Source organism: Ornithinimicrobium panacihumi (genome assembly GCF_052073805.1).
Classification (GTDB): domain Bacteria; phylum Actinomycetota; class Actinomycetes; order Actinomycetales; family Dermatophilaceae; genus Ornithinicoccus; species Ornithinicoccus panacihumi.
Genome location: NZ_JBQGWG010000008.1, coordinates 1 through 57297, shown reverse-complemented (window position 1 = coordinate 57297; position 57297 = coordinate 1). Strand labels below are relative to the sequence as shown.

50 protein-coding genes, 1 pseudogene and 1 riboswitch (1 of these 52 only partly in view) are annotated in these 57297 nt (G+C 71.9%); of the genes and pseudogenes, 30 read left to right on the top strand and 21 right to left on the bottom strand.

The genetic code is table 11. The features are described from left to right. The 5 genes in view from ACTMMA_RS09405 to ACTMMA_RS09385 are tightly spaced (each overlapping or abutting the next) and all read left to right on the top strand, a layout consistent with a single transcriptional unit that may run on beyond the window. Positions 1-263 carry the end of an SURF1 family protein gene (locus tag ACTMMA_RS09405; protein WP_441189868.1) on the top strand. The gene continues 523 nt to the left of window position 1, outside the view, so only the last 263 of its 786 coding nucleotides appear in the window; its start codon lies off the left edge, out of view; the stop codon is at positions 261-263. Then, positions 260-595, top strand: a complete 336-nt coding sequence (locus tag ACTMMA_RS09400) for a DUF3817 domain-containing protein (protein WP_441189867.1) — start codon at positions 260-262, stop codon at positions 593-595. Before ACTMMA_RS09405 ends, ACTMMA_RS09400 begins: the two co-directional genes overlap by 4 nt. Further along, complete coding sequence (gene guaA, locus ACTMMA_RS09395) at positions 592-2202, top strand: glutamine-hydrolyzing GMP synthase (RefSeq protein WP_441189866.1); 1611 nt, start codon at positions 592-594, stop codon at positions 2200-2202. The genes ACTMMA_RS09400 and guaA overlap by 4 nt, the downstream gene beginning before the upstream one ends. After that, the gene (locus tag ACTMMA_RS09390; RefSeq protein ID WP_441189865.1) at positions 2199-3533 is read left to right on the top strand and encodes a MurT ligase domain-containing protein; all 1335 of its coding nucleotides are present in this window, start codon (positions 2199-2201) and stop codon (positions 3531-3533) included. The genes guaA and ACTMMA_RS09390 overlap by 4 nt, the downstream gene beginning before the upstream one ends. Next, the gene (locus ACTMMA_RS09385) at positions 3530-4297 is read left to right on the top strand and encodes a type 1 glutamine amidotransferase (RefSeq protein ID WP_441189864.1); all 768 of its coding nucleotides are present in this window, start codon (positions 3530-3532) and stop codon (positions 4295-4297) included. The genes ACTMMA_RS09390 and ACTMMA_RS09385 overlap by 4 nt, the downstream gene beginning before the upstream one ends. A gap of 1 nt (position 4298) precedes the next feature. Here the strand turns inward: ACTMMA_RS09385 and ACTMMA_RS09380 are convergent, their stop codons facing one another. Genes ACTMMA_RS09380 through ACTMMA_RS09370 form a run of 3 tightly spaced genes read right to left on the bottom strand, consistent with a single transcriptional unit; the run spans position 4299 to position 6291 of the window. After that, positions 4299-5411, bottom strand: coding sequence for a lysylphosphatidylglycerol synthase transmembrane domain-containing protein (locus ACTMMA_RS09380; protein WP_441189863.1), 1113 nt, complete (start codon positions 5409-5411; stop codon positions 4299-4301). Next, the gene (locus ACTMMA_RS09375) at positions 5408-5866 is read right to left on the bottom strand and encodes a hypothetical protein (protein WP_441189862.1); all 459 of its coding nucleotides are present in this window, start codon (positions 5864-5866) and stop codon (positions 5408-5410) included. Before ACTMMA_RS09375 ends, ACTMMA_RS09380 begins: the two co-directional genes overlap by 4 nt. Further along, on the bottom strand, positions 5863-6291 hold the full coding sequence (locus ACTMMA_RS09370) for a hypothetical protein (protein ID WP_441189861.1): 429 nt from the start codon (positions 6289-6291) through the stop codon (positions 5863-5865). Before ACTMMA_RS09370 ends, ACTMMA_RS09375 begins: the two co-directional genes overlap by 4 nt. Before the next feature lie 74 nt (positions 6292-6365). On the opposite strand from ACTMMA_RS09370, the gene pcrA reads away from it, so the two are divergent. The 5 genes from pcrA to purN all read left to right on the top strand — a co-directional run bounded on the left by pcrA (position 6366) and on the right by purN (position 13353). Beyond that, on the top strand, positions 6366-8918 hold the full coding sequence (gene pcrA, locus ACTMMA_RS09365; protein ID WP_441189860.1) for a DNA helicase PcrA: 2553 nt from the start codon (positions 6366-6368) through the stop codon (positions 8916-8918). Between the two features lie 132 nt (positions 8919-9050). Beyond that, complete coding sequence (gene sucC / locus ACTMMA_RS09360; protein ID WP_441189859.1) at positions 9051-10235, top strand: ADP-forming succinate--CoA ligase subunit beta; 1185 nt, start codon at positions 9051-9053, stop codon at positions 10233-10235. A gap of 40 nt (positions 10236-10275) precedes the next feature. Continuing rightward, entirely contained in the window at positions 10276-11166 is an 891-nt protein-coding gene (gene sucD / locus ACTMMA_RS09355; RefSeq protein WP_441189858.1) for a succinate--CoA ligase subunit alpha, read from the top strand. A gap of 172 nt (positions 11167-11338) precedes the next feature. Beyond that, positions 11339-12649: a cell division protein PerM gene (locus ACTMMA_RS09350; protein ID WP_441189857.1), complete on the top strand. Its 1311-nt coding sequence runs from the start codon at positions 11339-11341 to the stop codon at positions 12647-12649. Between the two features lie 65 nt (positions 12650-12714). Beyond that, complete coding sequence (gene purN / locus ACTMMA_RS09345; RefSeq protein WP_441189947.1) at positions 12715-13353, top strand: phosphoribosylglycinamide formyltransferase; 639 nt, start codon at positions 12715-12717, stop codon at positions 13351-13353. On the opposite strand, the gene ACTMMA_RS09340 is transcribed toward purN, so the two are convergent. After that, the gene (locus ACTMMA_RS09340) at positions 13295-13912 is read right to left on the bottom strand and encodes a class I SAM-dependent methyltransferase (protein ID WP_441189856.1); all 618 of its coding nucleotides are present in this window, start codon (positions 13910-13912) and stop codon (positions 13295-13297) included. The genes purN and ACTMMA_RS09340 overlap by 59 nt on opposite strands. A gap of 33 nt (positions 13913-13945) precedes the next feature. Continuing rightward, positions 13946-14023, top strand: a riboswitch (ZMP/ZTP riboswitch). Positions 14024-14084: 61 nt separating this feature from the next. Here ACTMMA_RS09340 and purH point away from each other — a divergent pair. The 4 genes from purH to ACTMMA_RS09320 are packed head-to-tail and all read left to right on the top strand — an operon-like array spanning position 14085 to position 17420. Next, complete coding sequence (purH, locus tag ACTMMA_RS09335) at positions 14085-15692, top strand: bifunctional phosphoribosylaminoimidazolecarboxamide formyltransferase/IMP cyclohydrolase (protein ID WP_441189855.1); 1608 nt, start codon at positions 14085-14087, stop codon at positions 15690-15692. 21 nt (positions 15693-15713) lie between these two features. Further along, positions 15714-16259 carry a glycine cleavage system transcriptional repressor gene (locus ACTMMA_RS09330; protein WP_441189854.1) on the top strand — a complete coding sequence of 182 codons (546 nt, stop codon included), beginning with the start codon at positions 15714-15716 and terminating at the stop codon, positions 16257-16259. Continuing rightward, complete coding sequence (locus ACTMMA_RS09325) at positions 16256-17122, top strand: bifunctional methylenetetrahydrofolate dehydrogenase/methenyltetrahydrofolate cyclohydrolase (RefSeq protein ID WP_441189853.1); 867 nt, start codon at positions 16256-16258, stop codon at positions 17120-17122. The genes ACTMMA_RS09330 and ACTMMA_RS09325 overlap by 4 nt, the downstream gene beginning before the upstream one ends. Positions 17123-17132: 10 nt before the next feature. Next, on the top strand, positions 17133-17420 hold the full coding sequence (locus ACTMMA_RS09320; RefSeq protein WP_441189852.1) for a DUF3017 domain-containing protein: 288 nt from the start codon (positions 17133-17135) through the stop codon (positions 17418-17420). 83 nt (positions 17421-17503) lie between these two features. Here the strand turns inward: ACTMMA_RS09320 and ACTMMA_RS09315 are convergent, their stop codons facing one another. Beyond that, a complete protein-coding gene (locus ACTMMA_RS09315) occupies positions 17504-18493 on the bottom strand; it encodes a malate dehydrogenase (RefSeq protein WP_441189851.1) in 990 nt (329 codons plus the stop codon). A gap of 281 nt (positions 18494-18774) precedes the next feature. On the opposite strand from ACTMMA_RS09315, the gene ACTMMA_RS09310 reads away from it, so the two are divergent. Beyond that, complete coding sequence (locus ACTMMA_RS09310) at positions 18775-19596, top strand: LysM peptidoglycan-binding domain-containing protein (RefSeq protein WP_441189850.1); 822 nt, start codon at positions 18775-18777, stop codon at positions 19594-19596. A gap of 93 nt (positions 19597-19689) precedes the next feature. Further along, the gene (locus ACTMMA_RS09305) at positions 19690-20241 is read left to right on the top strand and encodes a 2'-5' RNA ligase family protein (RefSeq protein ID WP_441189849.1); all 552 of its coding nucleotides are present in this window, start codon (positions 19690-19692) and stop codon (positions 20239-20241) included. Between the two features lie 79 nt (positions 20242-20320). Here the strand turns inward: ACTMMA_RS09305 and ACTMMA_RS09300 are convergent, their stop codons facing one another. Beyond that, positions 20321-21475: a glycosyltransferase family 4 protein gene (locus ACTMMA_RS09300; RefSeq protein ID WP_441189848.1), complete on the bottom strand. Its 1155-nt coding sequence runs from the start codon at positions 21473-21475 to the stop codon at positions 20321-20323. A 146-nt stretch (positions 21476-21621) separates the two neighbouring features. Further along, positions 21622-22755 carry a mannose-1-phosphate guanylyltransferase gene (locus ACTMMA_RS09295; RefSeq protein ID WP_441189847.1) on the bottom strand — a complete coding sequence of 378 codons (1134 nt, stop codon included), beginning with the start codon at positions 22753-22755 and terminating at the stop codon, positions 21622-21624. A 41-nt stretch (positions 22756-22796) separates the two neighbouring features. Between ACTMMA_RS09295 and ACTMMA_RS09290 the strand changes: the two genes are divergently transcribed. The 7 genes from ACTMMA_RS09290 to ACTMMA_RS09260 all read left to right on the top strand — a co-directional run bounded on the left by ACTMMA_RS09290 (position 22797) and on the right by ACTMMA_RS09260 (position 31470). After that, on the top strand, positions 22797-23882 hold the full coding sequence (locus ACTMMA_RS09290; RefSeq protein ID WP_441189846.1) for a quinone-dependent dihydroorotate dehydrogenase: 1086 nt from the start codon (positions 22797-22799) through the stop codon (positions 23880-23882). 225 nt (positions 23883-24107) lie between these two features. Further along, positions 24108-25295 (top strand): amidohydrolase, encoded by a 1188-nt coding sequence (locus ACTMMA_RS09285; RefSeq protein ID WP_441189946.1) that lies wholly within the window; start codon positions 24108-24110, stop codon positions 25293-25295. Between the two features lie 159 nt (positions 25296-25454). Then, on the top strand, positions 25455-26570 hold the full coding sequence (locus ACTMMA_RS09280) for a BMP family lipoprotein (RefSeq protein ID WP_441189845.1): 1116 nt from the start codon (positions 25455-25457) through the stop codon (positions 26568-26570). Between the two features lie 172 nt (positions 26571-26742). Then, positions 26743-28392 (top strand): ABC transporter ATP-binding protein, encoded by a 1650-nt coding sequence (locus ACTMMA_RS09275; RefSeq protein WP_441189844.1) that lies wholly within the window; start codon positions 26743-26745, stop codon positions 28390-28392. Next, entirely contained in the window at positions 28389-29735 is a 1347-nt protein-coding gene (locus tag ACTMMA_RS09270; RefSeq protein WP_441189843.1) for an ABC transporter permease, read from the top strand. Before ACTMMA_RS09275 ends, ACTMMA_RS09270 begins: the two co-directional genes overlap by 4 nt. Beyond that, a complete protein-coding gene (locus tag ACTMMA_RS09265) occupies positions 29732-31036 on the top strand; it encodes an ABC transporter permease (RefSeq protein WP_441189842.1) in 1305 nt (434 codons plus the stop codon). The genes ACTMMA_RS09270 and ACTMMA_RS09265 overlap by 4 nt, the downstream gene beginning before the upstream one ends. 14 nt (positions 31037-31050) lie before the next feature. Further along, entirely contained in the window at positions 31051-31470 is a 420-nt protein-coding gene (locus ACTMMA_RS09260) for a cytidine deaminase (protein WP_441189841.1), read from the top strand. Here ACTMMA_RS09260 and ACTMMA_RS09255 read toward each other — a convergent pair. After that, positions 31460-32092 carry an ASCH domain-containing protein gene (locus tag ACTMMA_RS09255; RefSeq protein ID WP_441189840.1) on the bottom strand — a complete coding sequence of 211 codons (633 nt, stop codon included), beginning with the start codon at positions 32090-32092 and terminating at the stop codon, positions 31460-31462. The genes ACTMMA_RS09260 and ACTMMA_RS09255 overlap by 11 nt on opposite strands. 4 nt (positions 32093-32096) lie before the next feature. Then, on the bottom strand, positions 32097-32783 hold the full coding sequence (locus tag ACTMMA_RS09250) for a hypothetical protein (protein ID WP_441189839.1): 687 nt from the start codon (positions 32781-32783) through the stop codon (positions 32097-32099). 48 nt (positions 32784-32831) lie between these two features. Between ACTMMA_RS09250 and ACTMMA_RS09245 the strand changes: the two genes are divergently transcribed. After that, positions 32832-33548, top strand: a complete 717-nt coding sequence (locus tag ACTMMA_RS09245) for a hypothetical protein (protein WP_441189838.1) — start codon at positions 32832-32834, stop codon at positions 33546-33548. Continuing rightward, on the top strand, positions 33541-34824 hold the full coding sequence (locus tag ACTMMA_RS09240; protein WP_441189837.1) for a thymidine phosphorylase: 1284 nt from the start codon (positions 33541-33543) through the stop codon (positions 34822-34824). Before ACTMMA_RS09245 ends, ACTMMA_RS09240 begins: the two co-directional genes overlap by 8 nt. An 18-nt stretch (positions 34825-34842) precedes the next feature. Here the strand turns inward: ACTMMA_RS09240 and deoC are convergent, their stop codons facing one another. Continuing rightward, positions 34843-35610, bottom strand: coding sequence for a deoxyribose-phosphate aldolase (gene deoC / locus ACTMMA_RS09235; protein WP_441189836.1), 768 nt, complete (start codon positions 35608-35610; stop codon positions 34843-34845). 58 nt (positions 35611-35668) lie between these two features. Between deoC and ACTMMA_RS09230 the strand changes: the two genes are divergently transcribed. Further along, positions 35669-36793, top strand: coding sequence for an adenosine deaminase (locus ACTMMA_RS09230; RefSeq protein WP_441189835.1), 1125 nt, complete (start codon positions 35669-35671; stop codon positions 36791-36793). Between the two features lie 287 nt (positions 36794-37080). Here ACTMMA_RS09230 and ACTMMA_RS09225 read toward each other — a convergent pair whose 3' ends face one another. After that, on the bottom strand, positions 37081-37878 hold the full coding sequence (locus ACTMMA_RS09225) for an RDD family protein (protein ID WP_441189834.1): 798 nt from the start codon (positions 37876-37878) through the stop codon (positions 37081-37083). A 42-nt stretch (positions 37879-37920) separates the two neighbouring features. On the opposite strand from ACTMMA_RS09225, the gene ACTMMA_RS09220 reads away from it, so the two are divergent. The 3 genes and pseudogenes from ACTMMA_RS09220 to ACTMMA_RS09210 all read left to right on the top strand — a co-directional run. Then, positions 37921-38916 carry a stage II sporulation protein M gene (locus tag ACTMMA_RS09220; protein ID WP_441189833.1) on the top strand — a complete coding sequence of 332 codons (996 nt, stop codon included), beginning with the start codon at positions 37921-37923 and terminating at the stop codon, positions 38914-38916. Between the two features lie 125 nt (positions 38917-39041). Next, on the top strand, positions 39042-44747 hold the full coding sequence (gene pulA / locus ACTMMA_RS09215) for a pullulanase-type alpha-1,6-glucosidase (protein WP_441189832.1): 5706 nt from the start codon (positions 39042-39044) through the stop codon (positions 44745-44747). A 169-nt stretch (positions 44748-44916) separates the two neighbouring features. Continuing rightward, a pseudogene (locus ACTMMA_RS09210) lies at positions 44917-45195 on the top strand (putative immunity protein); the annotation flags it as partial. Here ACTMMA_RS09210 and ACTMMA_RS09205 read toward each other — a convergent pair. The 10 genes from ACTMMA_RS09205 to ACTMMA_RS09160 all read right to left on the bottom strand — a co-directional run bounded on the left by ACTMMA_RS09205 (position 45174) and on the right by ACTMMA_RS09160 (position 55458). After that, positions 45174-46106, bottom strand: a complete 933-nt coding sequence (locus ACTMMA_RS09205) for a cation diffusion facilitator family transporter (RefSeq protein ID WP_441189831.1) — start codon at positions 46104-46106, stop codon at positions 45174-45176. The pseudogene ACTMMA_RS09210 and the gene ACTMMA_RS09205 overlap by 22 nt on opposite strands. A gap of 54 nt (positions 46107-46160) precedes the next feature. Further along, positions 46161-47477 (bottom strand): DUF58 domain-containing protein, encoded by a 1317-nt coding sequence (locus tag ACTMMA_RS09200; RefSeq protein WP_441189830.1) that lies wholly within the window; start codon positions 47475-47477, stop codon positions 46161-46163. A 16-nt stretch (positions 47478-47493) separates the two neighbouring features. Further along, complete coding sequence (locus ACTMMA_RS09195; RefSeq protein ID WP_441189829.1) at positions 47494-48543, bottom strand: AAA family ATPase; 1050 nt, start codon at positions 48541-48543, stop codon at positions 47494-47496. Next, positions 48540-49703 carry a DUF4350 domain-containing protein gene (locus ACTMMA_RS09190; RefSeq protein WP_441189828.1) on the bottom strand — a complete coding sequence of 388 codons (1164 nt, stop codon included), beginning with the start codon at positions 49701-49703 and terminating at the stop codon, positions 48540-48542. Before ACTMMA_RS09190 ends, ACTMMA_RS09195 begins: the two co-directional genes overlap by 4 nt. Next, complete coding sequence (locus ACTMMA_RS09185; RefSeq protein WP_441189827.1) at positions 49700-50407, bottom strand: DUF4129 domain-containing protein; 708 nt, start codon at positions 50405-50407, stop codon at positions 49700-49702. The genes ACTMMA_RS09190 and ACTMMA_RS09185 overlap by 4 nt, the downstream gene beginning before the upstream one ends. Positions 50408-50423: 16 nt before the next feature. Next, positions 50424-51362 carry a DUF7847 domain-containing protein gene (locus ACTMMA_RS09180; RefSeq protein ID WP_441189826.1) on the bottom strand — a complete coding sequence of 313 codons (939 nt, stop codon included), beginning with the start codon at positions 51360-51362 and terminating at the stop codon, positions 50424-50426. A gap of 158 nt (positions 51363-51520) precedes the next feature. Continuing rightward, a complete protein-coding gene (locus tag ACTMMA_RS09175; RefSeq protein WP_441189825.1) occupies positions 51521-52177 on the bottom strand; it encodes a uridine kinase family protein in 657 nt (218 codons plus the stop codon). A 24-nt stretch (positions 52178-52201) separates the two neighbouring features. Then, positions 52202-52810: a hypothetical protein gene (locus ACTMMA_RS09170; protein WP_441189824.1), complete on the bottom strand. Its 609-nt coding sequence runs from the start codon at positions 52808-52810 to the stop codon at positions 52202-52204. Positions 52811-52859: 49 nt separating this feature from the next. Then, positions 52860-54551, bottom strand: a complete 1692-nt coding sequence (locus tag ACTMMA_RS09165) for a phospho-sugar mutase (RefSeq protein ID WP_441189823.1) — start codon at positions 54549-54551, stop codon at positions 52860-52862. Between the two features lie 58 nt (positions 54552-54609). Next, complete coding sequence (locus tag ACTMMA_RS09160; RefSeq protein WP_441189822.1) at positions 54610-55458, bottom strand: purine-nucleoside phosphorylase; 849 nt, start codon at positions 55456-55458, stop codon at positions 54610-54612. 51 nt (positions 55459-55509) lie between these two features. Between ACTMMA_RS09160 and ACTMMA_RS09155 the strand changes: the two genes are divergently transcribed. Next, a complete protein-coding gene (locus ACTMMA_RS09155) occupies positions 55510-56976 on the top strand; it encodes an NAD(P)H-quinone dehydrogenase (protein WP_441189821.1) in 1467 nt (488 codons plus the stop codon). The last annotated feature ends 321 nt before the right edge of the window (positions 56977-57297 follow it).

Sequence of the window (57297 nt, the reverse complement as noted above, 5' to 3'; positions counted from 1 at the left end):
TCTACAACGGCTTCATCTTCATGACGGGGGAGGAGCCCGCCCTCACCTCCGGGCAGGTGGAGCCCGTCCCGCCACCCGTCTTCGGCGAGAGCGGGATCGACCCCCGCAACGTGGGCTACGCGTTGCAGTGGTTCGTCTTCGCGCTCTTCGCCGCCTACATGTACTACCGCTTCCTGCGGCAGGCGACCCAGGCCGAGGCCGAGCGGATCGCCGTCGCCGGAGCACCGCATACCCCCCGCCCTGACCGAGGAGAACCTGCATGACCCCCCGCGCCAAGCTCACCTTCTTCCGCGTGATGGCCTTCCTGGTGGGCATCTTCCTGCTCGTCCTGGCCACCCACATGGTGCTGCGCTACGGCTTCGACAATGACGTGCTGGCCTGGTGGCCGGCGCCCCACGGCTGGTTCTACATGGTCTACATCGTGGCCACCGCGATGCTCGGCTTCGAGCTGCGCTGGGGGATGGGCAAGATGGTCGGGGTCATGCTCGCCGGGTGCGTGCCCTTCCTGTCCTTCTGGGTCGAGCACAAGGTCTCCCAGGGGGCCAGGGCCCAGATCGCAGCCCGCGAGGCGGACGCGGATAGGGTTGCCGCGTGACCCAGGAGCTGCTCACCCCAGACACCCCCGCCGGAGCCGTCCTCGTCGTCGACTTCGGCGCGCAGTACGCCCAGCTCATCGCCCGTCGCGTCCGCGAGGCGGACGTCTACAGCGAGATCGTGCCCCACACGATGCCCGCGGCCGAGATGCTGGCCAAGAAGCCCGCCGCGATCATCCTCTCCGGTGGCCCTTCTTCGGTGTATGCGGCAGGCGCGCCGGTTCTCGAGGAGGCCGTCGTCACTGCCGGGGTGCCCGTCCTGGGCATCTGCTACGGCTTCCAGGCGATGTCGCGCGCGCTCGGGGGAGGCGTGGCGCAGACTGGCCAGCGGGAGTACGGCGAGACCACCGCGACCGTCCAGGTCGAGGACAGCGTCCTCTTCGCCGGGCAGCCGGCCCAGCAGGTCGTGTGGATGTCCCACGGCGACGCCGTCGACCACGCGCCCCAGGGCTGCCGGGTGACCGCGAGCACCCCGGGCGCCCCGGTCGCAGCCTTCGAGGACCGCGAGCGGCGCCTCTTCGGCGTCCAGTGGCACCCCGAGGTGCTGCACTCCGCGCACGGCCAGGCCGTGCTGGTCAACTTCCTGCGCGACGGCGCGGGGATCGAGCCGACATGGACCAGCGGCAACGTCGTCGAGCAGCTCGTCGAGGACATCCGGGCCCGGGTGGGGGAGGACCGCGTGATCTGCGGCCTGTCCGGCGGCGTGGACTCCTCGGTGGCCGCGGCGCTGGTGCAGCGTGCGGTCGGCAAGCAGCTGACCTGCGTCTTCGTCGACCACGGTCTGCTCCGCGAGGGCGAGGCCGAGCAGGTCGAGCAGGACTTCGTGGCCGCCACCGGGGTCGACCTGGTGGTCGTGGACGCCCGCGAGCGTTTCCTGTCGGCGCTGGCCGGGGTCAGCGACCCGGAGACCAAGCGCAAGGCGATCGGCCGGGAGTTCATCCGGGTCTTCGAGCAGGCGGCGCGCGACATCGTGCAGGCTCACGACGGTCAGCACGGCGGCGATCCCGACGACCACCCGGTGAAGTGGCTGGTCCAGGGCACGCTCTACCCGGACGTCGTCGAGTCCGGCGGCGGCGCCGGCACCGCCAACATCAAGAGCCACCACAACGTCGGTGGACTGCCCGACGACCTGCAGTTCCAGCTCATCGAGCCGCTGCGCAGCCTCTTCAAGGACGAGGTGCGCCAGGTCGGCCTGGAGCTGGGCGTGCCCGAGTCGATCGTGTGGCGCCAGCCCTTCCCCGGCCCCGGCCTGGGGATCCGGATCGTCGGCGAGGTGACCGGTGAGCGCCTGGAGATCCTGCGCAGGGCCGACGCCATCGCGCGGGCCGAGCTGACCGCGGCCGGGCTCGACCGCGACATCTGGCAGTGCCCGGTCGTGCTGCTGGCCGACGTGCGCTCGGTCGGTGTCCAGGGCGACGGACGCACCTACGGGCACCCGATCGTGCTGCGGCCGGTCTCGTCCGAGGACGCGATGACCGCAGACTGGACACGCCTGCCCTATGACGTGCTGGCCCGGATCTCCTCGCGGATCACCAACGAGGTCCCCGACGTCAACCGGGTGGTGCTGGACGTGACCAGCAAGCCGCCGGGCACCATCGAGTGGGAGTGAGCCCCGTGCCGCACCGCCCCCGTCCGCGCACGACCGCGGCCGTGGCCGCGGGCAAGGCCGCCCGCGCCCTGTCCCGGCTCCGCGGTGGCGGGTCCGCCCTGCCCGGCCTGGTCACCGAGAAGCTCGACCCCGCCGTGCTCGCGCACACGCTGGGCGACCTGCCCCGCGGCGTGGTGGTGGTCTCGGGCACGAACGGCAAGACCACCACCACCAAGATGCTGGTGGCGCTGCTGCGGGCCCACGGGCTCAAGGTCTTCACCAACCCGACGGGATCCAACTTCACCCGCGGTGTCATCTCCTCGATGCTGGCCGAGTGCAGCCTCACCGGGCGCGTGGAGGCCGACATCGCCGTGCTCGAGCTGGACGAGGCGCACTCCCTGCACTTCGTCGAGCAGGTCCGGCCCGCGCACGCCCTGCTGCTCAACGTCGCGCGCGACCAGCTCGACCGGTTCGCCGAGATCGACCACACGGCCCGTCTGCTGACCCGGCTGGCCGAGCAGGTCACCGAGGGCGTCGTCCTCAACGCCGACGACTCGTTCATCTCCCGCATCCAGGGCTCGCTGCAGGACGGAGTGGACGTGCGCTGGTTCGCCGTGGACCCCTCGGTGGCCGACCGGCTGCCCGAGCTGCAGGAGGCCGACGTGCGCCTCGCGGAGGGCCAGGAGCGTCCTGAGCTGGGAGGTCAGGACGGCCTGCTCCTGCCGGAGGAGGACGGCCGTGGGTTCACGGTCCGCTTCGGGGACGGTCAGGATGTCGGACCGCTGACCCTCCGCCAGCGCGGCCTGGCGGCGATGATCAACGCGACCGCCGCGACCACCACCGCCCGGAGGCTGCTGGGCGGAGACTTCTCGCCGGGGACGACGGCCACGGCGCTGGCCGCGGTCAACCCGCCCTTCGGTCGGGGCGAGGTCATCGATGTCGCCGGGGCACCGCTGGAGCTCGTGCTGGTCAAGAACCCGGCCGGCTTCACCGTCGCCCTGGGCACCTACGGTGCCGAGCCGGTGGCGACCATGGTGGCGATCAACGACGCCTACGCCGACGGCAGGGACGTGTCCTGGCTCTACGACGTCTCCTTCGAGTCCCTCCGCGACCAGGGCGTGGCCCTGACCAGCGGGGTGCGCGGGTGGGACATGGCCCTGCGGCTGCGCTACGACGGCGTGGAGGTCGGGGACGTGGAGACGGACCTGGATGCGGCCCTGGACAGGTTCCTGGCCGATCACGCAGGGCGCCCCACCCGGATCTTCTGCACCTACACCGCGATGATGCACCTGCGCCGCCGCCTCGCCGACCGCTTCGACCTGGCCCGCTTCGGAGAGGACCCCACCGCATGAGCCAGCTGCCCGTGGAGGTCACCGCCATGGCCGAGGTGCCGGCCGACAAGGGTGAGGTGCACGTCGTGCATCTCTACCCGCGGGAGATGAGCATCTACGGCGACCTGGGCAACACCCGGTGCATCGCGGCCCGGCTCCGCTGGCACGGCTACCGCCCCGTAGTCCACGACCACCATCCGGGAGCGCCCTGGCCGGAGCGGGCCGATCTCGTCCTCGGGGGAGGTGGCCAGGACAGCGGGCAGGTGCGGGTCCAGGAGGACCTGGCTGCGCAGGCCGACCGGCTCCGGGAGCTGGCCGCCGACGGGGTCCCCATGCTGATGATCTGCGGGATGTACCAGCTCATGGGCCAGGCCTTCGTCACCGTCGAGGGCGAGCGGCTGCCGGGCCTGGGGATCTTCGACGTGACCACCCAGGGCGGTCGCACCCGGATGATCGGCCCGGTGGTCCTCGACACCGACCTGGGTCAGGTCGTGGGCTACGAGAACCACTCCGGCGCGACCCGCCTCGGTGAGGGTCAGGCCCCCTTCGGCCGGGTCCGCCACGGTCACGGCAACAACGGCTCCGACGGCACCGAGGGTGCCAGGACGGGCAATGTCTTCGGGTCCTACCTGCACGGGCCCATCCTGCCGGCCAACCCTCGGCTGGCCGACGGACTGCTGGAGATCGCCGCCCGACGGGCGACGGGGGAGTGGGCCCCGGGCGAGATCGACGACAGCATCGCCGATCAGGCCCACCAGCGCCAGGTCCGACGGCTGCTGGGTTGAGTCAGCCGGGCGTGGGAGAGCCGTCGCCGGCCTCGCCCGCCCAGCCGGACAGGCTCCCGGTGGCTGCCGCGGCCCGCCCGGGACCCAGCCACCAGGCCCCGAGCGAGGCGACGCCGAAAGGCACCACCAGGGCGTGGGCGTAGATCGCGTAGAGCAGCGCCGTCGCCGAGGCCGCTCCCGCATCGCCCCCGAAGAGCACGAGCAGACCCGCCGTGCCGACCTCGGTGACCCCGAGACCTCCCGGCGTGATCGCGAAGATCGTCAGCAGCTGACGGAAGGAGTAGGCGCACAGGAGCTCGGCGAGGGGCAGGTCCAGGCTCACCACCCGGGCCGCCAACCAGTAGAGGCCGAAGAGGAACGCGAACTGGCCGACCATCCCGAGGGTGATCAGCAGCCAGCCACCTCCCACGACGTCGGCGATCCTCGACCTCTGGTCGGTGATCAGCCGGTCCACCCCCCGCCCCTCCCGGATCTTCCGGCTTACCGGGGAGAGGACGGTGCGGAGGACGGCGGTCACCCAGGACGCGACCCGGTCGGAGAGGATGACGAGCGAGCAGACCAGGACCAGGGCCGTGCCCAACGCCCCGGCGATCATCGCGCCGTTGACGACCACCTGCGGCGCCTCGATCGGGGCGACCACGAGCACCAGGCAGCCCACCACGGGCAGGGCCACCCGCGCGAGCAGGTTCGACACCGACGTGACCAGGATGGCGCTGGAGATGGCCCGCTTGGAGAAACCCCAGGTCCGCCAGATCATCCAGGTCAGGCCGATCGAGACGGCGGCCCCCAACGGCATGGTGCTGCCCACCATGGAGGTGATCGCGTTGGTCCGCAGCGCCTGGAACCGGCCCAGTCCTGGCAGGGCTCCCATCAGCACGAGGGTGTAGCAGAGCAGCCCGGCCAGCAGGAGCGCGGCCATCGCCAGCGCCGTGCCGGCACGGACGCGGGAGAGCTGAGCCCAGATCGCCGACCAGGAGGTGTCCAGGATCGTCGGGAGGCCCCAGGCGATGAGCACCACGACCAGGCCCAGGCCGAGGACCGAGACGATGGCGTCGCGCGGGCCGAAGCGCCGCAGCCTCGGCTGCCGGTCCTCCACCTCGTCCGCAGTGGTCACCGGGCCTCCGGGGTGCGGACCTGCTCCCCGGTCCGCCCTTTCGCCCGGGAGCCGCGCTCCGACAGCAGCCACCACAGTCCCCAGATCGGCAGGGCGAGCGGGATGTAGAGATAGCCGCGGCCGAAGTGGCTCCAGACCGTCGCGTCGGGGAACATGTCCGGCCGCAGATAGCTCCACACGCCGATGGCCAGGACCCCGGCCAGCTCGATGGACAGCGCGACCACGCTGACCCACCAGGCCCGCCGCCCGGCGAGGGAGAGGGAGACGAGGGCGACCACATACACGACCGCTGCGAAGGCCGAGAGGCAGTAGGCGAGGGGCGCCACGTCGAACCGGGTGGAGATCTGCGCGGCCGAACGGGAGACCGTGCCGATGACGAAGATCAGGTAGACGAGGAGGATGACCCGGCCCGGGCCGTGACGGCGGTCCCCGGGATCCGCCGCGGGGCGCCTCACGGAAGCATCCCCACCCCGTGCCAGATCTGGGCGCAGCGGGCCGCCATCACGGCCGTGGTGAAGGCGGCCACGGCCAGCACGAAGGTGCTCCACCGCGTCGGCTCCTCACGGGACCAGATGAGCGCGAGAACGGGCAGGAGCATGATCGTGATCAGGTAGGACCACAGCTCCCAGGCGGGGCCGATCGGGTGCGACCCGCCCACCTGGCGGAACAGGTAGAGCGCGGCGTAGGCGAGGACCGCAGCCTCGAGGAGGACAATCAGGCCCACGGTGATGCGTCCTGGGGGGCGGCCGTTGAGCCCGGCGATCAGCGCCACGAGGGCGATTACCATCCCACCGACCAGGATCGTCAGGGTCCAGGGGTCGAGGTAGTCGTTGGCTGTGCCCGTGGCGGTCGCCCACGGCAGCATCGTCCCGGTGATCACCGGACCAGCGTAAGGGGGCGTGGCTGTGGATCGTGGGCAAGGGTGTCGGTGCGCGGGCCTACGATGGGGCCAGCATGAGCAGCCTCTTCGACCACCTCAGCTTCGACCTCCCGCTCCCGTCCCTGTCGCCCGCGGCGGCCAGCGGGCACTCCGACGCGCACGCGGTGGACGACCGCGGGGTCCCTGCGTGGACGGTGGACGGCGAGACCCCCGACGGGGCTCGCGGTAGCGGCCCCGCCGGGCACGGGCCACGGGTCGCCGACGGGCGGACCGTCGCCGAGCTGCTCGCCGGCCTCAACGAGCCGCAGCGCGAGGCCGTGACCCACGAGGGTGCGCCCCTGCTCATCGTCGCCGGGGCGGGGTCGGGCAAGACGAGGGTGCTGACTCACCGGATCGCCTACCTGCTCGCCGAGCGCCACGTCCACCCTGGGCAGATCCTGGCCATCACCTTCACCAACAAGGCCGCGGCCGAGATGCGGGAGCGGGTGGAGGCCCTCGTGGGCCCCCGGGCCAAGGCGATGTGGGTCTCCACCTTCCACTCGGCCTGCGTGCGGATCCTGCGGCGGGAGGCCCGGACCGCCGGGCTGAAGTCGTCGTTCTCCATCTACGACGCCGCCGACAGCCAGCGGCTCATGGGGATGGTCATCCGGGACCTCGACCTGGACCCCAAGCGCTATCCCGCACGTGCCTTCCTGGCCAAGGTGTCCAACGCCAAGAACGAGCTCCTCGACGAGGAGGCCTTCGCCGCCGGCGTGGGCAACAACGCCTACGAGCAGAAGGTCGCCGAGGCCTACACGCTCTACCAGCGTCGGCTGCGGGCGGCCAACGCGCTCGACTTCGACGACATCATCAGCACCACAGTCCACCTGCTGCAGGCCTTCCCCGACGTCCGCGAGCACTACCGCCGCCGCTTCCGGCACGTCATGGTCGACGAGTACCAGGACACCAACCACGCGCAGTACGTCCTGGTCAAGGAGCTGGTGGGCCACGTCGGCGACATCGTCGACGGCGGCAGCCGCCCCCTGCCCCCGGCCGAGCTGTGCGTCGTCGGTGACGCGGACCAGTCGATCTACGCCTTCCGCGGCGCGACGATCCGCAACATCGTCGAGTTCGAGGAGGACTATCCGCAGGCCCGGACGATCCTGCTGGAGCAGAACTACCGCTCGACCTCCACCATCCTCACGGCCGCCAACGCCGTGATCGCCCGCAACCCCAGGCGCCGGGAGAAGCGGCTGTGGACCGAGGCCGGCGAGGGGCACAAGATCGTCGGCTACGTCGCCGACAGCGAGCACGACGAGGCGTCCTTCGTGGCCCGTCGCATCGACGAGCTCGCCGACCAGCGCGGGGTGCGCCCCGGCGACGTGGCGGTCTTCTACCGCACCAACGCCCAGTCGAGGGCGCTGGAGGAGGTGCTGGTCCGCACCGGGCTGCCCTACAAGATCGTCGGCGGCACCCGTTTCTACGAGCGGCGTGAGATCAAGGACGCGCTGGCCTACCTACGCGTGCTGGCCAACCCGGCCGACGACATCAACCTGCGTCGGATCCTCAACACCCCCAAGCGCGGGATCGGCGACCGGGCCGTCGGCGCCGTCCAGGTCCTGGCCGAGCGTGAGCGCATCCCGTTCGTGGCCGCGCTGGGCCGCGCCCAGGACGCTCCGGCGATCGCCACCCGCTCGGTCGCCGCGATCCAGGGCTTCACCAGGCTGCTGGAGGAGCTGGGGGCGCTCGCCGCCGACCCCGCAACCGGGGTGGGAGACCTGACCGAGGCGATCCTGGAGCGGACCGGCTATCTCGCCGAGCTCCGGGCCAGCACCGATCCCCAGGACGAGACCCGGGTGGAGAACCTCGCCGAGCTCGTCTCCGTGGCCCGCGAGTTCGACGAGAACTACCCCGAGGGGGGGCTGGTCGACTTCCTCGAGCAGGTCTCCCTGGTGGCCGACGCCGACGAGATCCCGGAGGACTCCGACGGCGAGGACAAGGGGGTCGTGACGCTGATGACCCTCCACACGGCCAAGGGCCTGGAGTTTCCGGTCGTCTTCCTCACCGGTCTGGAGGACGGGACCTTCCCGCACCAGCGCAGCCTGGACGACCCGGACGAGCTGGAGGAGGAGCGCCGGCTGGCCTATGTCGGCATCACCCGGGCCCGCGAGGAGCTGCACCTCTCGCGCGCCGGCAGCCGGGCCTCGTTCGGTGCGCCCCAGTTCTTCCCCGCCTCCCGCTTCCTGGACGAGATCCCGGAGGATCTCGTCACCTGGGAGCGCACCGACGCCGACCGCAGCACCTTCGGCGGACGCCGCTCGGCGTCCGAGGGCTTCGGCTGGTCCGGGGGAGGGTATGCAGCTCGCCGCGGATCCTCCGGTGGTCGGGGCGGCGGCTTCGGCGAGCGCCCCGAGGCGGTGCGCCTCAACCCACGGGGCAGCGCGCCCAGGAAGGCCCGCAGCGAGGAGGAGTCCCTCGCGCTGGAGTCCTTGGCCGCCGGAGACCGGGTCAGTCACGACACCTTCGGCCTGGGCACGGTGGTGCGGGTCGAGGGCACCGGCAAGCACACGATGGCCCACGTCGACTTCGGCGGGGAGACCGGCGTCAAGCGCCTGCTCGTCCGGGTGGCGCCCCTGGTCAAGCTCTGAGCCCCTGCGCCCCGGGCCACGGGCGTCGACCACCCCTGCGATAATGTGCGAAACATGCTCCGGCGGCTGTGCTTCCGGCCCACCACGTCGGGACTCCGCACCACACCACCACTCACGATGGGAAGCTGACCTGTGGATCTGTTCGAGTACCAAGCACGTGACCTCTTCGAGGCGCACGGAGTCCCGGTCCTGCCGGCCGAGGTCGTGACCGAGGCCGCCGACGCCGGTCCCGCGGCCGAGCGCATCGGCGCCGCCAGCGGAGGCGTCGTGGTCGTCAAGGCCCAGGTCAAGGTCGGTGGCCGTGGCAAGGCCGGCGGCGTCAAGCTGGCGAAGTCGCCGGAGGAGGCCGTCGAGGCCGCCGGGCAGATCCTCGGCATGGACATCAAGGGCCACACCGTGGGCGCCGTGATGATCGCGCAGGGCGCCAAGATCGCGGAGGAGTACTACTTCTCGCTGCTCCTGGACCGCGCCAACCGCTCGCTGCTGGCCATGTGCAGCAAGGAGGGTGGCATGGACATCGAGACCCTCGCCGAGGAGCGCCCCGAGGCGCTGGCCAAGGTCGACGTCGACGCCAACACCGGCATCGACGACGCCAAGGCCCGCGACATCCTCGAGCAGGCCGGCTTCGACGCCGACGAGGTCACCGCGATCGCCCCCGTGCTGGTCTCCCTGTGGGACGTCTACAAGGGCGAGGACGCGACCCTGGTCGAGGTCAACCCGCTGGTCAAGACCGAGGACGGCGCCATCATCGCGCTGGACGGCAAGGTCTCCCTGGACGCCAACGCCGACTTCCGGCACCCGGCCCACGCCGAGCTGGAGGACAAGGCGTCGGCCGACCCGCTGGAGGCCAAGGCCAAGGCGATGGACCTCAACTACGTCAAGCTCGACGGCAACGTCGGCATCATCGGCAACGGCGCCGGCCTGGTCATGTCGACCCTGGACGTCGTCGCCTACGCCGGCGAGGACCACACCGGTGGGAAGGCGTCGCCGGCGAACTTCCTCGACATCGGTGGTGGCGCCTCCGCCGAGGTGATGGCCAACGGTCTGGACGTCATCCTCAACGACGAGCAGGTCAAGGCGGTCTTCGTGAACGTCTTCGGTGGCATCACCGCCTGCGACGCGGTCGCCAACGGCATCGTCTCGGCCCTGGAGATCCTCGGGGACCAGGCCACCAAGCCCCTCGTCGTCCGCCTCGACGGCAACAACGTGGAGGAGGGCCGCCGCATCCTCGCCGACGCCAACCACCCGCTGGTCACCGTCGAGGAGACCATGGACGGCGCCGCCCGCAAGGCCGCCGAGCTGGCCGCCGCCAACTGACCTCCCCGACAGACCCAGCTAAGGAATCCAAGAGACCATCATGGCGATCTTCCTCAACAACGACTCCAAGGTCATCGTCCAGGGCATGACCGGCTCCGAGGGTATGAAGCACACCCAGCGGATGCTGCGCTCCGGCACCGCCATCGTCGGTGGCGTCAACCCGCGCAAGGCCGGCACCAGCGTCGACTTCGAGGACGGTGTGCAGGTGCCCGTCTTCGGCTCGGTCAAGGAGGCCATGGAGGCCACCGGCGCCAACGTCTCCGTGCTCTTCGTGCCGCCGGCCTTCACCAAGGACGCGGTCGTCGAGGCCGTCGACGCGGGCATGCCGCTGGCCATCGTGATCACCGAGGGCGTCCCGGTGCAGGACACGGCGGAGTTCTACGCCTACGCCCGCGACAACGGCGGCACCCGCATCGTGGGGCCCAACTGCCCGGGCGTCATCAGCCCCGGCCAGTCCAACGCGGGCATCATCCCGGCGGACATCGCCGGTGGCGGCCGCATCGGCCTGGTGTCCAAGTCGGGCACGCTGACCTACCAGATGATGTACGAGCTGCGCGAGATCGGCTTCTCGACGGCCGTCGGCATCGGCGGTGACCCGATCATCGGCACGACGCACATCGACTGCCTCCAGGCCTTCCAGGACGACCCCGACACCGACGCGATCGTGATGATCGGCGAGATCGGTGGCGACGCCGAGGAGCGGGCCGCGGCCTACATCCAGGAGAACGTCACCAAGCCAGTCGTCGGCTACGTCGCCGGCTTCACCGCCCCCGAGGGCAAGACCATGGGCCACGCCGGCGCCATCGTGTCGGGCTCCTCGGGCACCGCCCAGGCCAAGAAGGAAGCTCTTGAGGCCGCTGGCGTCAAGGTCGGCAAGACGCCGTCCGAGACGGCCGAGCTGATGCGCGAGATCATCGCCGGCCTCGGCTGACACCCGGCAATCCCGCGCGACGGGCCGTCCCCGACCGGGGGCGGCCCGTCGCCGTTCCGTCCCGACCTCGGTGTCCTCGAGCGCAGCCCCGTCGACCCGCGGGCGAGGGAGACCGAGCTCCACGGCGCGCCTCCGGCCCAGGGCGCCGACCCGGGGCGAGCATGGACGGGACATGACTGTGCTGCACTCACCCGACGCCCCCACGGACCGCGATCCGGCCGAGGGCGGGCTGACCAATCCCGGCGCGCTCACCCTGGGTCGCATCGCGGAGCTGCTGATGGCTGCCCTGGCGGGCGCCGTCTGCGTGGTCCTGGGCATCCTCGCCGTGGCCGTCCCGACCCTGGGCAGCTGGGCCGCCGAGGAGCGCAGCACCTCGACCTTCTGGCAGACGATGGGCGTCTCCATCGACCTCTGGGCGTTGGCTCACCGGGCCGAGGTCCGCGCCCCTGGCGCCGATGTCATCTTCGCGCCGCTCCTGCTGACCGCCGTCATGGTCGGGATCTGCTGGTATGCCGCACGTCAGGTCGTCTTCAACCGGGAGCACCTCATGGCCCGCGTCCCCCGGATCGGCGGCTGGCGCTCGGCCTGGCACGCGCTGGGAGGGCAGGAGGCCACCGCCTTCGTGCTGGGCTACCTCCTCGCCGGCCTGCTCCTGGCGCACACCGCCAGCTTCGGGATCGCCCCGGTCTGGCTGCCGAGCCTGGTGCCGGGTGCGCTGCTCGTGCCGCTCGTGGCCGTCGTCCTGGTCTGGTGGGGCGAGCACCGCCGCGACGAGCATCCCGGCGTCGACGCGGCCCTGCGCTGGATGGAGGCGCACACGCCGGCCATGGTCCGCCGCGGCGTCCCTGCCGCCGTGCAGACCATGACGGGGTTGATGCTGGCATCCTTCCTCGCCGTGCTGGTGCTGCTCCTGCTGCGGGGCGACCGCGTGCTGGAGCTCTACGACGCCCTCGACGCCGGCATCGTCGGCGCCTCGGTGCTCACCCTCGCCCAGCTGCTCGCCCTGCCCAACTTCATGGTCTGGGCCCTGTCCTGGATGACCGGTGCCGGGCTGCAGGTCGGCACCGTCGAGGTGACCTGGACCGGCTCGACGGCCGGCGACCTCCCGCTGCTGCCCGCCCTCGGCGCGCTCCCGGAGCCCGGCGCGTTGCCGGAGGGTCTCTGGCTCGCCGTCGTCGTGCCGGTGCTGGCGGGGATCTGGATCGGGGTCCGCGCCATGCGGGCCTCCTCGCGGTTGGCGAGCTGGTGGAGCAAGACCAAGATCGCGCTGACCGCCGCCGCCACCCTCGGCATCATGGCGCTGCTGCTGGGCTGGCTCGCCACCGGCGGACTGACCCCGGGGCTGCTGGGGACGGTCGGGCTCGTCCCCTGGCTGCTGGCCGGCCTGCTCGCGCTCGAGGTCGGCGTCGCGGCCGTGGTGACGGTGACCGTCCTGCACCACGCGCGGGCCATGCCCCGCAGGCTCCGCGGATCCTCCCGGTGAGCGCCGACCTCCCGGTGGGCACGGGCCTCGAGGCCGAGGCCAGGGACGCCAGGGCGACCGCGCCCGTGCCCGCGCCCCTACGCGTCGTCGCCCTCGTCTCCGGCTCGGGGACCCTCCTCCAGGCCGTCCTCGACGCTGCGGCCGATCCGGGCTATGGCGTCCAGGTCGTCGCGGTCGGCGCCGACCGGGAGGGCATCGCCGGGCTGGAGCGGGCCGAGACCCGCGGGGTGCCCACCTTCGTCGTGCCGGTCGGGGCGCACCCCGACCGCGCCGCGTGGGACCGGGCACTGGCCTCCGCCATCGGCGCGCACCGCCCGGACGTGGTGCTGTCCGCGGGCTTCATGAAGATCCTCGGCCCGACGGTCCTGGCCGAGCACGCGGTGATCAACACCCACCCCGCGCTCCTGCCCAGCTTCCCCGGGGCCCACGGGGTCCGGGACGCGCTCGCGCACGGGGTCAAGGTCACCGGCTGCACCCTGCACCAGGTCGACGCCGACGTCGACACCGGCCCGATCCTCGCCCAGCGCGCCGTCGACGTCCTCGAGGGGGACGACGAGGAGAGCCTGCACGAGCGGATCAAGGTCGCCGAGCGGGAGATGCTCGTGGAGCAGCTCCCCGGCGTCCTCCGCAGGCTGCGACGCGGTCTCAGCCCGACGACGGACGACGGGCGTGCACCCGCTCCATCACCCCCAGCGTCGTCCTGACCGTCTCCGCGACCTCCAGACCCAGCTGCTCCACGACGATCAGCGGGCGACGCCGGAAGTGCTCTCCGCCACTGGGCACGGTCACCAGGTCCAGCATCGCCTGCCCCGCGCGCACCCACCATCGGTCCGAGGCCACGTGGTCCGCCAGGAGCAACGACCCGCCGGGGCGCAGGACGCGCACCATCTCGGCCAGCGCAGCCCCCTCGTCCGGGACGCAGCACAGGACGAAGGTGCTCACCACGGTGTCGAAGCTCGCGTCGGGCAGGTCGAGGGCGCCGGCGTCCCCCTGGCGCAGGTCGACCTCGCGGCCCACCGCCAGCGCCTGCCTCCCGGCCTGCTCCAGCATGGCCGGGCTGCGCTCGATTCCGACCACCTGGGTGCCCGCACGGTAGTGCGCCAGGTTGGCTCCGGTGCCGATCCCGACCTCGAGGACCCGCCCGTGCGCCCGGGCACCCACCCAGGGGCGGCTGCTGGCCAGGAAGCGACGTTCGAGGCCAGCCGAGAGCTCGTCGTAGCGTGGGGCGAGCCGGTCCCATCGCCGCTCGTGGTCGGTCGTCACGGGACGACGGTACCTCGCCGCAGGGTGGCTAGACTGGGCTCACACGACTGGCGCAGGTGGGACACCACCGGGGAGTGACACGCGTGGGTATCGACCGCCTGGGTGCCCGCACCGGAGCCGTCCCAGCGACGACCCCGCCGTCCCGTTCGACCACGTCCCCAGGAGCGTCCACGTGACCAGCCCCAGCACGTCCACCCAGCCGACCGGTGAGCAGCGTCCGATCAGGCGCGCCCTCGTCTCCGTCTACGACAAGACCGGCCTGGAGGAGCTCGTCCGCGGCCTGCACGAGGCCGGCGTGGCGATCGTGTCCACCGGTGGGTCGGCGGCCCTCGTCGAGGGCCTCGGCATCCCGGTCACGAGGGTCGAGGAGCTGACCGGCTTCCCCGAGTGCCTGGACGGTCGAGTCAAGACCCTCCACCCGCGCGTGCACGCCGGCCTGCTGGCCGACACCACCAACCCCGAGCACGTCCGTCAGCTCGAGGAGCTCGGCGTCGAGGGCTTCGACCTGGTGGTGTGCAATCTCTACCCCTTCACCCAGACCGTCGCCTCCGGCGCGGGCCCCGACGACTGCGTCGAGCAGATCGACATCGGGGGCCCCAGCATGGTGCGTGCCTCCGCGAAGAACCACCGCAGCGTGGCCGTGGTCACCAGCCCCACCGCATACCCGGAGGTCCTGGAGGCGGTCCGCGCCGGAGGCTTCAGCCTCGCCCAGAGGCAGCGGCTGGCGGCGCAGGCCTTCGTCCACACCGCCACCTACGACGTGCACGTGGCCTCCTGGATGGGCAACGTCCTCACCGACACCAGCGAGGGCAGCGGCTTCCCGGCCTGGGCGGGCGCGACGTGGGAGAAGAAGGCCGTGCTGCGCTACGGCGAGAACCCCCACCAGCGCGCCGCGCTCTACACCAACGGCTTCCAGCCCACACCCGGCCTGGCGCAGGCCGAGCAGCTCGGCGGCAAGGAGATGTCCTTCAACAACTACGTGGACGCCGACGCGGCCCTGCGCGCCGCCCACGACCACGGGGACCAGCCGACCGTGGCCGTCATCAAGCACGCCAACCCGTGTGGGATCGCGGTCGGCGCCGATATCGCCGAGGCCCACCGCAAGGCGCACGAGTGCGACCCGGTGTCGGCCTTCGGCGGCATCATCGCCACCAACCGTCCCGTGAGCCTCGCCATGGCCGAGCGCGTCAAGGACATCTTCACCGAGGTCGTGCTCGCCCCGGACTTCGACGCCGACGCGCTCGAGGTGCTGCGGGCCAAGAAGAACCTGCGTCTGCTCAAGGTCGCCACGCCGGACCGCGGCGGCATCGAGACGCGCGCCATCTCCGGCGGGATGCTCATGCAGTCGGTCGACGCGATCGACGCCGAGCTCAAGGACGGCGGCGACGACGCCTCCCGCTGGCGCCTGGTCGCGGGCGAGGCCGCGGACGAGGCGACCCTGGCCGACCTGCAGTTCGCCTGGCGTGCGGTGCGGGCGACCAAGTCCAACGCGATCCTGCTCGCGCACGACGGCGCCAGCGTCGGGATCGGTATGGGGCAGGTCAACCGGGTGGACTCCTGCCACCTCGCGGTGAACCGGGCGGGGGAGCGGGCGGCCGGGTCGGTGGCGGCCTCGGACGCCTTCTTCCCCTTCGCCGACGGTCTCCAGGTGCTGCTGGACGCGGGCGTGCGTGCCGTCGTGGCTCCTGGCGGATCGATCCGGGACGAGGAAGTCGTCGCGGCGGCGCAGGCGGCGGGCGTGACCCTCTACTTCACCGGCACCCGGCACTTCGCCCACTGAGCCGACGCTAGAGTCAGTGACATGACCACTCTCGTCATCACCGTCATCGGCGACGACCGTCCGGGGCTCGTCAGCGAGCTGGCCGCCGTCGTCGCGGACCACGAGGGCAGCTGGGGGCGCAGCCAGCTGGCCGAGCTCGCCGGCAAGTTCGCCGGCATCGTGACCGTGGACCTGCCCGAGGCGCAGGTGGAGGCCTTCTCCGCGGCCCTGACCGGGCTGGAGGGAGCTCTGGAGACCTCCGTCCACCGGGCTGCGGAGACGGGGGAGCCGCCCCAGGACCAGGGCGAGACCTTCGCCCTGGAGCTGGTCGGCAACGACCGCCCGGGCATCGTCAAGGAGATCAGCGCCGTGCTCGCCGCGCAGGGGGTGAGCATCGAGGAGCTGACCACCCGCACCTCGCCGGCACCCATGACGGGCGGGGAGCTGTTCGAGGCCGGTGCGGTGCTGCGGGCCGGCGGCGAGGGTGATCCGGAATCGGTGCGCGCAGCCCTGGAGGCGCTGGCCGACGAACTCATGGTGGAGGTCTCGTTCGCCAACCCCGACGAGCCGCGAGGAGAGCAGGCATGAGCGCGACCATCCTGGACGGCAAGGCCGTCCTGGCCACGATCAAGGACGAGCTGCGGGCGCGGCTCGCGGTCCTCAAGGAGCACGGCGTCGTGCCTGGGCTGGGGACCGTGCTGGTCGGCGAGGACCCGGCGAGCTCGTGGTACGTCGGTGCCAAGCACAAGGACTGCGCGGAGATCGGGATCGCCAGCATCCGGCGCGACCTGCCGGCCGACTCCTCGTTGGAGGACGTGCTCGCGGTCGTCGACGAGCTCAACGCCGACCCTGCCTGCACCGCCTTCCTCGTGCAGCAGCCGACCGGCCTCGACGAGTTCGCGATCCTCTCGCGCGTCGATCCGGTCAAGGACGTCGACGGCCTCCACCCCCACAACCTGGGCTGCCTGGTGATGGGGGAGGCAGCCCCGCTGCCGTGCACCCCGGTGGGCGCGGTGGAGCTGCTGCGTCGCTACGACGTGCCGATCAACGGCGCCGAGGTCGTGGTCGTGGGCCGTGGGCTCACCGTCGGCCGCCCGCTGGGGCTGATCCTGACGCGCCGCAGCGAGAACGCCACGGTCACCCTGTGCCACACGGGCACCAAGGACCTGGCCGCCCACACGCGCCAGGCCGACATCGTCGTGGCCGCGGCAGGCGTGCCGGACCTGATCACCGCCGACATGGTCAAGCCCGGCGCGGCCGTGCTCGATGTGGGTGTCGCCCGCCGTGACGGCAAGATCGCCGGGGACGTCCACCCGGACGTGGCCGAGGTGGCCGGCTGGCTCACCCCCAACCCGGGCGGGGTCGGGCCGATGACGAGGGCGATGCTCCTGTCGAACGTCGTCGAGGCCGCCGGGCGCGCCGCCGGCCTGGCCCCGGCCGACCGGGGCTGAGCGTCACGGGGTGGCACCGGAGTCGCAGGGGCGCGGGGCGGTTCGACAGCCTCTGGGGCTGTGGTGGCTCGGCGTGGTCGGCCTCGTCGTCGCCGCGGTCCTGCTCGTCACCAGCAACGTCCGCGCCTTCGGGTATGCCGTGGGCGTCACCCTCGGGGTCCTGGCCCTGCTCCGGGCCGTGCTCCCGGCACACCGCGTGGGTGGACTGGCCGTCCGCACGCGGGTGCTCGACGTGCTGACCCTCGCCGCGCTCGGTGCGTCGGTGGCGGTCCTGGCAGGGCTGCTCCGGCTCGACTGACGACCGCGACAGACGACTGACGACCGACGTGAAAGGCCCGCGGCCTCTCCCGGTGGAGAGACCGCGGGCCTTCCCGCGTGTCGTCAGTCGATGAGGCCCAGGTCGGTGACCGCCTGGCGCTCCTCGTCGAGCTCGGCGACGGAGGCGTCGATCTTGCCGCGCGAGAAGTCGTCGATGTCCAGGCCCTGGACGATCTCCCAGTCGCCGCCCTTGGTGGTGACGGGGAAGGAGCTGATCAGGCCCTCCGGGACGCCGTAGGAGCCGTCGGAGCGCACGGCCATGGAGGTCCAGTCACCCTCGGGGGTGCCGAGCAGCCAGTCGCGCGTGTGATCGATGGTGGCCGAGGCCGCCGAGGCCGCCGAGGAGGAGCCGCGCGCCTCGATGATGGCGGCGCCGCGCTTGGCGACGGTGGGGATGAAGGTGTTCTCCAGCCACTCCTGGTCGCCGACGACCTCGGCCGCGGAACGGCCACCCACCTTGGCGTGGAACAGGTCGGGATACTGCGTGGCCGAGTGGTTGCCCCAGATGGTCATGTGGGTGATGTCGGTGACCGGTGCGCCGACCTTCGCGGACAGCTGGGCGATGGCCCGGTTGTGGTCCAGCCGGGTCAGGGCGGAGAAGCGCTCGGTCGGGATGTCCGGGGCGTTGTTCATCGCGATCAGCGCGTTGGTGTTGGCCGGGTTGCCGGTGACGGTGATGCGCACGTCGTCGGCGGCGTGGTCGTTCAGGGCACGGCCCTGGGCGGTGAAGATGGCGCCGTTGGCCTCGAGGAGGTCACCACGCTCCATACCCTTGCTGCGGGGGCGGGCACCGACGAGCAGCGCGACGTTGGCGCCGTCGAACATCACGTTGGGGTCGTCGCCGATCTCGACCTTGGCCAGGGTGGGGAAGGCGCAGTCGTCCAGCTCCATCACCACGCCCTCAAGGGCCTTCAGCGCGGGGGTGATCTCCAGGAGCCGCAGCTCGATGGGGGTGTCCTTGCCCAGCATCGCTCCGGAGGCGATCCGGAAGAGCAGGCTGTAGCCGATCTGGCCGGCGGCGCCGGTGACAGCGACCTTGACGGGAGCGTTCACGACAGGTTTTCCCTTCGGTGGGACGGGCAGGCGGGACGGCCGACGTGTCGTTTCGGACGGCGCAGGCCGATACCCCGACGCTAGCACTGCGCGGGTGCCTGCGAGCGTCCGGGCAAGGCGTTGGACGGGGAGGGGAAGTGGGAGGGCACCCTCGGTGCGCGCCACCGGATCTCGGGTGGCCGACCCCTGGGGTTGTGGTTACCGTGGTCGCGAGGACCGCAGCGGAACGACCGTGGGTCGGATCGACCCCGCCGCCACCGGCCAGAAGGAGTGTTGAGTCGATGGGTTTCTTCGACAAGGTCAAGGACGCGCTGACCACCTCGGACCAGGAGCGCGCCCAGAAGGCGGCCAAGGAGGCCGCAGAGGTCAAGGCCAAGGCTGAGAAGGAGGCTGCCGAGGCTCGCGCCAAGGCCGACAAGATCGCCGCGGACGCCAGGGCCAAGGCCGACGAGGCCGAGCGCAAGGCGCAGGAGGCTGCCCGCAAGGCCGGCGACCCGGCCGACAGCACGACGGCCGACGACGCGGCCAAGGCCCGGGCCGAGGCCGAGGAGGCCAGGCGAGAGGCTGCCGAGAAGAAGGCGGAGGCCGAGCGCGACGCCGCAGAGAAGCAGGCCAAGCTCGACCAGGAGGCCGCCGAGAAGAAGGCCGAGCTCGAGAAGGAGGCGGCGGAGAAGAAGGCCGCCGCCGAGGAGAAGGAGCGCGAGGACCGCGCCAAGGCGGAGAAGAAGCAGGCAGAGAAGGCCGAGAAGGCCGAGAAGAAGGTCGAGAAGGCGGAGAAGAAGGCCGACGACCACCGCACCGTCACCGTGAAGTCCGGCGACACCCTCTCGGGCATCGCCGCCCAGCACGGCGTGGACTGGCGCGAGATGGCCAAGCTCAACGACCTGGACAACCCCGACCTCATCCGGGCCGGCCAGGTCCTCAAGCTGCCCAAGGGCGGCGGCGGCTCCGCCCGCCGCACCGTGACCGTGAAGTCCGGCGACACCCTCTCGGGCATCGCCGCGAAGCAGGGTGTCGACTGGCGCGAGATGGCCAAGCTCAACAACCTGGACAACCCCGACCTGATCTACCCCGGACAGGTCCTCAAGGTTCCCGGCAACTGACGCAGCGCCCGTGCGTGACAGGGGTCCTCGACGATGGTCGGGGGCCCCTGCCGCGCCGGGGGCCTCCGGGCCGGCAGGGGTAGGGTGAGGCCCGTGAGCATCGGTCAGAGCGGGACCGCGAGCGAGGTCGTGGGTGTCGCTCTGCCGGTGCCGTCACCCTGGGGGGAGCAGATCCAGGAGCTGCGCGTGGGCTACGGCGAGGAGCGCGCACAGCAGATCCCGACCCACATCACCCTGCTTCCGCCCACCCCCTTGGGCCCGGACCAGCTCGACCCGCTGCGTGCCCACCTCGAGCAGGTGGCTGCCAGCCTCCCGCCCTTCGACATCGTCCTCCGGGGCACCGGGACCTTCCGCCCGATCTCGGACGTGGTCTACCTCCAGGTCGCCCGCGGGGTCTCCAGCTGCGAGCGGCTGGAGAGGGCGGTCCGCACCGGTCCCGTGGAGCGGGAGCTCTCCTTCCCCTACCACCCCCACGTCACCCTGGCCCACGACCTGGAGGCCCATGTGCTGGACCGGGCCTTCGAGGACCTGGCCGGCTTCACCGCGTCCTACACCGCCGACTTCCTCCGGCTCTACCTCCACCACGGAGACGGGATGTGGGACGTCGTCGACGACTTCGCCCTGACCGGGCACCGGGCCCACTGACTTCGTCAGGCCCAGCCTGTTCCGGTGCCGCAAGCACGCGCGTGGCACATCGGTCGAGCGGGGTGCATCAGGGACGTGGTCAGGCCGCGGTGGTGGAGGCCCTGCCCATCGCGAGGGCGTAGTGGTCGAGGAGCTGGTCCACCAGGGCCGGCCAGGACCGCGCCAGGACGCGCTCCCGCCCCGCCTCGCCGAGCTGTCGCCGCAGGTCCTGCGCCGCCGCTCCGACGAGCGGCGCCACCGCCTCGGCCAGGGCTCCCTGACGGTCGGGGTCGAAGAGCGAGCCGTCGAGGCCAGGTGTGATCAGGTCCAGGGGGCCCCCGCGGGCCGGCGCGACGACCGGAAGGCCGGTCGCCGCGGCCTCTTGCAGGGTCTGCCCGAAGGTCTCCCGGGTGCCGGTGTGGACGAAGACGTCGAAGGCGGCGTAGGCACGAGCCAGCTCGATGCCCTCCCGACGTCCGAGGAAGACCGCACCCGGGAGCTGCGCCTCCAGCGCCTCACGGCTCGGGCCCTCGCCCACGATGACCAGCCTGGCGTCGGGGGTGCGCGCCAGCTCCACGAGGCGGTGCAGCTCCTTCTCCGGCGCCAGGCGACCGACATAGCCCAGCACGGTCTCGCCGCGGGGTGCCAGCCGGGCCCGCAGCTCCTGCGTCCGGGGGTCCTCGCGGCGCTCCGGCGTGAAGAGGTCGGAGTCGACACCTCGGCCCCAGAGGGCGATGCGGGGCACGTTGTGCTCGGCTAGGTCGGCCAGCGCCGCGCTCGAGGGGGCCAGGGTCAGGTCGGCCTGCTGGTGGATGCGACGGATCCAGCGCCACGCGGCCCGGGCGGTCAGGTCGCCCGCGAGGCCGAGGTGCTGCCGGATGTAGGAGGGCATGTCGGTCTGGTAGATCGCCACCGAGGGGATCCCCAGGGCCCGGGCCGCGGTCAGCCCGCGCACCCCGAGCACGAACGGGGAGGCCACGTGCATGACGTCCGGCCGGAAGCGGTGCAGCACCGTCTCGATCTCGTAGGAGGGCAGCCCCACCCGGAACTGGCGGACGGGCACGCTGGTCACGCTGTGCACCGGGAAGCCCGCGTAGTGCTCCGGCGTCATGGTCGGGCTCCACGGGCTGGTGCCCGGCGCCACCACCAGGGCCTCGTGGCCCTTCGCCCGCAGGCACTCCAGCACCTTGCAGACGCTCGTCGTGACGCCGTTCAGCGCCGGGAGGAAGGACTCGGTGACGATGGCGACGCGCACGTGCTCGAGCCTCTCGACGGGAGGTGATCCCACGGAGTCGGGCAGGGGTGTGTCGGGTGAGCGGCGGGTGACCAGCGGGTGGCCGATCCCGTCGCGCAGCCGTCTCGTGGGGGGAGTCGCTCCTGCCCGCCCCGGCTCGATGGTGCTCAGGTCAGGTCCTCCCGGCCGAGCCGCTGCAGCGCGGCGACGACACCCTTCACGTCCTGGCAGCGCTCCCGGCTGGTGACCAGGAGGGCGTCGGGAGTGTCCACGACCACGACGTCGTCGACCCCGAGGGTCACGACCGTCCGACCGCCGTGGGCCGCGACGACGCCGGTCGAGTCCTCGGCCACCACGAGCGAGGCGTCACCCAGGACGCGCACACCGGGGTGGTCCTGCGACTCTGCCAGCAGCGTGGCGAGGCTGGCGAAGTCGCCCACGTCGTCCCAGGAGAAAGGTGCGGGCACGACCGCGACCGCACCGGCGGCGGCGGCCGGCTCGGCCACCGCATGGTCGATGGCGATCTTGGTCAGCGACCCCCAGAGCTGGTCGATGCGGCGGGGCGAGGCCGCGATCTCGCGCAGCGTCCGGACCATGTCGGGATGGTTGCGCCCGAGCAGGTCGAGGAGGACCTTCGCCCTCACGACGAACATCCCGGCGTTCCACAGATAGTCACCGGACTCGACGTAGGCGGCGGCCTCCTCGGCGCCCGGCTTCTCGACGAAGGCCTCGACGTGGAGCACGTCGCGGGCGCCGGGCACGTGCCGCGGCTCGCCCGTCCTGATGTAGCCGAAGCCGGTCGCCGGGTAGGTCGGCCGGATCCCCAGGGTGACCAGCGAGCCCTGCCGGGCGGCGAGCACCGCCTGTCGCACGCGGTCGGCGAAGACGTCCAGGTCCCCGATGACGTGGTCGGCGGCGAACGAGCCCAGGACGGCGTCCGGGTCGCGCCGCTCCAGGACGGCCGCGGCCAGCCCGATGGCCGGCATCGAGTCCCGGGGCGCCGGCTCCACGAGCAGGTTCGAAGGACTCAGCTCCGGCAGCTGCTCACGCACGGCGTCGGCGTGCCGGGCGCCGGTCACCACCATGACCCGGTCCGCGGCGAGCGGGGTGAGCCGGTCGACCGTCGCCTGCAGGAGCGAGCGGCCCTGACCCGTGAGGTCGTGGAGGAACTTGGGGGAGGAGGCCCGCGACAGCGGCCACAGGCGCGTCCCCATGCCGCCGGCGGGGATGACCGCGGTGAAGTCCCCGAGCTCGAGGCCCTCGGGCTCGAGATCGACGTCAGGTGGGTCGGACGCTGGCATGGCGGCCAGTCTAGGCACGCTCGGGCTCATAGGGTTGGACCATGGCCTCACCCGACACCCCCCTCCGGCGACTGTCCCGCGGAGCCAGCTCCGCCGCATACCGGGGTCTGGCACGTCCGCTCCTGTGGCGCGTCGACGCCGAGACCGCCCACCACGGCGCCGTCCTGGCGGCCGACACCCTCGGCCGCGCGCCCGTGCTGCGCGCGCTCACCAGCCTCGGCGGGTATGCCGCAGGTCCCGCGGGCGAGCAGGCTCCCCTCGAGCTGCTCGGGCTTTCCTTCCCGCACCGGGTGGGGCTGGCCGCGGGCATGGACAAGGACGGCCGCGGGGTGGCCACCTGGGGTGCGCTGGGCTTCGGGCACGTGGAGCTGGGCACGGTCACGCCGCGTCCCCAACCCGGCAACGCGCGACCCCGCCTGTTCCGCCTGCCCGCCTCCGGGGCCGTCATCAACCGGATGGGCTTCAACAACCGGGGCGTGGGGGCGCTGGCCGACCGCCTGCGGACGGCCCGGGAGCAGGGCCTGGTGACCATCCCGGTGGGGGTGAGCATCGGCAAGAACAAGGACACCGCCGTCGAGGACGCCGCTTCCGACTACCTGACCTGCGTGCGCGCGCTCGAGGGGCTGGCCGACTATCTGGCGGTCAACGTCTCCAGCCCCAACACCCCCGGCCTGCGCTCGCTGCAGGACGCCGAGCCGCTCGGGAGGCTGCTGCGCGAGGTGGTGGCAGCCGCCGGGGCGGTCCCGGTGCTGGTCAAGCTCGCCCCCGACCTGACCGCCGAGGCACTCGATGAGGCCCTGGACGTCGCGCTGGGCGCCGGCGTCGCCGGTGTCATCGCGACCAACACCACGCTCGACCGCTCGGCCGTGGTGCCGCAGGAGCGGGGCCTGGGGGAGGAGTCGGGCGGTCTGTCCGGACGGCCGTTGACGCTGCGCTCGCGCGAGGTGGTGCGGCAGGTCCGGGCCCGCACCGAGCTGCCGGTGATCGGTGTCGGCGGCATCATGACCGGGTCCGACGCCGCCGCGCTGGTCGAGGCCGGTGCCGACCTGGTGCAGCTCTACACCGGGCTCGTCTACGCCGGGCCCACGCTGATCGCCGATTCCGTTGCCGCGACCGCCCGGCGGTGACGACCCCCCGCCGCGCTCCAGGATGCCGGTGGTGAGCTGCCGACGTGTGGTGGAGCGGTGACGTGGCGGCGGAGTTGTACCCTGAAAAGACCCCGCCCGACGACCCTGTGAAGTGACGTGACCCCCGACCCCACCGGCCAGCTGCAGACCACGACCGGAGCCCCGCTCCTGCCGCACGGTTCGGGCACCCCGCCGCGGTCGGTCGCGGGGAACGGCACCGGCCCCGTGCAGCGGGTGGCCGAGGAGGTCGACCGCCTCGCGGACCGGCTCGTCTCGCTGCGGCACGACGTCCATCGCAATCCCGAGCTGTCCTGGCACGAGATGCGCACGACCGCGCTGATCACCGAGGTGCTGGGGGAGGCCGGCCTGCAGGTGCGGGCGCTTCCGGGCTCCGGGGCGCTGGTCGATCTCGGGGCCACCGAGCCGGCCGTGCGGGTCGCGCTGCGTGCCGACATCGACGCGCTGCCCCTGGACGAGATCACCGGCCTGCCCTTCGCCTCGCGCGTCCAGGGTGCCTGCCACGCGTGCGGGCACGACGTGCACACCGTCGGCGTGCTCGGGGCCGGCCTGGCGCTCAAGGCGCTGGAGGAGGAGCTGGTCTCCCGGGGGATCGGGGTGCGCCTGATCTTCCAGCCGGCCGAGGAGACGATCCCCGGTGGCGCCCACGCCGTGATGGAGCACGGCGGGCTCGAGGGCGTCGACCGGCTGCTCGCGCTGCACTGCGACCCCTCCATCGACGTGGGGCTGATCGGGCTGCGCGTCGGCCCGATCACGGCCGCGAGCGACTCCGTCCACGTGACCCTCACCGGGCGGGGCGGCCACACCTCCCGACCGCACCTGACGCAGGACGTGACCTACGCCTTGGGCAAGGTGGTCACCGAGGTCCCGGCCGTGCTGTCGCGGCGTCTCGACCCGCGCTCAGGGACGGCCCTGGTGTGGGGAGTGGTCCGCTCCGGCTCGGCGCCCAACATCATCCCCACGCACGCCGAGTGCATCGGCACCCTGCGGATGCTCGACTCGGAGACCTGGGACACCACGGGCCCCCTCATCGAGGAGGTCGTCCAGGCGGTGGTGACCCCCTACGGCGTCACGGCGAAGGTGCGCTACATCAAGGGCGTCCCACCGGTGGACAACGACAACGCGGCCGTCGTCGCCATGTCCAAGTCGGCGATGACCATGCTGGGAGCATCCTCGGTCGTGCCCACCAAGCAGTCGATGGGTGGCGAGGACCTGGGCTGGTATCTCACCGAGGTGCCTGGTGCCATGGGTCGCCTGGGCACCCGGACGCCCGGCGGGGCCACCCACGAGCTGCACCAGGGCGACCTGGTCGTCGACGACTCCGCCGTCCTGGTGGCCGCAAAGGTGCTGGCCGGAGCGGTGTTCACCTCGGCCGGCCCGCAGGGACTGGTCTGAGCCACACCCGCCTCCGAGTGTCGGGCTGAAAAGTTCTGACAACGGTGAGAAAAGTCACGACTGCATCACTTTTCCGGCAGGACACCTCGATCTGGTATGGGGCGCGCGAACCGGGCGGTAGCATTGACCCGTCCCCACAACGCTGACAAAGGAGTACCTGTGCGTCGGGTTCTGAAGTTTGCGGCCATCGGTGCCGCCGCCACCATCTCGCTGGCCGCCTGTGGTCAGGCGCCCACCGACAACGCCGACTCGTCCGGGGACGCCCCCGGTGCGAGCGAGGCGCCCGCAGCCGGAGGCGACAACGCCGACTTCTCCGCCTGCATGGTCTCCGACGCCGGTGGCTTCGACGACCAGTCGTTCAACCAGTCGGGCAAGGAGGGTCTGGACTCCGCCAAGGCCGACTTCGGCATCGAGACCACCGAGATCGAGTCCCAGGCCGACACCGACTACGCCAACAACGTCAACAACCTCGTCTCCGACGGCTGCTCGATCACCATCGGCGTCGGCTTCCTCCTCGAGGACGCCATCCAGGCCGCCGCGGAGGCCAACCCCGAGTCCAACTTCGCGCTGATCGACTCCGGCTTCACCGACGAGAACTTCGCCCCGGTCGAGCTGGACAACGCCAAGCCGATCCTCTTCAACACCGCCGAGGCCTCCTTCCTGGCCGGCTACCTGGCCGCCGGGATGAGCGAGTCCGGCACCGTCGCCACCTTCGGCGGCATGCCGATCCCCTCCGTCCAGATCTTCATGGACGGCTTCTCCGACGGCGTCGACAAGTACAACGAGGACAACTCGGCCGACGTCCAGCTCCTCGGCTGGGACAAGGAGGCGCAGGAGGGTGCCTTCTCCGGCGACTTCGACAACCAGAGCCAGGGCCAGACCCTGACCGAGCAGTTCATCGCCCAGGGTGCCGACATCGTGATGCCGGTCGCCGGCCCGGTCGGCCTGGGTGCTGCCGCCGCCGCGTCCGAGAAGGACAACGTCAAGCTGATCTGGGTCGACTCCGACGGCTTCCTGACCGCCGAGGAGTACAAGGACCTCATGCTCACCTCGGTGATGAAGCAGATCGGTCCGGCCGTCCACGACACCATCGGCGCCACCGTCGAGGGTGGTTTCTCCAACGAGCCCTACGTCGGCACGCTGGAGAACGGGGGCGTCGGCCTGGCCGAGATCCGTGGTGCCGAGGTGCCCGCCGAGCTGCAGACCAAGCTCGACGAGTACAAGGCCGCGATCATCGACGGCTCGCTGAAGATCGAGACCCCGAACGCCCCGTGACGTCCGGGAGCCGCCTCGGTCGATGACCTGGGGCGACCCACCTCCTAGCGGCCCGGCCCTCCTGGGTCGGGCCGCTAGGCTGTCCCCACCCCGGCGAGGGCGCCCCCGGTGCTCCCGCCCCCTGCACAGCCCCTGTCCCCGTGTCCCCCGTCGACAACGAAGGCACCATGCAATGAAGCTGGAACTGCGCGGCATCACCAAGGTGTTCGGTCCCCTCGTCGCCAACGACCACATCGACCTGGTGGTCGAGCCCGGCGAGATCCACGCCCTCCTGGGCGAGAACGGCGCCGGCAAGAGCACCCTGATGAACGTCCTCTACGGCCTCTACGACCCCGACGGGGGCCAGATCCTCCTGGACGACAAGGAAGTCACCTTCAAGGGACCCGGCGACGCCGTCGCAGCCGGGATCGGGATGGTGCACCAGCACTTCATGCTCGTCCCGGTCTTCACCGTGGCCGAGTCCGTCGCGCTGGGCTACGAGCCGACGGGACCGGCCGGCACGCTCAAGCTGGACGAGGCCCGCAGCCGGGTCAAGGAGATCTCCGACCGCTTCGGCTTCCACGTCGATCCGGACGCCGTGATCGAGGATCTCCCCGTGGGCGTCCAGCAGCGCGTCGAGATCATCAAGGCGCTCTCCCGGGACGCCAAGGTGCTCATCCTCGACGAGCCCACCGCCGTGCTGACCCCTCAGGAGACCGATGAGCTCATCGGCATCATGGGCGAGCTGAAGGAGGCCGGCACCTCCATCGTCTTCATCACCCACAAGCTGCGCGAGGTCCGAGCCATCGCCGACCGGATCACCGTCATCCGCCGCGGCAAGGTGGTCGGGCAGGCCAGCCCCACCTCGACCGAGACCGAGCTCGCCTCGCTGATGGTCGGCCGGTCCGTCAACCTGTCCGTGGCCAAGGAGCCCAGCCAGCCGGGCGACGCCGCCTTCCAGGTGCGCGACCTGTCGGTGGTGGCACCCAACGGCACCGTGCTCGTCGACGACATCTCCTTCGACGTCCACGCCGGGGAGATCCTGTGCATCGCCGGTGTCCAGGGCAACGGCCAGACCGAGCTGGCCGAGGTCATCCTCGGCCTGGAGGAGGCCGACGCCGGATCGGTGGTCCTCGACGGCCAGGACCTCAAGGGCAAGGGCGTCAAGCAGCGCCTGCACGCGGGGATCGGCTTCGTCCCCGAGGACCGCTCCACCGACGGGGTGGTGTCCAGCTTCACCATCGCCGAGAACCTCGTCCTCGACCTCTACGACACCCCGCCGTTCGCCAAGGGGATCTCGATGAGCCCGGCCAAGGTGGCGGCCAACGCCGAGCAGCGGACCGAGGAGTTCGACGTCCGCTACACCTCGGTGCAGGACCCGATCTCGACCCTGTCCGGCGGTAACGCCCAGAAGGTCGTCCTGGCACGAGAGATGTCGCGCCCGCTGCGCCTGCTGGTGGCCTCCCAGCCGACCCGTGGCCTGGACGTGGGCTCCATCGAGTTCGTCCACAAGCGGATCGTCGCCGAGCGCGACCAGGGCACGCCGGTGATCATCGTCTCCACCGAGCTGGACGAGGTCCTCAACCTTGCCGACCGCATCGCGGTCATGTACCGCGGACGCATCGTCGGCATCGTCGACGTCGCCGAGGAGGCGGCATCCGGCGGGGTCTCCCGCGACATGCTGGGCCTGATGATGGCCGGTGTCCCGATGGACGAGGCCCGCACGCAGGCCGCCGAGCACCACTCGGTCCTCGGCCAGGCAGACCTCGACGGCGACGGCATCCCCGACGCCGAGCAGACACCTCATACCACCGTCCCCTCGACCACGGAGGAGCAGCCGTGACCTCCCCCCAGCACCCCGGCGCCAGCCAGTCGCAGGGCTCCGACGCCGGAGCCGAGCAGGCCGTCGCGGCCGCGCCCCCGGCGCAGACCGGCGTCGAACCGACCCCGGACGGGCCGACCCACCGCGACGGCGAGCGCCCCTCCGTCCTGCACCAGATCCTCTCCGGCAGCGCGCTGATGTCGGTGCTGGCCGTCGTGCTGGCCCTGGCCATCGGTGGCCTGCTGATCGCCTTCGCCGACGAGGACACCCGTGCCGCCTCGGGCTACTTCTTCGCCGCCCCGATGGACATGCTGTCCGCAGCCTGGACGGCCATCAGCGAGGCCTACGTCGCGATGTTCCGCGGGTCGGTCTTCGACTGGCAGGCCTCCACCTTCGCCGGGATGATCAAGCCGCTGACCGAGTCGATGGTCTTCTCGATCCCGCTGATCCTGGCGGGCCTGGGCATCGCCGTCGGCTTCCGTGCGGGTCTGTTCAACATCGGTGCCCAGGGCCAGATCATCGTCGGCGCGATCGCCGCGGCCTGGATGGGCTTCGCCTTCGACCTGCCGCCGGTCATCCACCTGCTGGCCGCCGTCCTGGGCGGCGTCATCGGAGGTGCCGTCTACGCCGGCATCCCCGGCGTCCTCAAGGCCCGCTTCGGCGCCAACGAGGTCATCGTGACGATCATGCTGAACTACATCGCGGTCCAGCTGGTCAACTACATGCTCAAGACGCCTTCGTTCAACCTGGGCCGCACCGGGCAGAAGAGCCCCAACGTCGGTGCGGACGCGGTCTACCCCAAGCTGGTGCCGCAGTGGTTGATGCCCAACGACTTCCGGCTGCACTGGGGCTTCGTGGTCGCGATCCTGGCCACCATCTTCGTGTGGTGGCTGATGGAGCGCTCCACGATCGGCTTCCAGATCCGCGCCGTCGGCGCCAACCCCGCCGCCGGTCGCACGGCCGGCATGTCGGTCGGACGCATCACGATCATCACGATGGTCATCGCCGGTGCCCTCGCGGGGCTCGCCGCAGGCGGTCAGGTGCTGGGCACCGAGCGGGCACTGACCGCAGGCGTGGCCGCCACCTTCGGCTTCGACGCCATCACCGTGGCGCTGCTGGGCCGATCCAAGCCGTGGGGCACCTTCTTCGCCGGGCTGCTCTTCGGGGCGCTCAAGGCCGGTGGCTTCCTCATGCAGTCGCGCACCTCCACGCCGATCGACATCGTCCTGGTCGTCCAGTCCGTGATCGTCCTGCTCATCGCCGCACCGCCCCTGGTGCGCTCCGTCTTCCGGCTCCCCGCGCCAGGGGCAGCACGCAGACCCCGCCGCCCCTCCGCCCGTCCCAGCACCGAGGTGACCGCATGAGCACCGCCACCACCGCGCAGCAGCCGGCGACGCCCTCGATGGACGCCGAGCACGCCCACACCCGGCCCAAGGTCGGTTTGAAGACCACGGTCGTCTACGCCCTGGCCGCCTTCCTCGCCCTGCTGCTCCTGCTGGGCGTCGACGCCGGTGACAGGACGACCTTCCAGCTGGGGACCTCGGCCGACTTCGTCACCATCCCCAACATCACCGTCCCCGCGATGGCCACGATCCTCATCCTGGCCCTGATCATGGCCGCCGCGGCCGTGTGGGCCTTCCTGCTGCGCCGCAACAGGGTTCCCGCCCCGGCCTGGCTGCACCTCATCGTCGGCGTGGCCTTCGTGCTGGCCTTCCTGGCCTTCTCCGGCGCCGGCAAGTCCTCGGTCATCCCGATGGTCGCGCTGCTGCAGGGCGCGGTGATGCTGTCCGTGCCGCTGGTCTTCGGTGCGTTGTCCGGAGTCATCTGCGAGCGCTCCGGCATCATCAACATCGCCATCGAGGGCCAGCTGCTGTTCGGCGCCTTCGCCGCGGCCGTGGTCGCCTCGGCGACCGGCACCGGCTACGCCGGCCTGATCGCGGCCCCGATCGCGGGCGCCCTCGTCGGCGCGCTGCTGGCCTGGTTCGCGGTGATGTACCGCGTCAACCAGATCATCGTCGGCGTCGTCCTCAACACCCTCATCATGGGTCTGACCGGCTTCCTGTTCTCGACCGTCCTGGCCCAGAACAAGGCGGTCTGGAACACCCGCATGCCGCTGCCCCGCATCCGGATCCCGGGCCTGGCCGACATCCCGGTCATCGGCCCGGTGCTGTTCAACCAGACGATCCTGGTCTACCTCATGTACGCCATCGTCATCATCCTCAACTTCATGCTCTTCCGCAGCCGCTGGGGCCTGCGCACCCGCGCCGTCGGCGAGCACCCCAAGGCCGCCGACACCGTGGGCATCAAGGTCAACCCGCGCCGGGTGTGGAACACCATCCTCGGTGGTGCCATCGCCGGTCTGGGCGGTGCCTTCTTCACCGTCGGCACCGGTCTGGCCTTCGGTCGCGACATGTCGGCCGGCAACGGCTTCATCGCGCTGGCGGCGATGATCCTGGGCAAGTGGAACCCTCTGGGCGCGGTCGCGGCCGCGCTGCTGTTCGGCTTCTCCAAGAACCTGGGCAACATGCTCTCCAGCACCGGCAGCGGCGTGCCGCCCGAGCTGCTGATCGCCCTGCCCTACATCATCACGATCTTCGCGGTCGCCGGCTTCGTCGGACGGGTCCGCCCGCCGGCCGCGGAGGGCATCCCCTACACCAAGAGCTGATCGAGAGGTATGTCGTGAGCCAGCACCCTGGCAGCACCACCGTGGACCAGTCCGACTGGGACGGCCTGCACGCCGCCGCCGTAGAGGTGGCGGGGCGGGCCTACGCCCCCTACTCCCACTACCCGGTGGGCGTCGCGGGGCTGGTGGACGACGGCCGGGTCGTGCGCGGCTGCAACGTCGAGAACGCCGGTTACGGGGTGACCCTGTGCGCCGAGTGCGGGATGGTCTCCGAGCTCGTCGCCGGTGGCGGCGGGCGCCTGGTGGCGGTCTGGTGCGTGGATGGGAAGGGCGCCACGATCATGCCGTGCGGGCGCTGCCGTCAGCTGCTGTGGGAGCACGGCGGGGCCGACTGCCTCCTCCAGACCCCCGAGGGTGTCCTGCGGATGGACCAGGTGCTGCCCCAGGCCTTCGGCCCGGAGGACCTCACCCGCTGAGGCGGCGTCTGGCCGCCCGGCGGGCCTGCGCCGGCACCAGCACCTCGAACCTTTCGAGCACGACCATCGTGTCGTCGTCGACCGGGGCGCCGGAGGACCGGGCGAAGAACTCGCGGTGGGCCCGGCGCCAGTGCGAGAGGTCGCCGGAGCCCTCACCCTCGAAGCGTGCGTGCTCCTCGCCTACATCGGCGAAGCGGACCACCCGGACGTCCGTGGTGCGGATCAGCGCGCGGGGCCAGCCGGCCCCGTCGAGAAGGATCGACAGCAGCCCGGGCTGCGGCAGCGCGAGGTCGAGGTCGCGGACGGTCAGGACCCCCACGTCACCACCGTGGTCGCCGTCGCCAACCTGGTCGTCGTCGCCCGGATCCGTCCGTCGCGCCTCGTCCTCGTAGTCGCGCAGGGCGCTCGCGGTGGCGGTCTTGCGCCCGGTGAGCACCAGGTCGAGCAGCCGGTCCGCGGTGGCCGGGTCGTCCCCGAAGGACCATGCCGGAGGGGGCAGGGTGTCGCTCACTACCTGCCCGGTGTAGGCCTCGGTGCGGTTGAGCTTGGCGCGGATCCGCGCATCCGCCCAGAAGGCGTCGATGGCCCCGGCCCGGTCGGGACGGCTCGACGCGGCGGGCATGACCTCAGTCCTGCGTGCTGCTCGGCCGGCCGTCGCCGAGACGGTCGCTGGCCAGCAGGCTCGCGCGGGGCAGACCCGCCTCCAGCGCGAGGCGACCGGCCTCCGGGCTGCGGGCGATGTAGAGCGCGCGACCACCGATCGGGGCGATCCGCTCCTGGAGCATCTTCAGGGTGCCCGCGTCGACGACGACGCGGCCCTGCTCGGCGGGCATGAACGGGTCCTGCCCGAAGGTGCCCTTGCGGTCCTTGCGGGAGACCTTGTCGACCGCCATCGGCTCCTGGCTGATCGCCTCCGAGAGCCAGGTCAGGATCGCCGGGTCGGAAGGCTCACCGCCGTCGATCGGCGTGGAGAAGCGGACCTCCTCGCCCTCGCCGGTGATCTCCTGCAGCGCGAGCTTGGCCTTCCGCTCCCGCGTGATGATCGTGTAGGCCAGCGCCGGGGAGCCCTCGACGACGGCCTCGGCGGCTAGCACCAGGGCGTAGGGGTCGACCCCGACCGCCAGCGGCTGCGCGCAGTGCAGGGTGGCTTCCATCCGGGGGGTGGAGACCGTGGCGACGACACGCTCGTTGCGAACCGCGATGATGGTGGGGAACATCGGCTGCGTCTGCCCCGTCCCACCAGGGCGGCGCGAACGGCGCAGCAGATCGGTCACAGGAGGGACGACGAGGGCCATGATGTCAGCGATGCGCACGCGGCACAGGATGTCACACGAGGGCACGGATCCGGCCGGAGGCCTGCGGTGAACCGCGACATCCCGGTGTGGGTCTGGGTGGTCGGGGCCATCGTCCTCTTCCAGGTCCTGGACAATCCGGGTGGTCTGGTCCCCTTCGTCGTCGCCTTCATCCTCTGGCAGTCCTTCGCCGGATCCCGTCGCCAGGTCGGCCGGGGACCATCCGGTCCGTCGGGCGCCCCGCGGCCGGGTGCGCCGGGCTCGGGCCACGCACTTCCCACCCCGCCGTCTCCCGCCGGTCCTCCCACATCTCCTCCGACCGGTTCCTTCCCCGGCTCGACGCCTCCGCAGGGCTCGGACCTGCCACGCATCGAGGTGCCCCGCTATCCAGGGGCCGGAGGAGGGACGGGAGCGGTGCCGCATACCCCGTCGTCGGACTCCGCGCCGAGGTCCTCCGCGCAACCCTCCGCCGCGCTCGACCCGGCGTTGAGCCTGGGGCTGCTCCAGTTGTCCCAGTCCGGCCGGGACCTGGAGCAGGCACGCTCCGCGGGGGACCGCACCCGCGTGGCGCAGGTCCTGGCGGGGATGGGGCCGGTGCTGGACCACCTGGACCGCACCGCCCACGCATCCCCGGGCACGGAGGCCAAGACCCTGCGCGCCGGCATCGCGCCCCTGCGTGAGGCCGTGACCCGGGCGCGGGTGCAGGGAGACGCCGTCGACCCCTCGGTCCTGGACCGCATCCTGACGGCCGTGCGCCGGATCGGTCAGACTGGGGGACATGAGTGAAGCCTTCGACGCCGTAGACATCATCCGGACCAAGCGCGACAAGGGAGAGCTGTCCAGCGAGGAGATCGCCTGGGTCATCGACGCCTACACGCGCGAGGTCGTCGCCGACGAGCAGATGTCGGCGCTGGGGATGGCCATCTTCCTCAACGGGATGTCCCGCCGCGAGATCCGCGACTGGACGACCGCGATGATCGAGTCGGGGGAGCGCATGGACTTCTCCTCCCTGTCCCGCCCGACCGCCGACAAGCACTCCACCGGCGGTGTGGGCGACAAGATCACCCTGCCGCTGGCGCCGCTCGTGGCGGCCTGCGGCGTGGCGGTGCCGCAGCTGTCCGGCCGCGGGCTGGGCCACACCGGAGGCACGCTCGACAAGCTGGAGGCCATCCCCGGCTGGCGCGCGGCACTGTCCAACGAGGAGATGCTGACCCAGCTCGAGGAGGTCGGGGCGGTCATCTGTGCCGCCGGGTCCGGCCTGGCTCCCGCGGACAAGCGGCTCTACGCCCTGCGGGACGTGACCGGCATCGTCGAGGCGATCCCGCTCATCGCCTCCTCGATCATGAGCAAGAAGATCGCCGAGGGCACCGGAGCTCTCGTGCTGGACGTGAAGGTCGGCTCGGGTGCCTTCATGAAGACCGAGGAGGACGCCCGCGAGCTGGCCCGCACCATGGTCGACCTCGGCAAGGACGCCGGCGTCAATACGGTGGCGCTCCTGACCGACATGTCCACCCCGCTCGGCCTGACCGCCGGCAACGGGCTGGAGGTGCGCGAGAGCGTCGAGGTGCTGCAGGGCGGGGGACCGGCCGACGTGGTCGAGCTCACCGTCGCCCTGGCCCGCGAGATGCTCCAGGGGGCCGGCGTCACCGACGTGGACCCGGCCGACGCGCTCCAGGACGGCCGTGCCTACGACGTGTGGCGCAAGATGATCCAGGCCCAGGACGGCGACCCGGACGCCCCGATGCCGACGGCGAAGGAGACCCAGGAGGTCGTCGCCGACGCCGACGGCGTGCTCACCGAGCTGGACGCGATGGCCGTGGGCGTCTCCGCCTGGCGCCTCGGCGCGGGCCGCGCGCGCAAGGAGGACCCGGTGCAGGCCGCCGCCGGCATCGAGCTGCACGCCAAGCCTGGCGACGAGGTGAAGAAGGGTCAGAAGCTGATGACCCTGCACACCGACACCCCGGAGCGATTCGAGCGTGCGCTCGCGGCCCTCGAGGATGGCTGGAAGATCGGTGGCGAGCCGGTCGGGCCGACGCAGATCGTCATCGACCGCATCGCCTGACGTTCCGCCCTGGGTCGGTCAGTAGCCCTGGCCGTCGGCGCCGGCCATCTCGCCGCCCGGCTCGGGCACGACGAGCGTGCCGGCGGCCTCGCGCTCACGTGCGCCGGCCAGCAGGGCCTCGGTCGAGGAGGTGCCGATCCGGGTCACGCCCTCGGCGCACATGGCCAGCAGGGTCTCGATGTCGCGGACGCCTCCGGAGGCCTTGACCTGCATCGGCAGGTCGGTGCTGGCCCGCATCAGCCGGACGTCGGGCAGGGTGGCGCCGCCGCCGGCGAAGCCGGTCGAGGTCTTGACGAAGTCGGCACCGGCGGCCTGGCTGGCGCGGCAGGCGGCGACCTTCTGCTCCTCGTCCAGCAGCGCGGTCTCGAAGATCACCTTGACGATCGCGCCCGCGGCGTGACCCACCTCGACGACGGCCGCGATGTCTGCGGTGACCGCCTCTACGTCGCCGCCGCGCAGGCGGCCTATGTTGAGGACCATGTCCAGCTCGGTGGCACCGTCGGCCAGGGCCTGCTTCGACTCGGCGACCTTGGCCGCGGTCGAGGTGGTGCCGTGCGGGAAGCCGATCACCGTGCACACCTGCGTCTTGTGGCCCTCGACCGCGGCCAGCGCCAGCGCCACGTCGGAGGGGCGGACACAGACCGACCAGATCTCTGCGGCGGCCAGCTCGCGGCAGGACGCCTCGACCTCGGCCGGGGTCAGCTCGGGCTTGAGCAGGGCGTGGTCGATGAGGTCGGCGACGTCCTGGACGGTCAGGGTGCTCCCGGGAGCATAGGTGGTGGACATGACCCCGATTCTAGGCCGGAGCCACCCGTGGACGACGGCGCGCTCGTAGGATCGGGACATGAGCACCCCGGTCCCGGACGTCGCCGCACTGCCCAAGGTCCTCCTGCACGACCACCTCGACGGTGGCCTTCGGCCCGCCACGGTCCTGGAGCTGGCGCGGGAGCAGGGCTATGAGGCTCTGCCGGCCTCCGACGTCGACTCACTGTCGACCTGGTTCGCCGAGGCGGCGGACTCCGGGTCGCTGGTGCGCTACCTGGAGACCTTCGACCACACCGTCGCGGTGATGCAGACCGTCGAAGGGCTGCGCCGGGTCGCCCGCGAGTGCGCCGTCGACCTGGCCGCCGACGGGGTGGTCTACGCCGAGATCCGCTACGCCCCCGAGCAGCACCTGGCAGGCGGGCTGGGCCTGGACGAGGTGGTGACGGCGGTCAACCAGGGCCTGCGCGAGGGCGAGGAGGAGGCCGCCGGCACCGGCCGGACCATCCGCACCCGCGCCATGCTGACCGCGATGCGCCACGCCGCCCGCTCGGAGGAGATCGCCGAGCTGACCGTCCGCCACCTGGACGACGAGGTCTGCGGCTTCGACATCGCCGGAGCCGAGGACGGCTTTCCGCCCACCCGCCACCTGCGGGCCTTCGACTACCTGCGTCAGCACAACGCGCACTTCACGATCCATGCCGGCGAGGCCTTCGGGCTGCCGAGCATCTGGGAGGCGATCCAGTGGTGCGGCGCCGAGCGGCTCGGCCACGGCGTGCGCATCGTGGACGACATCACCCTCGACGGCCGCCCGGTCACCGATGATCTCCCGGCCGCGATCGCCCGCGCCGCCGAGGACCCGCGCGCCTTCGACCTCGGGCCGCTGGCGGCCTACGTCAAGGACACCCGCATCCCCCTGGAGATGTGCCCGAGCAGCAACGTCCAGACCGGGGCCGTGCCCTCGATCGAGGCGCACCCGATCACCCTGCTCAAGGACCTCCACTTCCGCGTCACCCTCAACACCGACAACCGGCTGATGAGCGCCACCACGATGAGCCGGGAGGCACAGCTGCTCGTGGATCGGGCAGGCTGGGACCTGCGTGACCTGCGGAGGGTGGCGGTCAACGCGATGAAGTCGGCCTTCCTGCCCTTCGACGAGCGCATCGACATCATCGAGGGCGTGCTCAAACCGGCCTACGACGGATGATGGGCCGACGGGGTGGGCCGGAGCCTTCCCGGATCCACGGGTGGGAAGAAGCCACACGGGACGTGGAGCACCCGTTCATGGAGTCCAACCACAACATCGCCCCCCTGCACCTGCATGGCAGGGCGCTGCACGTGGCCCTGGGGCTCGGCGTGCTGGTGCTCCTGATCCTCATCCTGAGCTGACCGCCATCGTCGGAGCGGCCCGCAGCCGGCTGAGGTGGCCGTCCCCGCGGCGGTCGGAGCCGGTCGCCACCCAGGAGGTCAGGGGAGTGGGCCGGAGCGAGGTGGTCAGGGGAGCAGCCGGGCGCGCAGCTGGTCGTCGCGGACCAACCTGACCTCGTCTCGGCGCCGGCGCTCGGCCAGCACCGCCGCCATCACCTGCTCCGGATGGTGCCCGGGGGGAGGCTGGGGAGCGACCCGCGGCTGCAGCGCGGCGTAGAGCTCGGCCCCGGTCCGGGCGCGCGCCTCGGGCGCCAGGCTGGCCGCGCGAAGCAGGAACTGACGGGTCGCCACCACCAGCGCGTCCGGCAGCACCCCGATGTCGGCCGAGCGGGCCCAGCCCTCCAGCCCCTCGGGCATCGCCGGGCCGGCCGGCACCGTGAGCCGGACCCGGTCCTTGACCACGTAGGTCCCGGCCAGGAAGTCGCCCAGCCGCTTGGCCCTCTCGTTGGTCATCGCCACCAGCAGCGCCAGTCCGCCGAAGGTCATCCACAGCTCGAAGGCGCCCGCCAGGGCCCGGATCGTGGCGTGCCTCAGCCCGATCGGCCCGGTGTCGTCGCGCACGGTCCGCAGACCCGTCGCCAGCTTGCCCAGCGTCCGGCCGTGCAGGAAGGTCTCCAGCCCGATCGGCAGCAGCGCCATCACCAGGACCATCAGCGCGATCGCGAAGGCCTGCCCCAGGGCGACGTCGGCGGCGAACAGGTCCAGCGGGGTCAGATAGAGGATCGCCACCAGGACCAGGGCCGTCACGGCCAGGTCGATCAGGCCGGAGACCATCCGCAGAGCGAGGCTGGCGGCGGGCAGCTCGATCTCGACCGCCTCGCTGGTGACGAAGCGCTCGTGCTCGAAGATCCCCCGGGAGGACATGGCGAGATCCTAACGACGCGACCCTGCGCATACAGTGGCCGCGTGGACCTCGACGCCCTGGTAGGACGCCGGCAGAGCAGCTGGCGCCGCCTCGACGCGCTCTCCCGCCGACGGCGGCTGACGGGTGCCGAGGCCGACGAGCTGCTCGACGGCTACCAGCGGGCCGCGACCGACCTGTCCGTGGTCCGGTCCACCGCGCCCGACGCCACGGTGGTCTCCTACCTGTCCGCACTCATCGCGCGCGCCCGCGCCAGGGCCGCCCGGGTGCCCACACTGACGTGGTCGGGGATCGGCCGCTTCTTCGCCGAGGACTTCCCCGCCGCGCTCTACCGGCTGCGCTGGTGGTGGGGGATCACCGCGATCCTCAACGTCGTGGTGGGGCTGCTCCTGGGTTGGTGGCTGGTCGAGCACCCCGTCGTGGAGAACTCCCTCATGAGCCCGGAAGAGGTGCAGGCGCTGGTCAACGTGCAGTTCGAGAGCTACTACTCCGAGCACGCCGCCAGCAGCTTCTCCACCCTCGTCTGGGTCAACAACGCCTGGGTCGCGGCCCGATGCATCGGGATGGGCGTCCTGGGGGTGCCGGTGGTCTGGCTGCTGTGGCAGAACATCGCCAACGTGGCCGTCATCGGGTCGCTCATGCACCGCCACGGCCGGGCCGACGTCTTCTGGGGCCTGCTCACCCCCCACGGGCTCCTGGAGCTGATGGCGATCTTCGTCGCGGCCGGGGTCGGTATGCGGCTCTTCTGGGCCTGGGTGGCACCCGGCCGCCGGACGCGGCTGGCCGCGCTGGCCGCCGAGGGCCGGACCGCGGCCGGCGTGGCGATCGGGCTGGTCTTCGTGCTGCTGCTCTCGGGGATCATCGAAGGCTTCGTCACGCCGTCCCCGCTGCCGACCTGGGCCCGCATCGGGATCGGAGCCGCGGCCCTGGCACTCTTCTTCGTCTACGTCTTCACCCTCGGGCGCAGGGCGGCCCGTGCCGGCGCGACCGGCGACGTGGGTGCGGACCTCCAGGCCGACGCCGCACCCGTCTCCGCCTGACGGCGCCGGAGCGAGGGCGTCGAGCCAAAGATCTCGATTCGGCAAAGTGGGCCCATCTCCCTTGCCGGGGGCCCCTGTCGGCCGTAGCGTGAATAGGTCCGTCCCGCGTATCCCTTGGAGTCGTCATGACCTCTCGCGTGTTCCCCGGTCTCCTCACCGCCTCCCTCCTGGCCACTGCGGCCGCGGGCGCGACGCTCCCGGTCGCGACCGCACCGCCCGCGGCGGCCGCGGACCGCACGGTCACCCTCGTCGGTGACCTCCAGGACGAGCTGGGCTGCTCCGAGGACTGGCAACCCACCTGCGAGGCCACCGGGCTGGAGCAGGTCGAGGGGAGCGAAACCACATACCGAGGCGTCTTCGAGGTGCCCGAGGGCACCTGGGAGTTCAAGGTGGCCCTGGACGGCGGGTGGGAGGAGTCCCACCCCGCCGACAACCTGCCGCTGGTGCTCCAGGGGCCGGCGACGCTGGCCTTCAGCTATGACGAGGAGACCGACGCCGTCGGCGTCGCGCCGACCGAGCTGGAGGGCCCGGCCGACGAGGACGACCGGGCCCTGGCGCTGGACAGCCTGCGCAACCCGGTCACGGACGAGCAGTTCTACTTCGTCATGGCCGACCGCTTCGCCAACGGGGACGAGACCAACGACACCGCGGGCATCGAGGGCGACCGGCTCGACCACGGCTTCGACCCGACCGACAAGGGCTTCTACCACGGCGGGGACCTGGCCGGGATCATGGAGCGGCTGGACTACATCGAGGGCCTGGGCACCACCGCCATCTGGCTGACGCCCAGCTTCAAGAACCGCCCGGTGCAGGGGGAGGGGGAGAACGCCAGCGCCGGCTACCACGGCTACTGGATCACCGACTTCACCCAGATCGACCCGCACCTGGGCACCAACGAGGAGATGGCCCAGCTCGTCGACGCAGCCCACGCGCGCGGGATGAAGGTCTACTTCGACATCATCACCAACCACACCGCGGACGTCATCGACTACGAGGAGGGCATCTACAGCTATGTCGACAAGGCGACCGAGCCCTACCGCGACGCGGCCGGCAACGCCTTCGACGACCGTGACTACATCAACAAGCCGTTCCCGCTGATGGACCCGGCCACCTCCTTCCCCTACACGCCGGTCTTCCGGTCCGAGGAGGACGCGACGGTCAAGGTGCCCGACTGGCTCAACGACCCGACGATGTACCACAACCGCGGCGACTCGACCTGGTCCGGGGAGTCCAACACCTACGGCGACTTCGTCGGTCTGGACGACCTCTTCACCGAGCGCACCGAGGTCGTCGACGGCATGATCGACATCTACTCGACCTGGGCAGAGATGGGCATCGACGGCTTCCGGATCGACACCGTCAAGCACGTCAACATGGAGTTCTGGCAGGAGTTCAGCCCCCGGGTGCTCGAGGCGGCCCGCGCCGGCAACGAGGACTTCTTCATGTTCGGGGAGGTCTACGACTCCAACCCCGACTACCTGTCCACCTTCACCACCGAGGGCGAGCTGCAGGCCGTCATCGACTTCGGCTTCCAGGCCCGCTCGGTCGACTTCGCCAAGGGTGCCCCGACCACCGACCTGCGCACCTTCTACGCCCAGGACGACTACTACACCGACACCGACTCCAACGCCTACCAGCTGCCGACCTTCACCGGCAACCACGACATGGGCCGGGCCGCGATGATGCTGGCTGGCTCGGGCTACTCCGGCGACGAGCTCCAGCAGCGGGTCGAGCTGACCAACGAGCTGATGTTCCTCACGCGCGGGCAGCCGGTCGTCTACTACGGCGACGAGCAGGGCTTCATCGGTGCCGGCGGCGACAAGGACGCCCGGCAGGACATGTTCGCCACCCAGGTCGAGCAGTATGCCGCAGAGCCGCTCATCGCCGCCCCGTCCGGATCGATGGACCGCTACGACACCACGCACCCGCTCTACGCGCAGATCGCCGCCCTGGGCGCGCTCGTCAAGGCGCACCCCGCCCTGGCCGACGGCGCCCAGATCCACCGCTACGCCAGCTCCGACGCCGGCATCTACGCCTTCTCCCGGCTCGACGCGGACCAGCTGGTCGAGTACGTCGTGGTGGCCAACAACTCCACGCAGACCAAGACCGTGACGGTCCCGACCTACAGCGAGAAGACGCAGTTCACGGCGATCTACGGCGACCGCGCCAAGATCAAGACCGGCGCCGACGCCCGTCTGGCCGTCGAGGTCGCCCCGCTGTCGGTCGAGGTCTACCAGGCCGGCAAGGCGCTGAAGAAGCGCAAGGAGGCGCCCGCGGTCTACCTCGACTCGCCCTCGGCCGGGGGCGTCGTCGGCGGCCGCGCCGAGATCGGCGCCTCGGTGCCCGACAACGCCTTCGCCCAGGTCACCTTCGCCTACCGCCCGGTGGGGGTGGAGGACTGGACCGTGATCGGCACCGACGACAACGCGCCCTACCGCGTCTTCCACGACGTCTCCGGTATGCCGCACGGCACCCTGCTCGAGTATCGCGCCGTCCTCAAGGACCACTCGGGCAACATCTCGGCCTCCTCATCCTACGGGGTCGTGGGGGAGCCCGGCTCCGGTGGCGGTGACGGCGGCGGCAGCGACCCCGTCGGCCCGGTCGAGCAGCCCGGTGCGGTCTCGGTCCCCGGCAGCCACAACGACGAGATGGGCTGCGCCGAGGACTGGCAGCCCGACTGCGCGGAGGCGCAGCTGGCGCTGGACGCCAAGGACTCGATCTGGAAGGGCACCTACCAGATCGCGCCCGGGAGCTATGAGTACAAGGCGGCGATCAACAACAGCTGGGACGAGAACTATGGCGCCGGCGGTGCTCCGGGCGGCGCCAACATCCCCTACACCACCGACGACGGCCAGGTGACCTTCTACTACGACCACGCCCGGCAGTACGTGACCTCCGACGAGGAGGGCCCGATCATCACCGCGCCCGGGTCGCACCAGGACGAGCTCGGCTGCCCCGGTGACTGGGACCCGAGCTGCATGCTGCCGTGGCTGGTCGACCCGGACGGTGACGGCGTCTACACCTACTCCACGACCGCGATCCCGGCCGGCAACTACGAGACGAAGGTCGCCCACGGGCTGTCCTGGGACGAGAACTACGGCGAGGGCGGGGCGCCCGGCGGCGCCAACATCGGCTTCTCCGTGCCCTCCGACGGTGTCGTGGTGACCTTCAGCTACGACCTCGCCAGCCACGTGCTGACCGTGACCACCTCCGAGGCCGGTGTCGCCCCCGACCTGACCACGGCCCGCGCCTACTGGGTCGCCCCGGACCTCATCGCCTGGCCGGCCACCGGTGTCGACGACCCGGCCCTGATGGACTGGCGCCTGCACTGGTCGCCCGACGGCGGCCTCACGGTCGACGCCGAGGATGTCACCGGCGGGCGGTCCGCCCCGTTGACCTACGACCCGGCCGGGCTGCCGACCTCGGTGACCGAGGACTTCCCGCACCTGAAGGGCTATCTCGCGCTGCGGCTCGACAAGAAGACCGCCAAGCTCGCTCCCGAGATCCTCCAGGGCCAGGTCGCGGTCGCGATGTATGACGACCTCGGCCGTCTGCGGGACGCGACCGGGGTGCAGATCCCGGGCGTGCTGGACTCCCTCTACGCGGAGAAGGCGAGGGACACCGCATACGGGATCGGCTGGAAGGGCCCCAATCCTTCGCTGACTGTCTGGGCGCCGACCGCCCAGGACGTGGACCTGCTGCTGTGGCCGGAGGGCTCGACCGGTGACCCGCAGCGGGTGGACATGAAGCGCTCCGGCGACGGCTCCTGGAGCGCCAAGGGCAAGAAGAGCTGGACCGGTATGGAGTACCTCTACGAGGTGGACGTGTTCGTCCCCGCGACGGGTCAGGTGGAGACCAACCTGGTCACCGACCCCTGGTCGGTGGCGCTCACCCTCAACAGCGAGCGCTCGGTGATCGTCGACCTGGACGACCGCCGTTGGCAGCCGGAGCTGTGGCGCACCGCGTCAGCCCCGCAGCTGGAGGAGGAGGTCGACCAGACCATCTACGAGCTGCACGTGCGCGACTTCTCGATGGCCGACCCGGACGTGCCGGCCGAGCTGCGCGGCTCCTACCTGGCCTTCGCCGAGGACGGCTACGGCAGGCGGCACCTGGAGGCGCTCGCGGAGGCCGGGATGAACACGGTCCACCTGCTGCCGACCTTCGACATCGCCAGCATCGAGGAGGACCCTGCGGCGCAGACGACTCCTGACTGCGACCTGGGGTCCTACGCCCCCGACAGCGAGGAGCAGCAGGCCTGCGTCATGGCCCAGGCCGACACCGACGCCTTCAACTGGGGCTACGACCCCTGGCACTTCATGGCGCCGGAGGGCTCCTACGCCTCGACCGCGGAGGCCGCCCACGGTGGTGAGCGGGTGGCGGAGTTCCGCACGATGGTCGGCGGCCTGCACGACTCCGGCATGCGCGTGGTCCTGGACAAGGTCTTCAACCACACCGCCCAGTCGGGCCAGGGCGAGAAGTCGGTGCTGGACCGGATCGTGCCGGGCTACTACCACCGGCTCAACGCGGTCGGCCAGGTCGAGACCTCGACCTGCTGCCAGAACATCGCCACCGAGCACGAGATGGCCGAGAAGCTCATGGTCGACGCGGTCGTGCTCTGGGCGCGCGACTACAAGGTCGACGGCTTCCGCTTCGACCTCATGGGCCACCACAGCCGCGAGAACATGGAGGCCGTGCGGGAGGCCCTGGACGGGCTGAGCGTGAAGAAGGACGGCGTGGACGGCGCGGCCGTGACGCTCTACGGCGAGGGCTGGAACTTCGGCGAGGTCGCGGACAACGCCCGGTTCTACCAGGCCACCCAGGGCCAGCTGGACGGCACCTCGATCGCCACCTTCAACGACCGTCTCCGCGACGGCGTGCGTGGCGGTGGGCCGTTCGACGATGACCCTGGCGCCGAGAAGGGCTTCGCCACCGGCGGGACGAGCGCCAACGACACCGACCTCGTGCAGATCGGGCTGGCCGGCAACCTGCGCGACTTCCAGCTGCGCAGCCAGGAGACCGGCCAGGTCGTGCCCGGCGAGCAGATCGACTACAACGGGTCGCCGGCGGCCTACGCCGAGGACCCCGACGAGGTCGTCAACTATGTCGACGCCCACGACAACGAGACGCTCTTCGACGCGCTGACCTTCAAGCTGCCCCAGGACCTGCCGATGGCCGACCGGGTGCGCGCCAACACAGTCGCGCTCGCGACGACCACGCTGTCGCAGTCGATCAGTTTCTGGCACGCGGGCGCCGACCTGCTGCGCAGCAAGAGCCTGGACCGCAACTCCTACAACAGCGGCGACTGGTTCAACCTGCTCGACTTCACGATGACCGACAACGGCTTCGGCCGGGGCCTGCCGCCCGAGGGCGACAACGGCGACAAGTGGGATCTCATGCGCCCGCTCCTGGCCGACCCCTCGCTCAAGCCCGCGCCGGAGGACATCGAGCAGGCCTCGGCGATGGCCGCCGACCTGCTGCGGCTGCGCTTCTCGACCGAACTCTTCCGGCTGGCCGACCCCGCCCTCATCCAGGAGAAGGTCTCCTTCCCGGTGTCGGGCACCGAGTCGGGTGACGAGCAGGTGATCGTCATGCGGATCGATGACACCGTCGGCACCGACGTCGACCCGGCGCTGGACGGGCTGGTCGTGGTCTTCAACGCCTCCGGCGAGGCCGTCGACCAGATCGTGCCCGGGCTGGAAGGAGCCTCGATGGAGCTCTCGCCGGTGCAGGCGGCAGGCGCCGACGAGATCGTCAAGACGGCGACCTGGGACGCGGCCGCCGGCACGGCGCACGTCCCGGCCCGCACCGTGGCGGTGTTCGTCCAGCCCTGAACGGGCGGTCGCCCGGACCATCCGCCACGTCACCCGGCCAGATCCTGGCCCGACCGGCCGGTTATAGCTGGCCGGTCGGGCCGATATCTGGCCGGTTGACGGCCGGGTCATCCCGCGGTCGAGCCGTGACGGGCTCTGATCGGGTCGGCGGTGCCAGGAGTCGCCGCAGGACGCTCGGCCCCGGGAGGCGATCCTGACAGCCCGGTCCTGGGCAGCAGGCACGCTGGGGATGATGGAGTCGCGGTCCCGGGGAGGGCACGCGATCAAGGCGGCGCAGGCCGCATACCCGGAGGATCCCGGGGTGCGGCTCGCCGAGCGGGACTGGCAGCGCGACCAGCTCCCGGAGCACCTGGTCGCCCTGGTGCTTGAGGACCAGGAGCGGCGCAACGCCATCTGCTGGTACGTCTTCAGCGACTTACCGGGGCCTCAGATGCCGATGTCCTCGTAGGACCGGGGGTCCTCGACCGGCTCCAGGTGCATGCTGACGCGCAGGTCCGGATAGGCCTCCAGCAGCGCGTCGGTGATGTCCTCGGCGAGGTCGTGCCCGCGTTGGACCGTCCATTGGCCGGGCACGAGCAGGTGCATCTCCATGAACCGGCGGTGGCCAGCCTCACGGGTCCGGAAGGCGTGGAACTGGATGTCGTCGTTGGTGAACCGGTTGACGATCTCGCGCAGGTTGTCGTTGTCCTCCTGCGGGAGGCTCACGTCCATCAGGCCGGCCGTGGAGGCCCGGATGAGGCCCCAGCCGGTGATGAGGATGTTGACCCCGACCGCGAAGGCGACGATCGGGTCCAGCCGCTCCCAGCCGGTCAGCCACACCAGCAGGACACCGACGACGACGCCCACGGAGGTCCACACGTCGGTGAGCAGGTGCTTGCCGTCTGCGGTCAGGGTGATCGAGCGGTGCTTCTTGCCCGCGCGGATGAGGACCCAGGCCACGGCGCCGTTGACGACCGAGGCGATCACGGAGATGGCCAGACCGATCCCGACGTTCTCCAGCGGGGCAGGGTTGAGGAAGCGCTGCACCGAGGCCATGAGGATCACGGCGGCGGCGACGAAGATCATCAGACCCTCGACGGCCGCCGAGAAGTATTCGGCCTTGCTGTGACCGTAGTTGTGCTTGCGGTCCGGCGGGCGCAGGGCGACCCTCAGGGCCATCAGCGCGACGACCGCGGCGACGAGGTTGACCGTCGACTCGGCGGCGTCGGAGAGCAGGCCGACCGAGTCGGTGACCCACCAGGCGGCTCCTTTGAGACCGATCGTCAGCAGGGCCGCGGCGATGGAGAGCCACGCGAACTTGGTCAGGTCGACCGGCTGGGGGTGCCGGGTGCTCTCGGCCGGCTTCTCTGGCCTGGTCACGGGCGAGGCTCCCGGATGAGGGTGATCTGCACGTGCTCCATGGTAGGCCGACATTCAGAGAAGGCCGGCCGCCTTCAGCCCGAGGTAGTGGTCCACGAGTGCGAGCGGCAGGTCCTGGGGCTGCTCGTCCACCACGCTGACCCCGAGCTGGGCCAGGGCGGTGGCGGTGCGTGCACGCAGCAGGTCGGTCCGCTCGGCCGCGGCTGCGTCGTAGACGGCCTCGACCGTGGAGAGGTCCGAGGCCAGGCGGCGGACCTCCGGGTCGGCCACCGAGGCCAGCACGACGCGGTGACGAGAGGTGAGGCCGGCCAGTGCCGGCAGCAGACCCTCCTCGACCGCGGCCGGCTCGAGGGGGGTCAGCAGGACCACGAGCGCACGGCGTCGCGTCAGCCGGCCGACCGCTCCGGCCAGCATGGTCCAGTCGGCCTCGACCAGGACCGGCTCCAAGGGGGCCATCGCGGTCACCATCTGGTGAAGCAGGCCCGTCCGGGTCGAGCCGGAGCCGCCTGTCGACGGACCCACCCGCGCGCGGATGGTCCGGTCGCCGGCGATCAGGTCGACGCGGTCGCCGGCGTGCGTGGCGACGGCGGTGAGGAGCAGCGCCGCGTCCATCGCGGCGTCGAGCCTGGGCTCGTCCCCGACCCTGGCGGCGCTGGTGCGGGAGGTGTCCAGGACCAGGACCACGCGACGGTCCCGCTCGGGCTGCCAGGTCCGCACGACCGCATGCTGGCGCCGGGCCGTGGCGCGCCAGTCGATGGAGCGGACGTCGTCCCCGTCGACGTAGTCGCGTAGCGAGTCGAACTCGGTGCCCTGGCCGCGGGTGCGCACCGCAGAGCGGCCGTCGAGCTGGCGCAGCTGGGCGAGCTTGCTGGGCAGGTGCCGGCGGCTGCGGAAAGGAGGAAGCACGCGGACGTGGCCGGGGACGGTGGTGGTCGCCTGCCGACCGCCGAGTCCGAGCGGCCCGTGGGTCCGGACCGTCACGCCCGCGGCGGGTCTGTCTCCGCGGCGCACGGGGCGCAGCGTGGTCGTGAGTGCACGGCGCTCGCCCGGGGGGAGGTCGAGGACGTGGCGCCGTCCGGAGGCCCCGGCCGACGGGGTCCACGCGTCCCGCAGGAAGCCCCGCAGGTGGCGGTCCCCGGTGTTGGTGGCCATCAGGGTGGTGGAGGTCTCCTCGTCCAGCCGCACCTGCGGGTTGACCCCGCGCACGAGCGAGACCGAGCGGGGACGGGGCGCCAGGAGGACGTCGAGCAGGACGGCCACGGCCACGGCGAGGAGCCAGACCAGGGCGATGGTCCTGGACCGGTCCGGCCACAGGGCAGCCGGGATCAGCCCCAGCAGCACCAGGGCGACGACCGGGCCGCGGACGATCACGTGAGCTTCCTCCTGGTCAGCGGGGCACCGGGACCGCGCCGAGCACCGAGGCCAGGACCGAGTCGGTCGTGACGCCCTCCAGCTCGGCCTCGGGCCGCAGGGCCACCCGGTGGGCCAGGGTGGCCGGAGCCAGGGCCTTGACGTCGTCCGGGGTGACGAAGTCGCGACCGGACAGCCACGCCCAGGCCCGGGCGGTGGTCATCAGCGCGGTCGCGCCGCGCGGGCTGACGCCGAGCTGGAGGGAGGGAGAGGTGCGGGTCGCGCGGGCGAGGTCCACCACATACCCCAGGATCTCGGGGCTGACCTGCACCCGGCGGACGGCGGCGCTCCCGGCGGCCAGGTCGGCGGGGGAGGCGACCGCCCGCACGCCCGCGGCCTGCAGGTCGCGCGGGTCGAATCCGGCCGCGTGGCGGCTGATCACCTCGACCTCGTCCTCGCGCGGGGGAAGGGGCAGGACGAGCTTCATCAGGAAGCGGTCGAGCTGGGCCTCGGGAAGGGGGTAGGTGCCTTCGTACTCGACGGGGTTCTGCGTGGCGGCGACCAGGAACGGGTCGGGCAGCCGGTGGCTGGTGCCGTCGACGGTGACCTGCCGCTCCTCCATGGCTTCCAGGAGGGCGGACTGGGTCTTGGGCGGGGTGCGGTTGATCTCGTCGGCCAGAAGGAGGTTGGTGAAGACCGGGCCGGGGCGGAAGGTGAAGTCGCTGCGCCCGCTGTCGTAGACCATCGAGCCGGTGACGTCGCCGGGCATGAGGTCGGGGGTGAACTGGACACGCTTGGTGTCGATGTCGAGGGCGGCGGCGAGGGTCCGGACCAGCAGGGTCTTGGCCACCCCGGGCACACCCTCGAGCAGGATGTGCCCGCGGCACAGGAGGCCGACGACCAGGCCGGTGACGGCCTGGTGCTGGCCAACGACGGCCTTGGCGACCTCGGCGGTGACGGCCCGCAGCGATTCGCGGGCGCGCTCGTCGGCCCCGTGGTCCTGGGACTCGGTATCGGTCGGGGCCTCGGGCTGGCCGTGCTCCTGGGGCTGGCCGGGTCCGGCGGGGTCGTGGCTGGGGCCGGTCATGGGTGGATTCCTTCCTCGAGGGAGCGCAGCTCCCGGGCGGTGGTCACGAAAGCTGTGTCGGTGTCGTCGGTGAGGGCGCCGACGAGGAGCCGCTCGACCTCGTCCGGCGAGCGTCCGGTGGCGTCGGCGACGGCGCGTGCGAGCGCCTCCGGGGAGGTGGTCCGCGGCAGGCCGAGACGTGGGGCGAGCCGCTCCCGGGCGGCCTCCTGGAGGGCAGGGAGGGCATGGGCCCGGTCCCGGGCCTGACGGTAGAGCCGACCCCGGCTGCGGGTGGTCTGGCTGGCGTGGACGACGGCGGGAAGGGGCTCGGTCACCGGTGGCCCGAGGCGACGACCCTGCCAGATCGCCAGGGCCAGCAGGGCACAGGCGAGGAGCACCACCGACGGTGTCATGTTGCGCGGCAGGACCTCCCACAGGGAGGTGGCTCCTTCCAGACCGGCGTCGCCGGGCTGCGGCACCACCCAGGTCAAGGTGGGGCTCTGGCCCAGGAGGCGGAGAGCCAGGGCCGCGTGGGCCTCGTCGGTGATGTGCTCGTTGGTCAGGGCGGTCGGGAAGCCGAGGAGGAAGATCTCCGGACGCTCGGGGGTGGCGGGGAAGGTCAGCAGGGCACCGGCCCGGGCGCCGCCGGCGTTGTGGCCGGGGGTGGGCGGGTAGCAGGCGACGACCTCAGGCTGGCCCGGACCGGCCTCGAGCCCGACGTCCCAGCGGGCCACCCTGTCGCCCTCCCTGACCAACGTGCTGGTGCACCCCGGGTCCAGCGGGTTGCCCAGGGACCAGGTGACATCGACGTCCAGGTCGAGGACGGTGCCGGGATCCTGGGTGCTGGTGGGGACGAGGACGACCAGTCGGTCCGCGTCGTTGACCGTCCGCAGGAGCTCTGCACCCGCCTCCGGCCCCAGGTAGTCGGTGCCGGAGAGAAGCACGGTGCTGCCTGACCCTCCGGAGCCGTCGGTCCGCAGGGCCGTGGTGCCGTGCACCACCTGGACGTCCACGCCCCGGTCGCGCAGCACCTCGACGAGGGCCTTGGTGCCTTCGCGGCCGGGATTGGCAGGGTCCAGGGGAGTGCCCGTGCGCGTGCCGGTGAGCAGGAGCGTCAGCAGGGCCACCGACACCAGGAGCAACGCCCACAGTCCCGCGCGCCGGGCGGTCGCCGGGCTCACCGGGTGTCCCCCGAGGGATGGAACGGCTGGGAGGTGAGGGGCACGGACGGTGCAGTCGGGACCGTCGCGACCGGGGCCGGTGCGGTCACGGGGCGCTCGGCGGCCAGCCGGGCCTCCAGCTCGGCCATGTCCCTGGCCTGGGCGGCCGTCGCGTGGTGGTCGCCGTAGCGCACCGCGTCGAAGCGGTCGCCGGCCACGCCGAGCTCGGCGGCGAAGGCGGGGAAAGGTGCGGCGAGGTCCAGCGCGACCTCGTGCGCGGTCCGGCCCGGGCGGTCGTCGAGCAGGGTGCGTTCGACGGCTCCCGCGGCGACGGCCCGGTAGGAGTCGACCAGCGCCGCGTCGAGGTCGCCGGCGGCCATCGCCGAGCGGGCGCGGTCACGGTAGTCGCGCGCCGTCAGCTCCTCCTCCAGGACCGCGCCCGGCGAGGCGCGACGGTCCGCCAGGGAAGCCTTGCGCCATCGGTCCCGCGTCCCGAAGGCGATGACGGCCAGGGCCGCCACCAGGACCACCGCCAGCGCCACCCAGGCGGTCCAGGCAGGGAGCTGTCCGGGCAGGTCGAGGCTGGGCAGCCGGTCGCCGATCCACTCCAGGACGCGTGAGACCAGGGACCGCTCGGTGGTGTAGCCGGGTCGGGCCAGCTCCTCCTCCAACCAGGTCCGTGCCTGATCGCGGTCCGGGTCGACGGGGACCAGCGGGATCCTCATGCGGCGCGGGTCGCGGTCAGCGCTGCCGGGCGGCGGCGCGGGCCTGGGCGGCGTGCGTGAGCGTGACGTCGAGCCCCTCGCGGCGGATCCGCTGGTCGAGGTAGAGCAGGGCGCTGACGCCGGCGGTGAACGGGATGGTGAAGGCCTGCACGGCCAGCTGGACCAGGTGGTCGGTGATCAGGAAGGCGGGATGCAGGGCCGACACCGGGCCGAGGGTGCCCTGGAGGCCGATGGTCAGGGCGGTGATGATGGGCACCTGGACCATGGTCGCGAAGAGCCCGGTGATGATCCCGGCCAGGAGCGTGATGCCCACGACCCGCCAGGCCTGCCTGCCGCGCGTCAGCTCCCAGGCCCGGGTGATGCCGCGCCAGGGCCCGGCCTTCTCCAGCACGACCGGTGCCGGGGCGAGGGAGACCCGTGAGCCCGCCCAGAGCATCAGGACGGTCACGCCGAGCAGGCCGAGGACGCCGACGAGCACGGCGGCCCAGGCGGCGTCGACCGCTGCGGCCGCGACGATGACCAGGGTCAGGAGCAGGCCGAAGGCGGCCAGCATGGCGGTGAAGAGGGCGGCGATGATGAGGACCGAGCCGATCAGCGCGGGAATGCGGCCCTTGACCTTCTGCCAGGTGCTCTGCAGGTCGACCCGGTCGCCCAGGACGGCCTCGCTGACGACGAAGATGATCATCCCGGTCAGGGCCACCGAGGCGATGGTGCCCAGCAGCAGGTTGATCAGGCCGGAGATCAGCATGGTGTCGTCGCTGGCCAGGTTGGCCGCGCTGTTGAGGGCGAGGCTGCTCAGCAGCGAGGGCACCAGGAGGATCGCCAGCACGATGAGGGCCATGCCGATCGTCGCGGCCGGGTTGCGGCGCATCGTCTGCAGCGAGCCGGAGAAGATGTCGGAGAGCTGGAGGGGACGCAACGGCACGATGCCGGGCTGGTGCAGCCGCGTGAGCATCTCCGGGGGCAGTTGCTGCCAGGATCCTGGCTCGGGGCTGGCAGGGTGTGTCCCCGGACCGGGAGGGGGTGGGGGCGTGGCGCCGGGTGGGGGAGAAGACCCGGGCGGCGGGCCGAATCCGCCGAAACCGCCCGGTGGACCCTGCGGCGGTGGGTAGGTCATCCCCCTGCTCCTGCCTCGCTCGTGGCCGTCGATGCGGGCACCAGTCCAGGTACCCGCTGCTCGGCCTCCCTGGCCGTCAACGGGGTCGCCCCCAGCGCCTGCTGGGTGGCCACGATACCCGGCTCGGCGCGGCGCAGGACGTGGCCCCGGCGCCACAGGGTCAGCGGTGGCTTGCGGCGCTCGGCCAGGTCGCGGGCGAGTCGCCGGGCGAAGGTCGTCCACGGGCGGTTGCGCACGCACCAGGCCTCGGCCAGGACGCCGCGTCGACGCAGCTCGGCGATGACGTGCGCGGCGAAGATGCCCTCGGCCACCACGATCGGGTGGCCGTCCAGGGTGAGCTCCCGCTGACCGGTGATGCTGGAGGTGGAGATGTCGTAGACGGGGACGTCCACCCGCCCCTCGCGGCACAGCGACTCCAGCGTGTCCACGGCGGCCTCGAGGTTCCAGGAACGCACGTCGTCCCAGTCGACCAGCCCCAACGGGCTCATGGGCAGACCCGGGGCCGTGACGTCGTGGTAGAAGTCGTCCAGGGCCAGCAGCGGCCAGCCGTGGGCCGCGTGGAGGCGTCGGGCGAGCCGGGACTTGCCCGAGCCGCTCGGACCGGCGATCACCAGCACCCTCGCGGTGGCCGGAGGCCTCACGTCACGTTCCATGGACCCTGATTCTAGGTCGGCCGGTCAGCCCAGGAGGGCGACGACGGTCAGGGCGAGGGCCACCCCCAGCGCCACGACGGCCGGCCAGGCCACCCGTGGCCTGGGCGGAGCATCCTCCACCCCGACGGGCGGGGGGCTGCCGTCCAGCTTCCACCGGCTGATGGCGCGCAGCACCTCGTCGGAGGCGCCCTGCGCCGTCGCGCCGGCCGAGCCCCGTCGTCGCGTGGTCTCGGCGAAGTCGTCGATGTTGCGGCGCCGCGTCATCTCGCGCCGGACGGGGACCGCCCAGGAGCTGTGGCGCCGGCCCTGCCTGTCGTGCAGCTCCAGCGCCCACTGGAAGGTGACGTCCTCCACCTGGGAGAACGGGACGGTGGTGTCGGTGATGACGTTGGTCAGCTCGACGCGGTCGGGGTGGACCGTGGCCCGGGGGCGCAGGAAGAGCACCCAGGCGGCGGCCGCCAGCCCGGCGATGAGGGCCAGGGGCGCGATCACCTCGGTGCTGCGCTCCTCCAGCAGATCCCTGAGGGTGAACGCCGCCAGCACCAGGGCGCCGGCCATCAGGCCCCAGCCGACCACCTGGGCGGGCAGGGTCCGGTAGACCCGTGGTGCGTCGTCGGCGTCGTTGCGGCTCACGCTGCCCGAGTCTACGTAGCCGACCCGGGCCCCGGCCGCAGGTGGGGGTTCAGACGCGGGTGAGCTGCTCCATACCGGAGCGGACCGCCGCCAGGCGGCGGGTGGCCTCGGCGCGTGCCGCGGCCAGTCCGTCGGCACCCTCCACGGGCACGATCGCCTCCAGGTAGACCTTGAGCTTGGGCTCGGTGCCGCTGGGGCGCACGATGACCCGGGTCTGGTCGTTCAGGAGGAACCGCAGCCCGTCGGTGGGGGGCAGGTCGCCGCTGGGCTCGGAGAGGTCCTCGGCCACCGCGATCGGGACGCCACCGAGCTCGGTCGGCGGCTCCGTGCGCAGGCGGGCCATCACCGGGGGGATGAGGGACAGGTCGTCCACCCGGACCGAGAAGGCATCGGTCTGGTGCACGCCGTGGCGCAGGGCGAGGTCGTCCAGGACGTCCAGGAGGGTGCGGCCCTCCGCCTTCAGCCCGGCGGTCATCTCGGCCGCGAGGAGCGCGGCGGTCACGCCGTCCTTGTCGGGCACCGTGGCCGGGTCGACGCAGTAGCCGAGAGCCTCCTCGTAGCCGTAGGCCAGGCCCGGCACGCGCCCGATCCACTTGAACCCGGTGAGGGTCTCCTGCGGCTCCAGGCCGGCCTCGGTGGCCATCGCGCCCAGCAGGCGTGAGGAGACGATCGAGCGGGCCAGCACCCGGCGCTCCCCGGTGGCGCGGCCGCGGTCGATGACGTGCTGGCCGAGCAGGGCACCGACCTCGTCCCCGCGCAGCATCCGCCAGCTGCCGCCGTCCTGGACGGCCAGGGCGCAGCGGTCGGCGTCGGGGTCGTTGGCGATCACCAGGTCGGGGGCGACCTGCCCCGCGAGGTCGAGGGCGGCGTCGATGGCGCCGGGCTCCTCGGGGTTGGGGAAGGTGACGGTCGGGAACTCGGGGTCGGGGAGCTCCTGGCTGGCGACCGGCGTGGGGCGGGCGAAACCGGCGCGCTCGAAGGCGGCCTGGACGACCTCGGACCCGACGCCGTGCAGGGCGGTGTGCACCACGGACAGGTCGCGGGAGCTGCCCGGGTCGAGCACGGCCACGGCCGCGTCCAGGTAGGCCTCGAGCACCTCCTCGCCCAGGGTCTCCCAGCCGTCCTCCGCACGCTCGACCCCGGCGACCGAGGTGGCCCGCGCGATCTGGTCGGAGATCTGGCTGTCGGCGGGCGGGACGATCTGCGAGCCGTCGCCGAGGTAGACCTTGTAGCCGTTGTCCTGCGGCGGGTTGTGGCTGGCGGTCACCATCACGCCGGCGTCGGCGCCCAGGTGGGTGATCGCGAAGGCGAGCACCGGCGTGGGGAGGGGACGGGGCAGGACCATCGCACGGCCGCCGGCGGCCACCACCACCGCAGCGGTGTCGCGGGCGAAGACGTCGGAGTTGTGGCGGGCGTCGTAGCCGACGACCACGACCGGCCCACGCTGCTCGCCGGCGTTGGTCAGCTGCTGCTTCAGGTATGCGGTCAGGCCGGCGGCGGTGCGGATGACCACGGCGCGGTTCATCCGGTTGGGACCGGCGCCCAGGGCGCCACGGAGTCCGGCGGTGCCGAACTCCAGGAAGCCGGCGAAGCGGTCGGTCAGCTCGTCGCCGGCGGTGGCGTCACCGCCCTCGGCGCGCTCGAGGAGAGCCGCCAGCTCGTCGCGGGTGGCCTGGTCCGGGTCGTCCTCGAGCCAGGCGCGGGCCTGGGTGAGGACGTGCAGGTCCTGGTGCTGCGGCATACCGAGGTCTCCTTGGGTCCGGGGAACCGGGGTCGGGTGCGGGGTGGGTGTGCGGGAGTCAGAGGCGCTCGACGATGCGGGCGAGCAGCTCGCCGCAGCGCTGGGCGGCGGCCTGGCCCGCCTCGATGACTTCCTGGTGGTCCAGCGGCGTGGGGCTGATGCCGGCGGCCGGGTTGGTCACCAGCGAGATGCCCAGGACGTCCATCCCGGCCTCGCGGGCGGCGATGGCCTCGAGGGTGGTGGACATGCCGACGAGGTCGCCGCCGATGACCTTGGCCATCTGGACCTCGGCCGGGGTCTCGTAGTGGGGCCCGCGGAACTGGACGTAGACGCCCTCCTCCAGGCTGGGGTCGATCTCGCGGGCGAGGTCGCGCAGCGCGGGGGTGTAGACGTCGGTGAGGTCGACGAACGTGGCGCCCTCGAGCGGGGAGGCCGCGGTGAGGTTGATGTGGTCCTTGATGAGGACCGGCGTGCCGGGAGCCCACTCGGGGCGCAGCCCGCCGCAGCCGTTGGTCAGCACGATCGTGCGGCAGCCGGCGGCGGCGGCGGTCCGGATCGCGTGGACGACGGCGCGGATGCCGCGGTCCTCGTAGAAGTGGGTCCGGGTGCCGTAGACCAGCACCCGCTTGCCGTTGCTCAGCGGGATGGAGCGCATCGTGCCCGAGTGGCCCTCGACCGCCGCGGCCGCGAAGCCGGGGACGTCGGTGTTGTCGATCTCGGTGATGGCGTCCGCGTCCGCCAGGCCGGCCAGGATGTCGGCGGCCGGCTTCCAGCCGCTGCCCAGGACCAGCGCGATGTCGTGCTGCTCGGCGCCGCTGCGCTCGGCGATCACGGCGGCCGCGGCGGCGGCCACCTCGCGCGGGTCGGTGCTGTGATCGGACAGGTCAAGGCTGGCTGCGTCAGTCACCTGGCACAGCCTACTGGGGCGCGGGGCGGCGCAGGTGGTTGGATAGGGGCCGTGAGTGCAGCGAACAAGTCCGTCATTGTCGTCGGCGGGGGACCGGGTGGCTACGAGGCCGCCCTCGGAGCGGCCCAGCTGGGTGCCGAGGTCACCGTCGTGGAGCGGGCCGGGCTGGGTGGTGCTGCGGTGCTGACCGACTGCGTCCCGAGCAAGGCGCTGATCGCCACGGCCGACTTCATGGACCGCTTCAGCGCGGCCAAGCGGATCGGCGTCCACTTCGACGGCGCCAACGTGCCCGGCGACCAGGGCGTGACCGCGCACATCTCCGACGTCAACCAGCGCATCATGGCGCTGGCGCAGGCCCAGTCCCGCGACATCGCCGAGCGGCTGGAGTCGGCCGGCGTCGACGTGGTCCAGGGCGCAGGTCGGCTGCTGGGGCCCTCCACCGTGGAGGTCGTCGAGGGCGTGGACGTGCCGGCCTCGGGGGAGGAGCCGGCCCCGCACGGCTCCGATCAGGACACCGCCACAGCCACCCGGCAGATCGAGGCGGACGTGGTCATCGTCGCGACGGGGACGCGCCCGCGGGTGATGGACACCGCGATGCCGGACGGGGAGCGGATCCTGACCTGGCAGCACATCTGGGGCCTGCGCGAGCTGCCTGAGCACCTCGTCGTCGTCGGCTCCGGCGTGACCGGTGCCGAGCTGGCACATGCCTACCTGGGCCTCGGCTGCCGCGTGACCCTGATCTCCTCCCGCGACCGGGTGCTGCCCGGTGAGGACGGCGACGCGGCCAACGTGGTGGAGGAGGTCTTCCGCCGCCGCGGGATGGCGGTCCTCAACCGCTCCCGCATGGCGGCCGTGCGTCGCGAGGGCGACGGGGTGGTGGTGACCCTGGAGGACGGGCGCGAGGTCGAGGGCAGCCACTGCCTGCTGGCCGTCGGCTCCATCCCCAACACCGGCGAGATGGGCCTGGAGGAGGCCGGCGTGACGCTGAGCCGGTCCGGTCACATCCAGGTCGACCGGGTCTCCCGCACCAGCGTGCAGGGGGTGTATGCGGCAGGAGACTGCACCGGCGTCCTCCCCCTGGCCTCGGTCGCGGCCATGCAGGGTCGGATCGCGGTGGCCCACGCGCTCGGTGACGCAGTGGCGCCGCTGGCGCTGGGCCGGGTGAGCTCCAACATCTTCACCGACCCCGAGATCGCCACCGTCGGTGCGACCCAGGCTGACATCGACTCGGGCCGCGTCGACGCCCGCGCCGTGATGCTGCCGCTGTCGAAGAACCCCCGGGCCAAGATGCAGAACGTCCAGGATGGCTTCGTCAAGATCTTCGCCAAGAAGGGCAGCAGCACGATCGTCGGTGGCGTCGTCGTGGGCCCGCGCGCCAGCGAGCTGATCTTCCCGATCGCGCTGGCTGTGGCCAACCGCCTCAACGTCGACCAGTTCTCGGCGACCTTCACGGTCTACCCCTCGCTGTCGGGCTCCCTGTCCGAGGCCGCCCGGCAGCTGCACGCCTTCTCCGACTGACCCGGGCGACCGACTGGGCGACCGCCCGGGTGAGCGATCGCCTGAGCGGGTCCGACCGACCAGGCGACCGCGCGGATGAGCGATCGCCTGAGCGGGGCTTCCAGCCGACCGGGGGCGACGCCCAGGCCACCCGCCCGCCTGAGGGACGCTGGCACGTGCCCGACTTTTCGTGGCTTTTCGGCGTGGAAACCGCGAAAGCCCGTGCACGTGCTGGGCACGTGCACGGGTTGGGCGGTGATGGGGGTGCGGGGGAGCGCGGTGCTGGGGGTGCGGGGCGCGCGGTGATGGGAGCGGCGCGGTGAAGAAGTACCGGCCCGGCGG

What these genes read in the sequence shown, in the direction of transcription:
- ACTMMA_RS09400 (WP_441189867.1), top strand. Translation starts at nt 260, where the DNA reads ATGACCCCCCGCGCCAAGCTCACCTTCTTCCGCGTGATGGCCTTCCTG.
- ACTMMA_RS09385 (WP_441189864.1), top strand. Translation starts at nt 3,530, where the DNA reads ATGAGCCAGCTGCCCGTGGAGGTCACCGCCATGGCCGAGGTGCCGGCC.
- pcrA (WP_441189860.1), top strand. Translation starts at nt 6,366, where the DNA reads ATGAGCAGCCTCTTCGACCACCTCAGCTTCGACCTCCCGCTCCCGTCC.
- sucD (WP_441189858.1), top strand. Translation starts at nt 10,276, where the DNA reads ATGGCGATCTTCCTCAACAACGACTCCAAGGTCATCGTCCAGGGCATG.
- ACTMMA_RS09350 (WP_441189857.1), top strand. Translation starts at nt 11,339, where the DNA reads ATGACTGTGCTGCACTCACCCGACGCCCCCACGGACCGCGATCCGGCC.
- ACTMMA_RS09330 (WP_441189854.1), top strand. Translation starts at nt 15,714, where the DNA reads ATGACCACTCTCGTCATCACCGTCATCGGCGACGACCGTCCGGGGCTC.
- ACTMMA_RS09325 (WP_441189853.1), top strand. Translation starts at nt 16,256, where the DNA reads ATGAGCGCGACCATCCTGGACGGCAAGGCCGTCCTGGCCACGATCAAG.
- ACTMMA_RS09310 (WP_441189850.1), top strand. Translation starts at nt 18,775, where the DNA reads ATGGGTTTCTTCGACAAGGTCAAGGACGCGCTGACCACCTCGGACCAG.
- ACTMMA_RS09295 (WP_441189847.1), bottom strand. Translation starts at nt 22,755, where the DNA reads ATGCCAGCGTCCGACCCACCTGACGTCGATCTCGAGCCCGAGGGCCTC.
- ACTMMA_RS09290 (WP_441189846.1), top strand. Translation starts at nt 22,797, where the DNA reads ATGGCCTCACCCGACACCCCCCTCCGGCGACTGTCCCGCGGAGCCAGC.
- ACTMMA_RS09275 (WP_441189844.1), top strand. Translation starts at nt 26,743, where the DNA reads ATGAAGCTGGAACTGCGCGGCATCACCAAGGTGTTCGGTCCCCTCGTC.
- ACTMMA_RS09265 (WP_441189842.1), top strand. Translation starts at nt 29,732, where the DNA reads ATGAGCACCGCCACCACCGCGCAGCAGCCGGCGACGCCCTCGATGGAC.
- ACTMMA_RS09255 (WP_441189840.1), bottom strand. Translation starts at nt 32,092, where the DNA reads ATGCCCGCCGCGTCGAGCCGTCCCGACCGGGCCGGGGCCATCGACGCC.
- ACTMMA_RS09240 (WP_441189837.1), top strand. Translation starts at nt 33,541, where the DNA reads ATGAGTGAAGCCTTCGACGCCGTAGACATCATCCGGACCAAGCGCGAC.
- deoC (WP_441189836.1), bottom strand. Translation starts at nt 35,610, where the DNA reads ATGTCCACCACCTATGCTCCCGGGAGCACCCTGACCGTCCAGGACGTC.
- ACTMMA_RS09230 (WP_441189835.1), top strand. Translation starts at nt 35,669, where the DNA reads ATGAGCACCCCGGTCCCGGACGTCGCCGCACTGCCCAAGGTCCTCCTG.
- ACTMMA_RS09225 (WP_441189834.1), bottom strand. Translation starts at nt 37,878, where the DNA reads ATGTCCTCCCGGGGGATCTTCGAGCACGAGCGCTTCGTCACCAGCGAG.
- pulA (WP_441189832.1), top strand. Translation starts at nt 39,042, where the DNA reads ATGACCTCTCGCGTGTTCCCCGGTCTCCTCACCGCCTCCCTCCTGGCC.
- ACTMMA_RS09195 (WP_441189829.1), bottom strand. Translation starts at nt 48,543, where the DNA reads ATGACCGGCCCCAGCCACGACCCCGCCGGACCCGGCCAGCCCCAGGAG.
- ACTMMA_RS09185 (WP_441189827.1), bottom strand. Translation starts at nt 50,407, where the DNA reads ATGAGGATCCCGCTGGTCCCCGTCGACCCGGACCGCGATCAGGCACGG.
- ACTMMA_RS09180 (WP_441189826.1), bottom strand. Translation starts at nt 51,362, where the DNA reads ATGCTCACGCGGCTGCACCAGCCCGGCATCGTGCCGTTGCGTCCCCTC.
- ACTMMA_RS09175 (WP_441189825.1), bottom strand. Translation starts at nt 52,177, where the DNA reads ATGGAACGTGACGTGAGGCCTCCGGCCACCGCGAGGGTGCTGGTGATC.
- ACTMMA_RS09165 (WP_441189823.1), bottom strand. Translation starts at nt 54,551, where the DNA reads ATGCCGCAGCACCAGGACCTGCACGTCCTCACCCAGGCCCGCGCCTGG.